The organism is Telluria sp. ZB4P36 (assembly GCF_059685865.1).
Map to the genome: position 1 here is coordinate 111,873 of NZ_JCASIE010000013.1, position 53,303 is coordinate 165,175.

Here is a 53,303-nt window from a genome sequence, read left to right on the forward strand (position 1 = left end):
GCACGTCGGGCGCCAGCGTCAGCTCGGGGTAGCCCTGTCCGCCATCCGGTCGCGGAGCTTCCGTCCGCAACCAGTGGAGAAAGCACAGTGACAGATTGCGCGCGCCCTCGACCACCGCCGATTCTTCCAGCGCTCCGTCGAGCAGGGAGTGAAGCGCGTAGTCGTTCTGCGCCCAGTTCACCAGCGAGACTTCGTCACGCGGGCTGCGCCAGTTGTGGGCGCATATTACGCGCCGGTAGCGCCACCAGTCGAGTTGGGGGCTGGTCTCGGCCGGCGCGAACAGCGGCAGGCGCACCGCTTCGCCGCGCCGGCTGCCCGGCAGGTTTTCGCTGAACAGCGGATAGCCATAATGCGGCAACAAGTAGCGGCGCCAAGCCGAATAGTTGGGCGGCGCCGGACGCGCCGGCCCGGCCTGGCGGCCGCGCCGCAGGGCCATGACCATCGTCACCGGCTGCTGGTCGCCGGGTGCGGCGTGTACAGGCGCATCCGGCTCGCCGAATTCCGCGCGCGCTTCCTTGCCGATGCGGTAGGGCAGGCCGGCCGCGCTCAACAGGGCGCCGGTGTCGCTAGCGTCCAGGAACCATGGCGCGCGCAGCTCGGTCGGCTCGCCGCCGGGACCGGCCAGCAGCACCGCTTCGATACGGCGGCCTGCGCGGCGCACGCCCTGCAGCGAAACGCCACGCAGGATGCGCAGCCGCCCGTCCGCGACCAGCGGCGCCAGCAGATCTTCGAGGCAGGCGGCGGCCACGGCGGGCTCCACGCATAGCCGGCTCACCCATCCGTCGCCCGGGTTGCAGCCTTCGGTCATGACGCTGTTGTCGACGAAGTCCGGATGCTCCAGGTAGTGGCGGCGGATCGCCGCGCGCAGCGCCAGGTAGCCCGCGCTGGCACCGCTGCTTTCGATCAGCTGATGTTCGTCGGGCGGCACGCCCTGGCTGGTCAGCTGGCCGCCGATCCAGTCGAATTCGGCGGCCAGGACCACGCGCCTGCCGGCGCTGGCGGCACGCCAGGCGGCGGCCACGCCGCCCAGGCTGGCGCCGATGACGGCGATCTCGGTCTGAATCACTGGCATGACACGTCTCCCGCAGGCACCAACTCGATGCCGATTTCGAAGGTCCGATCCCAGGGTAGCCAGACCCGGGACACCGCATACCCGAGTCCATGTCCGGCGGCCCAGGCGTTCGCGTGGCTGGTGAAGGTCCGGTCCACCCGTTCGCGCAGCGCTGCGGCGCCAAATGCGCCATCCGGTGCACCCAGGCGCACGGCCTGACGCAGCACCGCCTGGTACAGCAGGTCTTCCAGCAGGCGCAGGCACAGTACCGCACGGTTGGCTGGGGCGGCGTAGTCGGCACGTGCCAGCACGCACTGGGACAGCAGGCTGCCCAGGCTGTTGCTTGCGGTGTTCCAACCCGCATAGGCAGCCAGTTCCCGCAGCGGCACGACCTCGGCCAGCGCGCCGGCCATTGCCGGATCGCCGCCATTGGCATAGGCCAGGTCGGCCAGCGCCACCGGCTTGCCGGCCGCGCGCCAGGCCGCCAACCCGGTCAGCCAGCCCGAGTCCAGCGGCGCCGCCGCCGGCAAGGGTTTCTGCATTGCCCAGTCGCCCTGAGCAGGTCCGGAGGTGTGCAGCGCCAAAATCACGTCGGCTTCCTCGGCGTTGGCGGCGATGCGTCCGCCTACGGCCTCAACCTGGCTCGCTACCGCAGCCATCAGTGGGCGGTCTTCGTACAGGGCGCGCAGTGCCGGCAGGTGCGCCGGATCGCTGCAATGCAGGTGGAAGGAAAGCGGCACTGCGCCCGACAGAGTGGTAACCATGCGTGCGCACAAAGTGTGCATGACTTCGTCCGCGCCCGGATAGATCGCGACCCGGTCGCCCAGGCCCAGTTGCGCGACCCGGCCCTCCAGCCGGCGCCGCTCTGCGATGTTGAGGCCGTATTCCGCCGTGTCGTCCTGGGGCAGCACCAGCCGGTCGATGGTGCCGTCGGCGACCAGGTCCAGCGCCCGATCGAGCAAGGCCGCGTTGCGGGCGCGCGTCGCCAGGTAGTCTTCGCGAATGGCCGCGGGGATCGCATCGGCCGCCGCCCGCGCGGCAGCGGCATCGGCCGGCTCGCCTAGTTCCACGCTGCGGTCGCTCAGGAAGGACCAGCGCCAGATCAGGCTGCCGTATTCGGACCAGTATTCCTTCTCTTCTTCGTTGACGTCGTTGTTCGAGATGCGCATGGTTGCGGCGAAGGCATACACAGGCACACCGGGATGCGCGGCTTTCAGTGACGGCAGCAGGTCGAGGTGGCGCTGCAGCGCGTCCAGGCTGTCCGGGATGAAACGCGAGGGAACGAGGCCTCCGTAGGCCAGCATGTCGAGCGAGAGCACGAAGCCGGCGGCGCCGGGACCCTCTGCCCGCAGCCAGGCTGCCAGGCGGCCGCGGTCCGCCGGCTGGCGCAGATGCCCCAGGTCGGCGAGGTCCGGCATCGCCAGTTCCCAGCCGGCCGTGGCGACCAAGGCTTGCACCTGGGCCCGCACGACGGGGCGGCCATCGACCGGCAGGGCGACGATGCGGCGCGCGCTCATCGCGGCCTCCGGAAGGTGGCGATGGCGTGGGCGGCGATCTCGAATCCTCCCGCGTCCGGCTCGCCGTCGGCGCGCACCCTGCGCCAGCCCGCGAGGCCGCCGGCATGCAGGTTCTCGGCGCAGGGGTTCCAGACGCGCAACTCGTCCTCGTCGGCGATGCGGCGCAGGGCGCTCACCTGCAAGCGGAGGTCGCCGACCTCGAAGGGCGTGCGCCAGTTCACCGTGTGGCCCGGCAGCAGGACGGCCGGCTGACGCAAGCCGCGCGCCAGCATCAAGGGCCCGGCATGATCGCCTTCGTCGATGGCAGCCACGCGGAACTGGGCGAGGTCTGGGCCGAGGCATTGTGCGCCCGGGGCCTCCAGGTCGGGACCAGCGCCGACGCCACGCGTAACCAGGTCGCGCCGCGAGAGCCATCCAACGCTGCGCACCAGGGTCAGTGCCAGGAACCGGCTGCCGTCGAGATCGACCAGCTCGAATTCCTGCAGGCCGCGGTGGGCGACGGCCAGGCCGCCGGCTGCCGCCACGCTCCACGACGGGTTGACGCATACCGGCATTTCGCGACGGGAGGGCGCTTGCGGATAGTCGGCGAGCACCAGCGGCCGATCTTGCCAGTGGAAGCCACCATCGCTCCAGCTGCGCTCAACCAGGTCGTTCAGCCGGAATAGCAGGCGGGTACGCTGGTCGCAAGCGCGATTGTCCCATTCGAGCCGGCAATCGAGGCCTGCCTGGCCTTCCCAAAGGCGCAGGCGGAGCGTTCCGCGGCACACCACCCGCTCGTCCGCGGCGCCGGTCCGTGCGGGGTCGAGCCCGGCGGGCAGCTCCAGTTCCAGTGCAAGGCGCATTTCCTGCACGCCCGCCAGAATGCGCACCCCGTCCAACGTAAAGCGATCGAGCAGGCTGCGCTGCTGCCGCGGAGGTGGCGAGAAGTTGTAGCTGTCACCGGCATCGAGCTCGCTCAGCACCAGCAAAGGATCGCGGATCGTGACGCCTCTCTCCTTGTCGGTCCAGACCAGCGCTCCGTTCTCAAAGTCGATGCGCAGTCCGGAGTTTTCGATGCGCCCGGCGCAGCGCTCCCCTGGCGCGGCTTCGACTGCTCGTTCCGCGGTACACGCGAGCGCCGCCAGACCCGGCAGATCGGCGCGGATCGCAAGCGTATACAGATGGCCTGTCAGCATGTCGGGGAAATCGTCAAGCGGCGAGCGCAGTACCCGATGCGGCGCCGTCTCCAGCAGCACATGTTCGAGGGGCGCGCCGTCCGCGCCGGACAGCGATAGCGCCGGCGCTGCATCGCCTTTCAGGAATACGCTGACTTCATGCCAGCCCGCCAGAGGCTGGGGAAGGGGATTGAACAGTGTGAAGCGAGTGTCGTCTACAAACGGATCGCCATCGGCGGCGGCCAGCGCGCGCATGCCGGCCGCCGCGCAGGCGCGTTCGACCAGCGCCTCGAGGCGCTGCCCGATCTGGGCGTAGCGGGTCAGCATCTCTTCGTGCACGGCGTCGATACTGCAGCCACAGATCGAATCGTGGGCATGCTGTTGCAACAGCAGGCGCCACGTACCGAGCAGGTAGGCCTCCGGGTGCTCACCCGGCAGCGCCAGCTGGGCGTAGAGCGGTTCGACCAGGCCCAGAAGGCGGTCCTCGGCCTCCTGGTTCAGGCGCTTGAGATGGCGTCGGGTTGAAAGCACGTCGGGCAGCACGAAGGCTTGCGCATTCTGGCGCAGTTCGCCGCGGACGGCGCCGCGCCGCCCGGTGCTCGCATTCAAGGCCTTCTCGACGTGGCCCGCCAGCGTGTCCTGCTCCAGATCGTAGCGGTCCTGGGTGGCATTGAACTCGGCGATACGCGCTTGCACCCCTGCGTGCGGCGCCAGGTGGTCGCCGCCTTGAGTCAGCAGCAGATCCGGCGCCAGGCTGCGCTGCGCGATCTGTTCCAGGTAAGCGTCCAGCGCGGCGCGCCAGTCGGGCACATTAAGTGGATGCTGGTAATAGCCTTGGGTTAAAAAGATTCCGCCCACGACGCTCCCGTCCGGAGCGACCCAGTCGAACTCCGCGTGCTGGTGGTCGATGCCGCGCCACAGGACCGCCGTGCCGATGCCGAAGTTGCGCAGTAGCTGGGGCATCTGGGCAATGTGGCCGAAGGTGTCCGGCAGGTAGCCGACCTGCTGACACTTTCCGGCGCGGTTGGCGTCGGCGGTGCCGATCTCGAGGTTGCGCAGCAGCGCTTCGCCGCTGCAAAGTGTCTGGTCGGCCATCACATACCAGGGGCCGAGCACGATCCGGCCGGCTGCGACGAGCTTGTCGACGCGTGCCATCAGCGCCGGCTCGGCATGGGACCGCAGGTCTTCCAGGGCGGCGGTCTGGCCGTCGAACAAGAAGCTGTGCAGGCAGCCCGCCTCGAGCTGTCCGGCGACGCGTTCCATCACCTGCAAGAGCCGCGCAACGAAGCTCTGGTGAGGGAGATACCATTCACGGTCCCAATGGGTCTGGACAACGACCCCGACCGGCCTGCGTTTGTCGATACTGCTCATCCCTTCACGGCTCCTTTCAATGCGCCTTCGATGAAATATTGTTGGGTGAAGCCAAAGAACACCAGAATCGGGAGCACCGAGAACACGGCGCCCGCCGCCACCAGACGCCAATCGAGCGAGAACGTGCTGGACAGACGGTTGACCCCCAGCGGCAGCGTGAACAGCGAAGGCTGGTCGATGATGATCAGCGGCCACAGGAAGTCGCCCCAGACGGCGATGAAGCTGAACACGGCCAGCGTGGCAAGCGAAGGCTTCACCAGCGGCAGCAGCACGTACCACCAGATGCGCGGGCGCGACACTCCTTCCATCAACGCGGACTCCTCGAGCGCGGCCGGAAGGGCAGCGAAGGCCTGACGCATGAAGAAGATGCCGAAGGCGGTGCAGGCATGCGGCAGCACCAGGCCCAGGTAGCTGTTATGCAGGCCGAGTCCGATGGCCAGCTTGTAGACCGGGATCATCAGGAGCTGGAAGGGGATCATCATCGAGCCGAGCAGCACCGCCAGGATCAACCCGCGGCCACGAAAGCGCATGCGCGCCAGCGGATACGCGGCAAGCGAGGAAAACAGCAGGTTACAGCTGACGGCCATCACGGCCACGATGGCGCTGTTCTTCAGGTAGGTCAGGAAAGGCTGGGCTGCAAACACGCGTGCATAGTTGTCCAGCGTGGGCGCCTCGGGAAGCAGGCGCGGCGGATAGGCAAGGATGTTCTCCGCGGCCGGCTTGAGCGAGGTCGAGAGCAGCCACAGGAATGGCCCGACCGTGACGGCGGTGGCCGCCAGCAGACCGGCGTAGCGAAGCAGTACACCGAACAGGCGGCTACGCGAGCCGGAAGAGGTGAGCGTCATGTCAGGTCCGCCTTTCGAGGAGCCGCAGGTTAATCAGGGAGAACACCAGGGTGATCGCGAACAGCGCCACGCCAATCGCGGCCGCGTAGCCCATTTCGAATTCCTCGAATGCCGACTGGTAGAGGTAGAACACCAGGGTCTTGCTGGCGTCGAGCGGCCCGCCCTGGGTCATCACATAGACTTCCTCGAACACCTTCATGGCCGAGATCGACGACATCACGGTCACCACCGCGATGGATGGGCGCAGCAGCGGGATGGTGATATGGAGGGTCTGTTGCCATTTGCTCACGCCCTCGACCTCGGCCACTTCGTACAGGTGACGCGGGATCGACTGCAAGCCGGCCAGGTAGATCACCATGTAATAGCCCATGCCGCTCCAGACCGTGACGGCCATGACGCTGAACAGCGCCGTGCCAGGGTCGGTGAGGAAGGCCACCGGGCTGTCGGTGACACCGGAGGCGATCAGGAAATAGTTCAGGATTCCCTTTTCCTCATACACCCACTTCCACACCAGTCCGCTAATCACGAGTGAGGTAATAGCCGGCAGGTAGAGGGCCGCGCGGAACAGGGTCATGCCCGGCAGCGAGCGATTGACCAGCATGGCAAGGAAGATCGGCAGCGTCACCAGAAGGGGGACCACCACCGCCAGGTAGAGCAGGGTGTGACGAAGGGCCGACCAGAAAAATGGGTCGTGCCACAGGTTGCGGTAGTTCGCCATCCCCACGTAGCGAGGAGTGGTGATCATGTTGAAGTCGGTGAAGCTGAGGAAGATCGCCTGCAGCGCCGGATACAGCACGAACATGCCCAGGATCGCACAGGCCGGCAGCAGGAACAGGTAGGGCAACAGCGGGTGACGAGGGGCGGTCATGCGGATTCCAGACGGTCGAGGATCAGGTGGGCGGCGCCGCGCACTCCGGCGCCGTTGCCGAGCAGGGCGGGAGCGAGCACGGGCGGCACCCGCCGGGCTTGCAGACGCTCGAGCAGGGCGTCCCACCACTGGCTGCGGCTGTCCAGCACCCCACCGCCGAGCAGCACGACGTCGGGATCCAGGCTCCAGTACAAGTTGTGCAGTAGCAGGGCCAGCTGGTCGAGCCAGGTGTCGACGGCCTGGCAAGCGGCGCGCTCGCCGCTTGCGGCCCGCTGCATCACTGCGGCGCCGTCCACGGTTGCCGAGGGGGGATGCGCGGGCGCGGCATGCCGGTAAAAGCGGGCCAGCGCACTTCCGGAAACGAGATCATCCAGTGGCGCAGGGAGGCCGGTGACGGGATCCCATGCCAGCGTGCGGCCGTAGTGGCCGGCCAGGCCATGGCGCCCGCCGAGCGGACGGCCGTCGAGCGCCAGGGCTCCGCCCAGGCCGGTTCCCAAGGCCAGCATGGCGACCAGGCCGCGGTGGACCGCCAGCGCCGGGTCGTGCGCGAGCTCGCCCAGCAAGGCGCAATGTACATCATTGGCGGCGGCCACCGGCAGACCGAAACGCGACCCGAGTTCATGCGCCAGGTCGGTGCCGGCCCAGCCGGGCATGGCGTCGGTGGCGTCGAGCACGCGCGCGCTGGCGCTGTCGATCACGCCGGCCGCCGAAATCCCGATGCCGAGGGGGGCGTAACCGCGCGCACGCGCATCCAGCTCATCGAGGGCGGCAACCATGTTGCGCAGCACCTGGGCGGCGCCACCCGCAGCGCCAGTGGGGCGGCGCGCCTCGGCCAGCAAGCTTCCGTCGAGCCCGACCAGGGCGGCCGCAATCTTGGTGCCGCCGACGTCCAGTGCGTAAACGGCGCCGCTCATGCGCCGCACCCCAGCACGGCTCGCCATTCCGCGTCAACGGTGCGCAGCGCATCCTCGGCGCTGCGCTTGCCCAGCATGACCGACTGCAGGGCGCGCGCATAGCTGACGCGCAGCTTGCTGTACTTGCGCACCGGCGGAACCAGCACGGCGCCGCGCAGGACCTGGCGCACCGACAGGTCGCGCGCCTTTTCCAGCAGCGGATCCCCCAAGGCGCTCGAGAAGAAGGGATCATCGTAGCTGGCCCGCGTCGACGGCAGCACCGGCACGCGGCGTGCCAGCGCGACCTGATTGGCGGCATTGGTCAGGAAGCGTGCGAAGTCGAAGGCGGCGCGCTTTGCCGGCGAGCGCTCCAGCACCGCCACATTCATGGCGGCAATGCTGGGCGGGGCGCCGTCGGCCCCGATCTGCGGCGCCACACCGATGTCGCGGTAGATCCCCGGATTGGTGTTCTTGATGTAGCCGAGAAATTGCATGCCGGTACTGACCATCGCGACTTGGCCCGAAAGGAACATTTCGACCGCCTTCCGGTGGCCTTCGGTCACCACATTCTTCGGGACCAGGCCGTCCTGGTAGAGCATGCGGTAGGTGGCCAGCACGCGCGCGCCGCCTTCATCGATGAAGCCGGCGCTGCAGCCATCGGGACTCAGTAGCCGGTTGCCGTCCGCGACCAGGGCTTCAAGAGGGCTGCTGCCGTCCAGTGCGGGGAAGTAGGCATACTGGCCGGTGGCTTGCTTGATGCGGCGCGCACTAGTCGGCAGGCCGGACAGGCGAATGGGGACGACGGCGCCCGCGCGCGCCAGCAGCGCCCGGTTGTACAGGGTAAGGTTGGTGTTCAGGTACCACGGCAGGGCGAACACCTTGCCGTCCAGGCTATTCGCGCTCCAGGCCGCCGGCAGGTAGGCGGCGATGTCTTCCCGGGTCAGGTAGCGTGCCGGATCGGCCAGGGCGCCGAACTCGGCCAGTTTGGCGGCGAACTGGGGATTCAAATTGACCACGTCGGGTGCGGTGCCGGCGGCCACCGCAGCCAGCGTCTTGCGCTCCATCTCCGCCCAGGGAACGTCGGTCCAGCTTACCTTGACGCCGGGATGGGTGCGTTCGAAGTCCCGGATCACGCGCAGCACGTACTCGTCATGGAAAGGCGATAGCTGCATGGTCCAGAAGCGGACTTGCTGCTGCGCGCCCGCCTGCTGGCAGACCAGCAAGAGCAGGGCGGCGAAAATGCGTCCGAGCATACAGGCAAGACGGGAGGGCATGGCGTATTCCAGGGCTGAGGATGGGTGGATCATATACCAATGGTACGGAAACTAGCGAATATTTTTTCGTTTTTATACCAATTTCACCGGCTAACGGCGTTAAAATTGCAAACTAATTAAAAAATTGGTCTAGTTTTGTTCGAAACCTGATGTTAGAATGAACTGGATGCTGGTGCCGTGCCGGCCTACGATGCGAGGACATTGTGTTGGATAAAGTTGACAAACCGGACCGCGCGCAGAAGCGCGACATGCTCAAGCAGAGCCTGCTCAGCATGATCCAGCAGAACGGGGAGGGTGTACGCCTGCCGTCCGAGCGCGAGTTGAGCGAGCGGCTCGGGGTGGCGCGCGAAACGCTGCGCCGCAGCCTGCGCGAGCTGGAAAAGGAGGGCCTGCTGCAGCGCAAGCAGGGCGCGGGCACCTTCGTGTCCGGCCAGGCTCTGGTCAAGCAATTCCAGCTGATCTCGTTTTCGGAAGACATGCGCGAGCGCGGCCTGACGCCGTCCAGCGAAGTGCTGTCGACCCGGGTCGTACGGGCCGGTGCCAAGCTGGCCCACAAGCTCAGGATGATTCCTGGCGCGAACGCCATTGAACTGCGCCGCCTCCGCTTCGCCAACGACGAGCCGATGGCGCTCGAGACCGTGTGGCTCGTGCAGGAGCAGTTGCCGGGCTTCGATGCCAGCCTGCTTGCAACACATTCCCTGTATGAGCTGATCGAACGCAACTACAAGCTCACGATCAAGTCGGCCACCCAGCAGATCCACGCCACGGTGCTCAGCGAGGACGAGGCCGACCTGCTCGACGTCGCGCCTTTCAGCCCGGCGCTGCTGGTAGAGCGGCAGGTTACCGCCAGCAACGGCCGCATCTTCGAATACGGCAAGAGCCTGTACCGGGCCGACCGCTACCGCTTCGAGGTCGACATGCTGCGCCCGGTGATGCCCGATTCACTGGCTGAGGACGGACAAGCATGACGAGCCACCGTGATCAGGCGCTCGACGCGCGCATGGCCGGGAAGCTGGTGGTGTCCTGCCAGCCGGTGGACGACGGCCCCCTCGACGACCACGACGTGGTCAAGCGCTTCGCCATGGCCGCCGTGCTGGGGGGCGCCGGCGCCGTACGCATCGAGGGTGCGGCCCGTCTGGCGGCAGTGCGTCCGCACGTCGATGTGCCCATCATCGGCATTGTCAAATATGACCTCGAGGATTCGCCGGTGCGCATTACGCCCTTCGTGCACGACGTCGTGGCCCTGATCGCCGCCGGCGCCGACATCGTGGCGGTGGACGCGACCCAGCGGGTGCGTCCGGAACCGCTGGCCGCGTTGCTCGGCGCCATCCGCGCCGGCGGCGCCTGGTCGATGGCCGATTGCTCGTCCGACGAGGATGCCGCGGCCGCCCACTCCCTCGGCTTCGACATCATCGGCACTACGCTGTCCGGCTACACCGGCGGTCCCGTGCCGCAAGAGCCCGACTACGGACTGATCAGCCGCCTGGCCGCGCGCATGCCGCGTGTGATGGCGGAAGGCCGGATCCATACGCCGCGTCACGTCGAGCAAGCGCGCCGCTGCGGCGCCTGGGCTGTCACGGTCGGCACCGCGATCACGCGCACCGAGCTGATCACGCAGTGGTTTGCGCAGGCGATGGCGGGCGAGATCAGGCCGGCCGCGTCATAGAAACGCAGCAGGCCGCCCTGTGGGCGGCCGTGGGCCTACAGGGCCCGACTCACCTGCTCCATGCTCGGCAAGGCGGCAAACGCCCCGTAGGACATGCAGGCCAGGGACCCGCAGCGCGCGGCAAAGCCGACCTGTACGGCCAGCCAGTCCGGATTCGCCGCCAGGGCCGCCACCCCCGCCGGCTCCAGGTCCTGGCTGCACATCCGGTAAAGCAGCCCTGCCACGAAGGCGTCGCCGGCGGCGGTGCTATCGACCACCTCGCAAGGCGGAACCGGATGCAGGCATGCGGCACCTTGTCGGGTGAGGGTGCGCACCGGCGCGCCGCCGTCGGTAATCACGATCAGTTCCGCGCGCCCTTCGAAGCAATGGCGCGCAAGTCCGCCGCGAGCGTCCAGCCACGCCCATTCATCGGCACTGAACTTCAGCAGGTGCGCCTCCTGCAGCAACGGCCAGAGCACAGTGCGCGCGTCCTCGCCGGTCGGCCACAGGCCCGGGCGCCAGTTGACGTCGAGGCTGACCAGGCAGCCATGCGCATGAGCCAGCGCCAGCGCACGCAGGGTGGCGCCGCGCGCCGGCTCGTGGGTCAGGCTGTTGGAGCACCAGTGGAAGCAGGGCGCGCCTCGAAAGGCCGCCGGATCGACCAGGTCGGCATTCATCAGGAGGTCGGCCGCCGGCGGGCGATAGAAGCTGAAGGCGCGGTCGCGCCGCGCATCCAGCGAGACCACCGCGAGTGCGGTCGGGGCGGCGGCGGTGCGCCGCAGCCATGCCTCACCGACGCCGTAGTGGCGCAGTTCCGCTGCCAGGAAATCGCCGAAGCCGTCCCTTCCCAGCATGCCCATCAACGCGGCCGTGCCGCCCAGGCGGGCGAATCCGACCGCGACGTTCGCGGGGGCGCCGCCCGCATGGCGATGGAAGAGTCCCGGCTGCTCCGGGTCCTGAAGCAGGTCGATCAAGGCTTCACCGAAAGCAAGCAGCGGCTTCATGCGCCTGCTCGCTGGCGTCGCAGGCTGTCGATCACCTCGAAGCATGCGCCCATTGTGTGGTAGTCGGTCTTGCCGGCCGGGCTTTTTTCCTTGCTGTAGGGGCGATTCTGCGCGTCGAGGATGCGGTACCACGCACCGTGGCGGTGGTCGACCAGGTGCGCCCAGCTGTACTCCCACAGGCGCCGGTACCAGTCCAGATAGCCGGTATCTGCCGTGCGCTCGTGCAGCAGCGCAGCCGCCGCCAGGCTCTCGGCCTGGACCCAGAAGTACTTGTCGCTGTCGCACACGGCCATGTGGGGATCGACACCATAGACCAGGCCGCCGTTGACCGGGTCCCAGGCGGCTGCCACGGCGCGCTCGAACAGCGTGCGTGCGCGCCGCACCAGCGCCCGATCCGGACGCAGGTGGTCGATGATGAGCAGCAGCTTGGCCCACTCGGCCTGGTGTCCGGGCTGGAAGCCCCAGGGGCGGAAAAGGTGCTTGGGGTTGTCGCGGTTGTAGTTCCAGTCGATGCGCCAGCGCGCATCGTAGTGCTCCCAGATCAGGCCGCCCGCCTCTTCGGCCAGGCGGCCGGTGACGCTGTCGGCGATGCGTTCGGCACGCATCAGGAAGCTGGTCTCGCCGGTGGCCTCATAAGCGCAAAGCAGGGCTTCGCAGCCGTGCATGTTCGCGTTCTGGCCACGGTAGGGAGAAAGAACACTGAAATCCGCGTTGTATTCGTCCACCAGCAAACCCTGTTCCTCGTCCCAGAAGCGCGCACGGAGCAGGGCGTCGGCCCGTTCCAGTCCGGCGGCGGCTCCGGCGACGCCGCTCTTGAGCGCCTCTGCGTAGGCCAGCAGCACAAAGCACAAGCCGTAAGCGTGGTTGGTGGCGTCTTCCACCTGGTTGCCGCGCAGGGTCCAGGCATAGCCTCCGGTGGCAGGCTGGTAATGGCGTTGCTCCAGGTAATCCATTCCGTGGCGCGCCAGCGCAAGATAGTCGGATCGTCCGAAGTAGCGCGCGGCCTTGGCGTAGTTGATCACGAAGCGGGTACTGCTCACCAGGTGACGGTGTTCGCGCTCGTACACCGTGCCGTCGTCGAGAAAATAGTGGAAGAAGCCCCCGTCGGGATCGACGCAGCGGCCGTCGTAGAAGGCCATCGTGTCGCGGATGTGCTGCTCGAGGAAGGGAATCGAATGGAAGTTTTGGGATTGGGGCATGCTGATGTCAAGAAAATGGTGGGCGGCCAAAAAACTTTCTGTACCTTTGATTCTTGGAACTGATCCAATGGTACTATTGTCAATCCAAATAGGTCTAGTTTTATCGAAAGGAATTTTATGTCCGTATTCAAGGCGGTGGCCGGCGGCTTCGTTATCACCGTTTCCCTGGCGTTGCTCACGGGTAGTTCGTACGCGGCAGAGACCGAGGTGCGCGGCACGTGGTTGACCACGACTGCCAACAGCGCCCTGCGCACGCCCGAAGACAGCGCCGCGAGCATGCGTCGCCTGCGCGAGATCGGCCTGAATACGGTCTACGTGGAAAGCTGGAAAAACGGCTACACCCAGTTCCCCTCGACGGTGCTGGAACGTACCATCGGTGTGCGCCAGCGTCCGCCGTCAATGCCCCAGGATCCGAGCGACAGCGAGGTCCAGCGCACGGCGCCGGCACGCGATTTGGTGCAGGAAACGCTGATCGAGGCCCACCGCAACGGACTGGTCTACATTTCCTGGTTTGAATACGGGTTCATGGCCGCCTACAAGGACACCATGAACGACCTGAGGCGCCAGAAACCTGAATGGCTCAGTCGTGACCTCAAGGGTGGTGAAGTGGCGCCGAACGGTTTCGTCTGGCTTAATCCCCTTCATCCGGAGGCGCGCCGTTTCCTGCTCGACCTGGTGCTGGAAGCCGTCGACCGCTATGACCTTGACGGCGTGCAACTCGACGACCGCATCGTCTGGCCTTACGTCACCATGGGCTACGACGACTATACCCGGCAGGTCTATGCGGCCGAACATGGCGGGCGCCAGCCGCCCGAGGACCACAAGGATCCGGAATGGATGCGCTGGCGCGCCGCGAAAATCGACGAGTTCGCCAAGCAGTTCGTGAGCGAAGTGCGGGCACGCCGCCCAGGACTGGTGATTTCGCTTAGCCCCGGCATTCATCCTTGGGCCTGGGATAATTATCTGCTCGACTGGTCGCGCTGGAGCGGCTGGAACGCAGCGACGAAACCGGCAGCGATTTCTCCAGACGCGCCGCGCTGGGACGAATTCATCCCACAGGCCTACCGCATGAGCTATGCCGCCTTCGAGACCACCTGGCTCGACCAGGTGGCGGTGGTTCGCAGCTCGGGCGGCAACCGCCAGCGCGATCTGCTGGCCGGAATCCGCATCGTCGGCGACGGACCCGATTCCGACTGGGATCAGCTGCGCCGCTCGATCGAGCTTGCGCGCAAGCAGGGGAATGGCGGCCATGTGCTGTGGTTCAGCCGCGGCGTGCTCGATCTGTTTCCAAATGAGTTGAGCGCCTTCTACAAGTCCAGCGGCACGGCGCGTTCGCCCCATTTCCCGGCAGGCTGGCGCCGTCCATCGCTGCCCCTGCGCCGCAGCGGCGCTGTACGGGCCGGCAAGCAATCCTGGGCCATTCCGGCGCTACCTGCCGGTCGTTACCGCGCCATCGGACACGACGGAGCGACCTGGCATTACCTGGATGCGCTGACGCCGCGCACCACATCCCTGCGCCTGGACACGCGCTTCCGGCAGGTGGAAGTGCTCGTAGACCGCCGGCAAGACATGATGCAAGTGCAGCGCCCGCCAAGATAATACCAATGTGGTCTAGATTGTGTTTGACCTTTTAGACCATTTGGCGTATTTTTGAGCTTGGTGCATAACAATAATTTATTGGAGATACAGAATGATTGTGAAGAAAACCCCGATCGCGGCGGCCGTGTCGATGGCAATGCTGGCGCCGCTGGTGGTGCAGGCGCAGCCGGCCCAGGCGGGCGCCAAAGCGCCGGCGATGAATCCACAAGCCCTGCAGACGGTCGAAGTAACGGGTATTCGTGCATCATTGGCGAAATCGATCAGCGTGAAGAAGAACGCCGATACCAACATCGAGGTGCTGACAGCCGAAGATATCGGCAAGATGCCCGACAAGAACATCGCCGATTCGCTGGCGCGCCTGTCCGGCGTGAACATCACCTACAACTCGGCGCTCGCCTTCGACGAGGCGGAACGCATTGCGATCCGCGGCACGCCTCCTTTCCTCAACCTGACCACGCTTAACGGGCACTCGCTGAGTTCAGGCGACTGGTACATCGGCGACCAGAACACCAATACACGTGGCATCAGCTTCGGCATGCTGCCTTCACAGCTGATCGGCCAGGCAATCGTCTACAAGAACGGCCGCGCCGACATCGTCGAGGGCGGAATTGCCGGCAGTGTCGACATCCTGACCCGCCGTCCCCTCGACCAGCGCAAGCGCCTGGTGGGCGAAGTGTCGGCCGGGGTGGTGCATTCGACCCTCGCCAGCAAGACCGATCCCCAGTTGAGCGGTTTGCTCAACTGGAAGAACGAGGCCGGCACCCTTGGCCTGCTGCTGCAGGGCTTCAATGAGGAGCGTCACCTGCGCCGTGACGGGCAGGAGAATTTCAGCCAGGGCCTGTACCTGAACACCCAGGCGGCGGCCGATCCGGCGCGCGGCGGCGACGCCGCCCTCAAAGGCAAACGTCTGCCGGGCCAGCTGAACTCGGCCTTCTTCGAAGGTGTGCGCGAACGCAAAGGCGGCTATGTCGGGCTCCAGTACAAGCCGAACCGCGACCTGGATATCAACCTGAACGTGTTCCGTTCGTCGCTGTCCGCCAACAACTACAACACCTCCGCCTTTGCCGAGCCGGCTACCGTCATCAATAACGGCGGCCTGATCAAGGATTACACGATCGTGGGGGACGTCATCACCCGCGCCACCATCACGCCGAATCCGACCCGGCGCGACGGTCCGACCCTGCAGTTCGCGCACCAGGCGCGCACGGGGGCGGAATCGACTGCGAATTACCAGGACATCGACGTGAAGTGGCGCCTCACCCCGGCGTTGACCGTCAGCGGCAAGGCCGGCTCGACCAAAGGTACGGGCGAGACTGCAGGCCAGCCGGGCGCGCTGTATGAGATTTTCGACCGCGGCATCAGCTACAACTTCAACGACAAGGGCCGCAAGCCGGCAGACTGGTCCATCACCGGCACCGACCTGGCCGACATGCGCAACTACCGCCTTCTGCCGAATGTGGGCGGAGCGATCTACACTCTGGACAAGGAAGATTATGCCCATCTTGACGGGGCGCTGCGGCTCGAAGCAGGGCCTCTGACGATGCTGAAATTCGGCGCGCGCGCCAGCTCGCACCTGAATGACAAGGTCACCATCAACGGCCAGTACAACAAGCCCGGCGTCGGGGCAGGCGGCTCTTCGCAGGCCAACATGGACGCCAACTACCCGTATTCGAGCTGGGCGCTTCCGACCCTGAGCTTCCCATCCGACTACGCAAGCGAGTTGAGCGGAAACTTCCCCCGCAAGCTGCCGCGCTACGAAGTGCAGACGCTGATCGACTGGGGTAACGCCAACATCAACTACGATCCGGTGCTCAACAAGAACTGGGGCGCGAGCGCCACGGTCAAGGAAAACAACCGCGCGGCCTACCTGATGGGCGAGTTCACGGCCGACAAATTGAGCGGCAACGTCGGCCTGCGCTGGGTGCAGACCCGTGTGGTCTCGGATTTCTACCGGGCACTGAACAACAATGCGCTGGCCTGCCCGGCGCGCTCCACCGCTTGCACGCCGGGTACCGGCAGCCTGGTGAGCCAGGGCGCGATCACCTCGTCGCGCCTCACCGGTTACCTGCCGGCGTCGGTCGAGAGCACATACAACAACCTGCTGCCTAGCCTGAGCCTGCGCTACGAACTCGAGCGGGGCATGATCGCCCGCCTGTCGGCCTCGCGCACCCTGGGGCGCCCGAACTTCAGCCAGCTGGCCGGTTCGCTTACCGGGGTCAACGACACCACCCTGACCGCATCGGCCGGCAATCCCTACCTGAAGCCGATCACGGCCAACAACGTCGATGCATCGCTCGGCTGGTACCATGCGCCACGCGCCTATGTGGCGGCCAGCGTCTTCGGCCAGCGCATCCACGACTACGTCAAGCCTGGCACCTCGATCCAGAGCCTGTTCAACATCACCAAGTTCGGCGCCACCGGCGATGCGGCCAGCTCGTATTCGGACTACACGGTGTCTTCGTCGAAGGGCAAGAAGGCCAAGCTGCACGGCATCGAGCTGTCGGCTGAGCAGCCGATCGGCAGCGGCTTCGGCCTTCTGGGCAACGTGACCTACGTCGACAGCAAGGATGAGGACGGCATTCCGCTGGTCTACACGTCGAAGATCACGTACAACCTGCGCGCCTTCTACGAAGACCAGAAGACCAGCGCCAGCCTGGCCTGGAACTACCGCACCAAGTACGCGATCGGCTTCTCGGGCAACGGTGTCGACGCCGTCAATCCGACCACCCTGGTACGCACCGGCGCCAACTACGCGGCCGCGCAGGGCACGCTGTCGGCCTCGGTCAGCTACAAACTCGGCGAGTCGCTGACCCTGACCCTCGACGCCAACAATCTGCTGGATCCGGTACGGCGCTACTACGCCATCACGGAGGAAATGCCGCTCGGCTTCTACGCCAACGGCCGCCAGTTCTACCTGACGCTGAAGGCGCGGTTCTGAGCTGCGCCGGCGCCGCCTTGCAGCAGCGGCGCCAGCGCCAGGCCCAGCGTGGCGGCGTAGGCAGCGGCGCCATCCACGCTCAAGTGGATGCCATCCACCATCATGGCGGCGCTGCTCAGCGCCTCGCCGTCCAGCACGTGCAGCAGAAGGTCGCCGTCGCGCCTGCGGGCCTCCACGAGGCGGCGCTGGCCCGCACGCAGTTCGGCCAAAGGGTAGGGAGCGCGTGCCCGGGCCGGGTCGGCAGTGGTCGCAAGCGGCGTGATCGCGACGATCCGGGCTTGCGGCTGGCGCGCGCGCAAGCCGTCCAACAACGTGGCGTAGGCGGCCAGGCTGGCCTCCAGGGGTGCATCCGACCAGTACCAGTCGTTGAATCCGTACGCCAGCGTGAGCAGGTCGGTCCGGCGTCCAGCGAGCGTGGCCGCGAGGGCCGGGCCGGTGCGGGCGCCCGACACCCCGAGGTTCACCAGCTGCCAGCCGAACCGGCGGGCCAACAGGAAGGGGTAGCTCAGGTGACTGGCCGACTGCTGGCCGAGGCCGTTGGTGATCGAATCGCCCATCGCCACGTAGACCGGACGCTGGTCGGGCGCCGGCGCCAGCAAGCGATAGCCCGGGGCCAGGGCAAGCCGCACCAGGTCGACCGCCTCGTAGCTGGGCAGGGCGACCAGGTAGTCGTGCGCGCCCGGGGCAGGAGCGGCGGTGCGCCAGGCCATGCGCTCGGCCACCTCGAGCAGGTCGCCGTCGCAGAACACGGCGAAGCCCTGGCGCAAACCCATGCGGGCACCGCGTGCGTCAGCTGCGAACCCGAACTCCAGCCAGGGACTGGCTGTACGCAGCCGCAGGCAGGCGCCGGCCTGGGTGCGTGCATACGGGAGCGAGGCTGCCGAGATGCCGGAGCGCGGGTCGCGCAGCAGGTCGTCGCGGTGGCGTGCAAAGCGGATGCGTGCGGCCCCGCGCTGTGAGAACCAGGCGCCGTCGATGGCCAGCGCGGGATCGCGCAGGTCGATCGCATCGGTGGCGGCGGCACGCGCGGGAGATGCGATAAACGGCAACAGGGCAACCGCGCCGAGGGCGCGCAGTTTCAGCCTCGCTGGTGCAGCGGGAAAGCAGTTCATGCAACATTCTAAGCTTGGAAGGGCGGCGTCATGGAGGAAATTCGGCAGGCCGGCGCTCGTGTCGCGGCCCTCGACCTGCTTCGGGGGCTGGCGGTTGGCGCCATGCTGTTCTCGGGCCAGCTGCCGCGCGCGGTGCTGCCGGGATGGATGTATCATGCCCAGAATCCGCCGCCGTACCATGTGTTCACGCCTGCGCTGGCGGGGCTGACCTGGGTCGACCTGGTATTTCCACTGTTCCTGTTCGCACTCGGGGTGGCGATTCCGCTCGCCATGGAACCGAAGCTGGCGGCCGGGCAGGGCATGACGGCCGCCGCCGTCGGTGTGCTGCGTCGGGCGGCGCTTCTGGCGCTGTTTGCGATCTCGGCGCGCCACTTCGCTCCGCACGTCGCAGATCTGGGGGCGCCCTGGCTCGACGCCACATATGCGCTGGCCGGCCTCGCCGCCATGTTCGCGGTCCTGGCGCCTTGTCCGGCCGGCTGGGGCCCCGGCCGCCGGCGCCTGCTTCGCGCGGCCGGGTGGTGCGCGGCATGCGCGCTGCTGTTCCTGTTTCGCGACGCCCAGGGCGCCCCCTTCTCGCCGGCCCGCAGCGATATCATCCTGCTCGTCATGGCGAACGTGTCGCTGAGCGCAGGCCTGCTCTACCTCTGCACGAGGTCCCGGCCATTCCTGCGGCTGGTCCTGCTGGTTCTGCTGCTGGCGCTCCGGCTGGGCAAGGACGGGCCGGGCTGGGCGCAGTGGCTCTGGGAGGCGTCGCCCGTTCCCTGGCTGGCGCCGATCGCGTTCCAGCAATACCTGTTCGTGGTGGTCCCGGGCATGTTCGCCGGCGAGTGGCTGGCTCGCCGGACCGGAACTGCGACACCTTTCCCCGAGACGAATACCGCACGCCGCGGCACGGCGCTGTGCTGCCTCGGGCTGGTGGCGGTCTGCACAGCCGGCCTGTACGCGCGGGCACAGCTTGGTCAGGCGGCATTGGCGCTGCTGGCTCTGGCGGGCGCCGGTGCGTGGTTCGCGCGGCACTTGCCGCCACCGCAGCAACGCTTGTTTGCACTAGGGCTCGGCCTGATGCTGCTCGGCCTGGCCTTCGATCCGTTCGAAGGCGGCACCCAGAAGGGCGTCGCTACCTTCAGCTATTACCTGGTCGGTGCCGCCGCCGGCAGCCTGTCCCTGCTGCTCCTGCTGCTGGTCGGTCCGCGCCGCGGCATCGGCGCTTCCCTGTGCAGCGCCGCCGGGCAAAATGCGCTGTTCGCCTATGTCGGCCTGCATCTGCTGGTGACGCCCTTGCTGACCCTGTCCGGACTGGCGCCACTGTTGCAGGTGCAGGGCGCAGTGGGGGGGTGCGTGCGCGCATCGATGCTGACCCTGCTGGTATGCGGCCTGTCGGGACTGGCGCTGCGCAGTCGCCTGCAATTTCGCGTTTAAGGAGAAATACATGCGTATAAGGGGATGGATCTGCGGCCTGGCGATGCTGCCGCTCGCCTGGCCGGCATGCGCCGGCGGCGATTTTGCCGGTCTCGCCGCGCAGGCATACGATGTGCGGGCCGGCGTGGTCTATGCCGTGGCCTCGGGCCAGGAATTGAAACTCGACATATACCAGCCGCGCCGCGCGCGCGGACGGGCCCCGGTAGTGATCTACCTGCATGGCGGTGGCTGGGTTGCGGGCGGGCGCCAGGCATCGTCGCTCCTCGTACTGCCTTTTCTGGCGCAGGGATGGGCGGTGGTGAACGCCGATTACCGCCTGGCGGGGGTCGCGCCGGCGCCGGCGGCCGCCGAGGATGCGCGCTGCGTGCTGCATTGGGTGCACCGGATGGCCGACCAGTATGGCTTCGACCGCGAGGCCATCGTGTTTGCCGGGGACTCCGCCGGTGGACACCTTGCCCTGCTCGCTGCATTGTTGCCGCAGGGGTCAGCCTTCGAGCGCGCCTGTCCGGCGCCGGACGAGATGCGCTGGAACGGCCGGCCACGGCCTGCGCCGCGCGTGGCGGCGGTGGTGAACTGGTTTGGTGTGACCGATGTGGCAGCGCTGCTTGACGGCGCGGAACAGCGCAATTTTGCGCTCGAATGGTTCGGCAGCGTGCCCGAACGTCAGCGCCTTGCCGCCCAATTGTCGCCGCTGGCCTGGGTGCGTGCCGGCGTGCCGCCGGTGATTACCATTCACGGCGCCGAGGATCCGGTGGTGCCCTTGCGCCATGCCACCGATCTGCATGCTGCGCTGGATCGCGCGCGCGTCCCGAACAAGCTCGTCGTCGTGGATGGAGGACGACACGGCGACTTCACCGGGGAACAAACCTTGGGTGCGCAATCGGCCGTCGTGAATTTTCTGGCGGAGCAGGGCATCACAGGCCGCCCGATCAATGCCAGCCCATGAGGGTAGGCGGTACCAGGAGCAATAGCGCAAGCACCAGGTACATCAGCTGGAGCGGCACCATCCACTTCGCCCACACGATCCAGGGAATGCGTGCAAGCGTGAGCACGCCGACCGTGACGCTGGAGGTCGGGATCATTGGCGTGGACAGCTCGCCGAGCTGGAAGGCGAGAATCGCGGTCTGGCGGCTGACGCCGACCAGGTCCGCCAGCGGCGCCATGATGGGCATGGTCAGCGCCGCCTGGCCGCTGCCGGAATGGATGAAGAAGTTGATGACCGACTGGATCACGAACATTTTCTGCGCCGCGAAGGCGGCGTGCTCGGACTGCACCAGCGGCGTGAGCGCGTGCAGCATGGTATCGATGATCTGTCCGTCGCGCGCGATGATGACGGTGGCGCGCGCGATGGCGATCACCAGCGCGGTCGAGACCATGTCGCGCGCGCCCTGGACGAAGCTTGCGACCAACTCGTCGGCCGAGAGCCGTCCGGCGGCGGCGGCCAGGATCGCCATCGCGAAGAACAGCGCGGCGATCTCGTCGATGTACCAGCCGTAGCCGACCACGCCGACCACCATCGCGCCCAGGGTGAGCGCGAACAGCCCGAGGATCGCGCCATGGCGGCGCGTGAAATGCGGGGCGTCGGCCTCGGTCACGCGCTCGGCACGCTTGAGCTGGTCGAGCTGATAGGTCGGGCTCAGCGTCGGATGGCGCTTGACGCGCGCCGCATACCACATCAGGAAGGCCACGGTGACGGCGGTGCAGGCGAACCACACCACCAGGCGGTAGCCGACGCCCGAAAATACCGGCACCCCGGCGATGCCCTGCGCGATGCCGACGTTGAAGGGGTTCAGGAAGGCGGCCGCGAAGCCGACCTGCGAACCGACGAAGGGAATCGAGACCCCCACGACCGAGTCGTAGCCGAGCGCCAGCGCCAGCGGAATGAAGATGAGCACGAAGGGAATCGCTTCCTCGCTCATGCCGAAGGTGGCGCCGCCTACCGAGAACAGGGTGACGAGCAGGGGGATCATGGCGGCGCGTACGAAGCGCGAGTGGGCATGGGCACGCGCGATCGCCAGGATCAGGCTGTCGATGGCCTCGGTCTTTTGCAGCACCGCGAAAGCGCCGCCTACGATCAGCACGAAGCCGATGATCTGGGCTGCCTCGACGAAGCCGCGGATCGGCGACTTGAGCAGGGCCGGCAGCCCCTGCGGCGCGCTCTGGACGTAATGGAAGGAGGCAGGATCGACCAGGGTCTTGCCGTCGACCAGATGGGTAGCGTATCTGCCGCCAGGGATGAACCAGGTCGCCAGCGCGATCAGCGCCAGGATCGCGAACAGCAGCACGAAGGTGTTGGGTAGTCTGAAATTCTTCATCATTGGCTCAGGAGTTCACCGGTCCGGAAGGCGGCGGCGCCGGCGATTTTACAGACGTGCATGCCGCGCAGGAGATGGCGGTGCGCTGTCGAGGCGAACACGAGCCCGGCGTTGACGGCGCGTAAGGTACTGGTCTTGCCGCTGACCGGGTTGACGATGTCGGCCACCGGGTCGCCGGCCTCCACCCGGCTGCCCAGCTGGCAGTGGAACACCAGCACCCCCGAATGCGGCGCATGCAAGGTCTCCACCCCTTCCAGCGGCGTGGGCACGCACTGCGGAGGCAGCCGGGGCTCCTTCGGGATGTCCAGCACCTCCTCGTGCGCGAGGAACTGCAGGATCGCATGCGCGTCGGCGTCGGCCAGCGCGTAGCTGACGTCCATTTCACCGCGCAGCTCGATGGTGGCGGCGGCGCAGGCCGCCGGCAGCGGAAAGTCGTCACCGAAATGCGCTGCCAGTTCCCACCATAGGCGGCTGCAGGCTTCGTCGAAGGGATGCCCGCCCGATTCGCGCGCCGTGAGCAGGGCACGCGCGCCCAGCAGTGCCGCCAGCGGCAGCATGCGTCCCGCCAGCGGCGTGCCCGTGTACATGTGCATGACCGCTTCGTTGTCGCAGTGCAGGTCGAGCACGATGTCGGCATCGACGGCAAGCGTGAGCAGCACCTTCTTGAGTTCCTCTGTCGCGGTGCGCGGCGCCAATCCGGCCAGCGCCTGCCGCGCATGGGCGCGCACCAGCGCCACGTTCGCGGCCGGATCGGCGCCTAGCCGGCCTTCCAGCGACAGCTTGAGCGCTTCGGCCAGGTGTTCGAAGGCGCGGTTGAAGTTGGCACCGCTGCCCAGGTCGAAGCGCCCGAAGGGGGTGCCCTGGATCGCCTGCGCCAGCCCGATCGGATTGGCGACCGGCACCAGCACGACCTCGCCGCGAATGCGCTCCTCACGCTCCAGGCGTTCGAGCTCGCGCCGCAGCGACTGCGCGACCAGCATCGCCGGCACCTCGTCGGCATGCAGCGACGCCTGGACGTACACCTTCGTGCCGCTTCCCGCTGTGCCGAAGTGCAGCGACTGCAGCTGGTAGGCGGCCGGACAGTCCTCTCCGGCGAGAGGGTGGATGTGTGTATGCATGTGTCGCGTTCTCCAATGTTTGATTTTTTACACACCCTACATCAATGAAAGAAAATTTTCAAAATATTGTTGAGTTTATTTCTTGATGTGATTACAGTTGAGAAAAATTACTGATTTTGCATGTCGACGTAGAATGTAAATTTGTTTACATTCCGCGAAGGCTGATACCCATGAATCCACACGACAACGCCGCCGTGAAGCACAGCGCATCGCCCGATATCGGTTTCGCCGAGTCGGCGCTGGGCCAGCGCCTGCTGCGGGTACTGGCGGACGGTTCGGCCTCGAATCGCACGATCGCGGACTACCTGCTGCGTAACCAGATGCGCGCAACGGCGCTGGGCATCGAGGAACTGGCCGAGGCTTGCGAGGTCTCGACCGCGACCATCAGCCGCTTCGCGCGCGATCTCGGCTTCAGGAACTATGCGGCCATGCGCGGCGCCGTGGCCGAAACCATGCAGGCGGTCCTGCAGCCGGTCGACAAGCTGCGCAACAACATCGGGCGCCGAGCGCGCAGCGCTTCGCCCGCGGTCGAAAGCCTGAACTATGCCGAAGCCGCCGTCGCCGCCAGCCGTCAATCGCTCGACGGCGGCGAGCTGGCCAGGGTGGTCGCCGGGCTGACTTCGGCGCGCACCGTCTACGTGCTCGGTTTCGGCCTGTCCTCGCACCTGGCCGGCATCCTGGCGATGCACCTGCAGCCTTTCTGCCCGCATGTGGTGGAGGTGGCCGGCAGCGGCGGCACCGAGGTCGCCGCGGGCCACCTGGCCAACATCACCGGCAAGGACGTGCTGGTGGTGATCTCGCTGCCGCGCTATGCGCTCGACGTGGTGCGCCTGGCGCAGTTCGCGCGCGACCGCGGCGCGACGGTGGTCGCGGTTACCGATTCCCCGGCGTCGCCGCTCGCGGGGCTGGGGCAGTACGTCCTCTACGCGCACAGCACCCATCCGGTGCTGCCCAGCAGTTCGAGCGCCGCGCTGGCGGTGATCGAAGCGCTGGCGGTGGCCCTGATGGTGTCCAACAAATCCAATGTGGCCAAGGCGGCACGCCTGACCGAGGCCATCTCGGCCTACCTGTACGGAGCGGATCCGGTTTCCAGCAGCAGTACCAGCAAGCGCCGGCAAAAATCGAAGTTAACATAAAGGGAGCACACGCATGAATGAGCAAGCAAGCAGGTTGCCGAAGCCGAAGGCGATGGCGCTGGCGGTGATCGCCGCACTGAACATGATGCCGCACCAGGCCATGGCCCAGGCGGACCAGACCCAGCAGAAGATCCAGCGGGTCGAGATCACGGGATCCTCGATCAAGCGCATCGACAACGAGACCGCGCTGCCGGTACAGCTCATCAAGCGTGAAGACATCGAAAAGAGCGGCGTTACCACGGCCGCCGAACTGCTGCGCAACATCAGCGCCAACACGGCGCCCCTGTCCGACGGCGCCAGCATCACCGACGGCACCTCGGGCCAGCGCGGCTTCAACGGGGCCAACCTGCGCGGCATCGGCGTGTCCTCCACCCTGGTCCTGCTCAACGGGCGCCGGCTGGCCAACTTCGCCTCGCCCGGCGACAACGCGGGCGTCGACCTGAACAACATTCCGGCGGGCGCAATCCAGCGCGTCGAAGTGCTCAAGGACGGCGCCTCCGCCATCTACGGCACCGATGCGATCGGCGGCGTGATCAACTTCATCACCCGGAAGGACTACACCGGCGTCGATCTGAGCGCCTCGGCCGCGGGAACCCAGGAAGGCGGTGCCGGGAAGAAGACCGCCAGCATCGGCGGCGGCATCGGCGACCTGGAGCGCGACCGCTTCAACGTGTTCGGTGTGCTGGATGCCCAGAAGCTCGGCGCGCTGCGCTCGAGCCAGCGCGACTTCATCGCCGAGCGCCCGCTGGCCGGCACGCTGCCGGCCCTCATGTCGAGCAACACCTATCCGGCCAACATCGACATCTCGAGCGCGCAGCGCGCGGCCCTGATCCGCGCCGGGGTGCTGGCGGCGGGCAGCACCGCGAACCGGGTCAACCCGAGTGCGCCCGGCTGCAATCCGCCCGCCAGCGTGTATGCCCCGCGCGGCCCCGGCGGCGCGCTCGGCTGCAGTTATGACTACATGCAGGACACCGAGATCTATCCTGAGTCGCGCAAGATCGGCTTCGTCGGCCGCGCCACCTTCCAGGTCGCAGATGATCACCAGCTGTTCGCCGAGCTGGTACAGTCCGAAGCAAAGTCCGACTACGTGCTGTCGCCGAACCCGATCCGGATCCGCAACCTGCCGGTCGCGGTGCTGCCGGAGCGCTATCGCGCGGCCCTGACTGGTTCGGGCCTGCCGTCCACCGTCGGCGGAATCCGCTACCGGATGACCGAGGCCGGCAACCGCACCAATGAAGTGACCAGCAGCGCGCAGCGCATCGTGCTGGGCGCGACCGGCATCGCCGCCGGCTGGGACTACGACGCCGGCCTGGCGCGCGCCGAGAACCGCGCAGTCGACAAGTACGTCGACGGCTACGTCCTGTTCGACAAGTTCGACGCCGCGGTGCGCGCCGGCACCGTCAATCCCTTCGGACCTTCCTCGCAGGCCGGACGCGACCTGATCGACAGCATCCGGGTCAACGACGAAGCGCGCAAGTCGAAGGGCGTGTCCACCTCGCTCGACGCCAAGGCCTCGCGCGCCTTGATGCCGCTGGGCGGCGGCGACCTGGCGGTGGCGGTCGGCGGCGAGATTCGCCGCGAGACGCAGCAGTTCCGTCCGTCCGCGCTGCTCCTGTCGAACAACATCGCCGGCGACCGCGACAGCGGGCTGGCGGCGGGTTCGACCACCGACCTGAAGGCGACCGACGACAGCCGCAAGGTGCGTTCCGTATTCGCCGAGCTGAACGCGCCCTTCACGAAGGAACTGGAAATGCAGTTCGCGCTGCGCCACGACCGCTACAGCGAAGTCGGGTCAACTACCAATCCCAAGCTCGGCCTGCGCTGGCAACCGCTCAAGCCGCTGATGGTGCGCGCGTCGGCGGGCACCGGTTTCCGCGCTCCCTCGCTGTCGGACCTGAAGCGCCCGACCACCTACGGCACCGCCTCGAGCTTCCTGACCGACCCGCAGTGCGTGCAGCAGGAGGGCAGCATCGACCTGTGCACCGACCAGTGGCCCGTCGAGCGCCGCTCGAATCCCAACCTGAAGCCCGAGAAATCGCGCCAGCTGTCCTTCGGCGCTGTGCTGGAAGTCGGTCGCGGCGGCAGTCTCGCCCTCGACTACTGGAATATCAGCAAGAAGGACGTCATCAGCACCCTGGGCGAGCAGATCATCGTCGACAACCCGGCAGCCTACAACGGCAAGTACATCCAGCGCGACAGCGATGGCTTCATCAGTAACATCCTGCTGCAGAAGGAAAACCAGGGCCGCCTGAAGACTTCCGGCATCGACCTGTCCGGCGAATGGCGCAGCGCCAGCGGTCCGTTCGGCCGCCTCGTAGCCAATGTGAGCGGCACCTACATCCTGAAGTACGACCGCCAGTTCGGTCCGCAGGAAGGCTATCGCAGTAACCTGGGCGTGTTCCTGAACGACCAGGTGATCCAGCGCTGGCGCCACCGTATGAGCCTCGACTGGAGCAAGGGCGACCTTGGGCTGACGCTTGCGAACCAGTTCTCGTCTGGCTATACCGACCAGAACACCACCTACGATCCGGTCAGCGATGCGTTGCTGCCGTCGCGCAAAGTGTCCTCGTATTCGCTGTGGGACCTGACCGGAAGCTGGAACATTTCCGCGCAGCTCAAGTTGCGCGCCGGGGTGTTGAACGTCTTCGACAAGGCCCCGCCGTTCTCGAACCAGGCGTACTACTTCCTGGCGGGCTATGACCCGACCTATACCGATCCACGCGGGCGCAACGGCTTCGTCAGCGTGAACTACTCTTTCAAGTAGTCTTTTTATGCGGCTGCGCCGGAATCTCGGGGGCGGCCGCATTTTTTTTCAAATGGAGCAAGGCATGTGGCAACGCCTGTGCGCGACGGCGCTACTACTGGCTGCGGTTTGCGGCGAAACGGCGGCGGCGACGCCCGCACACGAAGTGCGCGGCGCTCTCGTTATCATCGGCGGTGCCCTGCGCGGGGACAACGCCGAAGTGTGGGAGCGTATCGTGCAGCTTGCAGGCGGACAGGGCGCAGAGATTGCCGTTTTCCCGACAGCCGCAGGTGATCCTGGACGTTCTGGCCAGACTGCGTCGGCGCATTTGAAACGCTACGGAGCCCGGCCCTTTGTGGTCCCGATCGGTGCCGGCATGGGGGCGATGCCGGTCCAGGCGGCAGACGATTTCGTGCTCGCAGCGCGTGTACGCAAGGCCGGGGGCGCATTTTTCACGGGCGGTGACCAGGGACGCATCACGGCTTCCCTGCTACGGCCGGACGGCAGCCGTTCCAGGGTGCTGGAGGCATTGTGGTCGATGTATCGCGATGGAGGCGTCATCGCCGGAACCAGCGCCGGCGCCGCCATGATGAGCACGACAATGTTCTACGATGCGCAGCCCGTGCTGCAGACGCTGAAAGACGGCATCGTCAACGGCAAGGATATTGCGCCCGGCCTCGGGTTTGTGGGCACGGATATCTTCATTGATCAGCACCTTCTGGTCCGCGGACGCTTCGCGCGCATGCTGCCGGCGATGCTGGCAAAGGGCTACCGCCTGGGTCTTGGGGTTGATGAGAACAGTGCAGTCGTGCTGGTTCAGTCGCGAGAGGCACAGGTCATTGGCTACAAGGGAGCGCTGCTGCTTGACCTGGCGGCTGCTACGGTCGACAGGACGCAGCCGGGATTCAATATTGGCAATGCCCGTATCAGCTATCTCGATAGCGGCGACCGCGTCGATCTCCGCAACAACCGGATAGCGCCAGGCAAGGACAAGGAAAAGCTGGATCCAACGCGTCCATATTATCGGGGGCCGCTGTTCTATACCGACATCCTGGCGAACACCATGGTAGTCGATCTGCTCGAAAAGCTGGCGGACAGTGACCAGTCCCGAGCCATCGGACTGGCCTTTGGCGGGCCGGACGGCATTGAACCCGAGCGCGGCTTCGAATTCGTGTTCCAGCGCGTTCCGGAATCCGAAACGTACGCATCCAACCGCTCGTCAGCCTATTCCGTCTACCGGGTACGCCTGGATGTGCGTCCGATTCGGGTGCGTCAGCCGTTCTACCAGCACACGGTGCCGTAAGTCGCGCGGTGCCGTCAACGAACAGGGAGCTTTCCTTGTGCTGCTGGACTGCGTCTTGCCATCTACCCGGAAAGATCCTGTGGCGTTGTTTGTGCGATGCCGGTGCGTTAACGATCATCCGTCTTGAATGTGCGCTGCAAAATAATCGATCAGCATGCGCACGGCTGGCAGCAGACCCCGCCTGGAAGGAAAAACGGCGTGTACCACGCCGCCATTCGGTGCCCAGCCCGGAATAATGTCGACCAGGTCGCCTTTCCGCAAGTCGTCCTCGACTACCATGCAGGGCAACTGAACGATGCCTATACCCTTGAGCGCAGCCTGCCGCAGCGCGTTCATATCGTCCGTGATGAACCTGGGCTGGTGACGGACTTGGGCAGTTGCTCCATCGGGTCCCTCCAGCTGCCATACGTGGTCCCGTGCGGGACCCCAGTCGAGGCTGGGGATGCTACTCAGGTCGGCTGGGTGGGAAAAGGGGGCTCTGGTCCTCAAGAAGTCCCGGCTTGCAACCAGCCGTTGCGGACTCTCGGACAACACGCGCATGACCAGGCCACTGTCTTCCAAAGGCGGGAAACGCACCCGGAGGGCAAGGTCGAGTCTTTCGCCAAGGACATCGACCCTGCGATTGGTGGCTTCGAGATGGATTCTGACTTTCGGATACTCGGCCATGAACTGGCTTACAAGCTCGCTGATACGAAATGCCAGCAAGGCCGTCGGGCAACTCATGCGTACGATACCTTGCGGTTCGGCGCCTCTGCGCTCCACGACCTCCGTGGCCGCCTGTGCTTCAACCAGCATTGCCACGCATTGGGTGTAGAACTCTCGGCCTGTATCGGTAACGGAAAAATGTCGGGTGGAGCGCTGCAGCAAGCGGACTCCGTATTCTTCTTCCAAGCTTGCAATACGACGGCTGAGCTTGGACTTAGGTATGTTCAAGGCGCGTCCCGCTGCCGTGAAGCCACCATGGTCGACCACCTTAACAAAGTAATAAAAATCGTTCAAATCACGCATCATTGTTCCTTAAGTAGAACACTGATGCCAGCTTACGCTATCTACCGATTGGCCGTTAAGAAATATATGATGGTTTCAGTTAAGGAGACATGCATGAAAACGATCATGGGAATCTTCAGCGGAATGCGTCCGCATTGGGTTGGAGACGGATTTCCAGTGCGTACCCTGTTTTCGTATCGAGAGATGGCACGCCATATCAGTCCTTTCCTGATGCTCGACCATGCGGGACCGGCAGAGTTCACCCCCTCGCAACGCGCTCGTGGAGTCGGACAGCATCCCCATCGCGGCTTCGAGACTGTAACGATCGTCTATCAAGGGGAATTGGAACACCGCGATTCCACCGGCAGCGGTGGACTGATAGGTCCTGGGGACGTGCAGTGGATGACAGCGGGTTCCGGGATCCTGCACGAAGAATTCCATTCCGAAGCATTTACACGCTCCGGCGGCACGCTTGAGATGGTGCAGCTCTGGGTAAATTTGCCCGCGAGCCAAAAGATGACGGCACCAGCGTACCAGACTATCCTTGATGCGGATATTCCACGCATTGCCTTGCCTGGAGATGCGGGGGAGGTGCGCCTTATCGCCGGCAGCTTCGCCCAGCGCAAGGGACCTGCGCGCACCTTTACCGAGATCGATGTCTGGGACGTCCGTTTATTTGCCGGAAAAAGCACGACGCTGCCACTAAACCTTGACAGAAGTTCGGCCCTCGTCATGCTCCGCGGTACGGCCTTACTTGCCGAAGCTGACATCGTCCGCGAAGGTCAGTGGGCGCTTGTCGGCACTAGCGGAACGGCTCTGACAATTGAAGCTAATCAGGATTGCGTCATCTTGATCCTGAGCGGAGAACCAATTGATGAACCTATCATAGGCCATGGCCCTTTCGTCATGAATACCGAAGAAGAGATCCGCCAAGCATGGAAAGACCTGCAAGACGGTTTGTTTGGCAGGCTCGTTCCAGCGGAAGATTAAAGACAGGACTGCAACGCCAAGGATCTGGGCCTTTCCAGTCGTGCCGCCTCGGCGGCATGGCATCCACTCACCGCAAGGAGAATTACAATGACTACCCCGTATAAACGTCTCAACAAGGACCAGGCCGCCGTGTTGCTGGTTGACCACCAGGCCGGGCTGCTTTCGCTGGTGCGTGACATCGATCCTGACAAGTTCAAGAACAATGTGCTCGCATTGGCTGACATGGCAAAATATTTCAACCTGCCTACGATCCTGACCACCAGTTTTGAAACCGGGCCGAACGGCCCGCTGGTGCCGGAACTGAAAGCGCAGTTCCCCAACGCTCCCTATATCGCCCGCCCTGGCCAGATCAATGCCTGGGACAACGAGGAATTCGTCCAAGCGGTGAAGGCTACCGGGAAGAAGCAACTCATCATCGCCGGTGTCGTGACCGAAGTCTGCGTGGCATTTCCGGCGCTGTCCGCGCTCGAGGAGGGCTACGAGGTGTTCATCATCACCGACGCTTCGGGTACGTTCAACGAAATGACCCGCAACGCAGCGTGGGAGCGCATGACGTCTGCCGGCGCTCAGCTGATGACCTGGTTCGGCGCTGCATGCGAGCTGCACCGTGATTGGCGTAACGACATCGAGGGCCTGGGAGCACTGTTCTCGAACCATATCCCGGATTACCGTAATCTCATCACCAGCTACACCACGCTCACGTCGGCCAAGTAACCCCAACGTGGTACCCCAAGGGCCGGTAATCGACGGCCCTTCATATTTTCAACGGGTTCAGCCTGGGCGAGGGCGTAGCCTCAAGGTATCGACCGACGGAGACCAACAGGGCGCTTTGCGCTCCGTCGCTGTTGGTTGGCGATTACCTTTCTGGCCAGATGAATATGATCGGCGCCGAAACTTTTGCAAAAGCCGGCGAGAATCTCCCGTATGAGGTCTTTATTGTGGCATTTGGACTGTCCTTGGAAGCCGTACAGCAGGAGTTGCGCTAAGGGGTTCAATCTACAATCCGGCCAAGCCGCACGGCTTGCGCTTTTCTCTACGCGCTTGCGCATTCGTGCTCCAGGGATAGTTACGGAGCGCCGAGTGACCAGCGACTCTGCGTCAAATCAGGCAGTAAATCGCTGATGACGGGTTGCATAAGCTTCGCCGTGCGGTTTATGGTCAACGATTTCAGCATGCCACGCTACCCAATCCCGCCTTGTGGATCAGGCATTCCGCCATCCCAAGTCGATTCGCTCACGCGGCAATTACCGCGCCACTTGGAGTAGTGGCGAGCACACAAGAACGGGCAATCATAGCTGCGCGCTCATACGGTTTTCACTAATTTCCTCTAAACCATGTGGATGCACCTGAACGATACCGCACCCAAGTCTCGCCCTTGTTGACACGCCGGAGACGCGAAAGTAACAAGGTCCGCTTAAGGTCGGGTGCGGTCCCCCGTGACAGCCTGCGATTTTTCGGCCGTGGCGAACTACTATGCTGGGCTCAGGACAGGCTCGACCAGGAGCGGTCCCTCGAGAGGCTCCTCGAGCGAACCGAGGACGGGGTAAGTCGCCGAGGCCTTATCGCACTAATCCGATGTTTCCGCCCCAATCGTCATGAATGGCGTGTCCTCACCTTGTCCCGCACGGGGTGCGCCGGTCGGCCCGTCCCTCAGGCTGCTAATGCGCAGAACGTAGAAGGCTGTCTTGGGGTGACAGCGGATGATTATTGTTCCATGTGCGCCAAGTGGAGGATAACAAACTCTGCGCCTTGTACCACAGGTACCCATCGCGCAAACAGGCAGGAATGTAGCTGGCTTTTCTACCGATCGCCGGCATCTGCCCAAGGTATGATTCGTTTAATTATTATTTCCTAGAAGTATGTTTTCAAGACTCGACCCAAGTATCAAGCTGTTCGGCGTTCTGCTCATCGTCATCCTGGCCTGCTTGGCCACACTGCCGATCCTCAGCAGCTATCAAGCCAACACCACCTTTGACGCCCTGAAGGAAGCGGCGAGCAAGGAGCGCGCCTATACCCTCGTGCTGAGCTTGCTGAAGGATGCCGAAACCGGCCAGCGCGGTTACCTGATCGGCAGCGACGACAGCTTCCTCGACCCTTACAATGCCGGCGTTGCCGGTATCCCCGCTGCGCTCGAAGACTTGCAGCGCCATGCAGCCTCGGAGCAGGAACGTGCCTTGGTGGCACGCATCGCAGGGCGGATACAGGCCAAGGTGCGCGAGTTGGACCAAGCTATCCGTGTCAAGAAGGCGGGTGATTCCCAGGCTGCCCTGGACATGGTGGCCAGTCAGCGTGGCAAGGTCCTCATGGACGAGCTGCGCACCCTGCTGGGCCAGCAGTTGCGCGTGTTGGCGGAGCACCGCAACCAGTTGCGTGAAGAGATCACCGCTACCCTACGCTACAACTCAGCGCTGGGCATTGGCGCCAGCCTGGCCAGCCTGGTCATGATTGTCGTCGTGGTCTACATTGTGACCAGGAGCATGAATGAGCGCGCGGAGTCGGCGCGCCAATCGCACTCCCTGGCCGAGAGCAATGCGCTGCTAGCTCGTCAGTCGACGGTACGGGCAGAGCGCCTGGCGCTCACGGCCAAGATGCTGCAAGCACTGGACAGCGTAAAGACGCCGGCCGAGCTGGCATGCGTGCTGCCCGTTTTCCTGCGCAAGCTGTTGCCGGACACCTCGGGCGCGGTTTATCTTTATCGCAATTCACGTGATGTGCTGGAACTCAAAGCGTTCTGGGGCCTGGCGGCCGGCGCCCCGCCGACCGTGGCGCCGGATGACTGCTGGGGCCTGCGGCTCGGCAAAGTACATGTCGCCACGCCCGAGCGCGAGCTTTGCTGCGATCACGGCGGGATCTGGCTGGACAAGCACGCCTCCCAGACCTGCGTGCCCATGATTTCCCAGGGCGACGTGATCGGCGTACTGGTCATTGCCGGGGACCGGTGCGAAGACAGCGCGATAGATGGCGGGCATATCACCACCTTGGCCGAACAGCTCAGCCTGGCCGTCAGCAACGTGTCGCTGCGTGAAACGCTGCGCCACCAGTCGACCGTCGACCCGCTTACCGGCTTGTATAATCGCCGCTTCTTCGACGAGTCGCTCAAGCGCGAAATGGCGCGTGCCCAGCGCAGCCAAAGTGCCTGCTCGATAGTGATGGTCGACCTCGATCACTTCAAGCGTGTCAACGATACCTATGGCCACGATGGCGGCGACCTGGTGCTGCAGGCTGCCAGCTACGCCATACTTCAGCGGGTGCGCGCTAGCGACGTTGTGTGCCGCTACGGCGGCGAGGAGCTGGTGCTGATGCTGCCGGATTGCGGTGCGGATGAGGCTGCCAAGTGCGCCGAGGCGATCCGCGTCTCCCTGATGGGTATTGTCATCCAGCATGCAGGACAGACCATCACCGGCATCTCGGCCTCTTTCGGCGTGGCCCAGTGGCCGGGCCATGGCCACGGCGAGCACGACCTGGTGCAGGCGGCTGATCGCGCGTTGTACGCAGCAAAGAAGAGTGGGCGTAACAAGGTATTGATCGCTGAAGCAGTATCAATTCCGGTAAGCCAGAGCGCTTGAGGATAGATTCCTCCGAAACACGGCCGGGACCATCGGCGTACAGCCGCGCAATGCGACGCAGTGCCTCCTCGGCCATCGGACTGCCGCTGGCTGCGTGCAGGTCGACGAACTTGCGCCGTATGTGGGCCAGGCGAGCCAACTCGACCAGGTAGTCACTGCCGAACGAGATGCCCGGGCCGACCCGCACCGGGCGCGCTCCCAGGTCCTGGTGCGGCAGCGGATCGCGCGCGGGCGTCGATCGGCCGGCCGCCGCATCCCACACCAGCAGGCGCTGATCCGGAAACGCGTTGCCCGGAAGGTCGGAGCCGAGTCCACGGCCCGACATGTTGGACTGGCCGACCAGCAGCGCCAGCTCATGCACGGTGGCCTGAGGCGCCGGTCCGCCGGCGCGGCACCCCGGCAGGGCGGCGAGCATGATGCCGGGTGCGTCTGAAGCACGCAATGCTGTTTTTCTCGCGCACGCGGCGGCACGCATCTGCAAGTTCATAACGGTTCCGGGAATTTCATCATTGCGCAAGGCTTCGCGAATCAGCACCATACACGTGCGGCGGCCATGGCTTGGGACGCCATGCCTGCTGCGCGCAGCCGCCACAGGTCCGGGATGGTGCGCCGCACTCTTCGTCCACACACCCAGAACGCTGATGAGGAAAATAATGAAACGTAAAAACGTGCTCCTTGCGACGCCCGTGCTGTGCATCCTGCTCGGGGCGGCGGCACCGGCCCTGGGCCAGCTCAACGGCTCGACCACGTCCGCCGCCGGCGAGCCGCACAACGTCGTGGCGCGCTCGTATCCGTCGGCCACCCAGGCCGTGGTCACGTGGTCGAGCACCTCTCCGGCCGCCACCGGCTTCCGGGTCGAACGGCGCATCGTGGGCAGCCGCGCCTGGATGCAGCAGGCACTGGTGGGCGCGGACAGCCGCAGCCACGTCGACAGCAATCTCCTGCCGGGCACCGCCTACGAATACCGGGTCAGCGCCGTGCGCGCAGACGGCAGCGTGCTGTCCTCGACCGGCCAGGTGATCCTGACCACGCCCACGTCCGGCAACCCGGCCGACAATACGGCCGCCGCGGCACCGCGCCGCCTGAGCACGCAGCCGATGAACAGCAGCGAGATCACGCTGGAATGGCAGGACGCCTCGCCCGACGAAACCGCGTTCAGGATCGAGCGAAAGGACCCCGGACAGGACTGGCGCGCAGTCGCCAGCGTCGCCGCCAACGCCACCCTGTACCGCGACCGCAACCTGCAGCCCGGCACCAGCTACCAGTACCGCGTCGGCGCGGTACGTCCCAGCGGCGTCGACGCGACCAGCCAGGAAGCGCCAGGCGTCACGCCGGCGGCCGGTGTGAACGCCATCTTCTATGTCGACCCGGTGGCGGGCAGCGACGGCAACCCGGGCACGGAAGCGCGGCCGTTCAAGACCTTGCAGAAGGCACACGACGTGATGCTGCCCGGCCAGACGGTCATGGCGCGCAAGGGAACGCACACGCTGACCTGGAACTATACCGTGCTGATGATCCGGAACTCGGGCGCCGAAGGCGCGCCAATCACTTACCGCAATTACCCGGGCGAGCGGCCCGTGATCAAGACCACCAAGGGCAAGAACCACCACGGCATCGAGGTGCGCGACGCGTCCTGGATCGTGATCGACGGCTTCGAGGTGGAAGGTCACGTCAACCAGGTGACCTACGATGAAGCCAAGTACGAGAACGACCTGTCGAAGACGTACTGGCAGATGAGCCCGCGCAAGTACATCGGCGCCATCGTCGACTCGAACGGCATCAGCCTGGCCGGCAAGACGCTCGGCAAGACCCACCACATCGCCGTTCGCAACAACATCGTGCACGACACACCGGGCGGCGGCATCGCCGCGGGCCTGGTCGACTACGTCACGATTGAAAACAACCGCGTCTACAATACCAGCGCCTATTCGCCCTACGGGACCTCGGGCATCAGCTACCTGGTTCCCTACAACCACGACACCAATACCCAGAGCTACAAGCTGGTGGTCATGAACAACGTCGTTTCCAACGCCTCCAACCTGTTCCCCTGTGAGTGCTACCAGTACCGCCAGCAAACCGACGGCAACGGCATCATTCTCGATTCCTTCAACAGCCGCAGCTACACCGGCCGCACGCTGGTGGCCAACAACATCGTGTACGACAACGGCGGTCGCGGCATCCACTCGTTCAACAGCAGGTATCTGGACGTGTTCAACAACACCGCCCATGGCAACGGCAAGATCAAGATCACCGGGGAGGGCGAGATCTCGGTCCAGGGAAGCAGGTTTGTCCGTGTATGGAACAACATCTTCGTCGCTTACGCGGATCGTCCGGTCAGCAATTACGTCAACTCGAGCGACACCGACATCAGTCACAACATGGTGTACGGCGGTAATCGCTGGCATTCGACGGCCGGTACCGACAACCGGGTCGGCATCGATCCGCGCTTCGTTGCCCTGAGCGGTCCATATGCTTTCCAGCTGGCGGCCAACAGCCCTGCGGTCAACACGGCGTACAACGCCGGCGTCCCGTCGCACGATGTCTACAGCGCACCGCGACCGCGCGGCGGGGCGGCCGACGTGGGAGCCGTCGAGAGCTTCTGATCGCGCGCCTGCAGCCCCGTCCGCGCAGGATATCCGCCGCCCCGCCGTGGCGCTCTCCTTTTTGGAGTCGATGTTTTCTGGAGGATCGAATGAAGAAGATCGCTGGCCTTCTGTTGTCCGCAAGCCTGGCGTTCGCGCCCGGGCTGAGCCCGGCCCGGGCCGCCCCGGCCACTGCCGAACGCATCGTCCTGCCGGTGCAGCAGGCAAGCGATGCCATGCTGCGCGTCAAGCCCGACCGCGCCGACTGGTTGTATGCGCTCGGCGAGGCGGCAGAACTGCGCATCGAGGGGCCTATCGGCGCCAAGGTGCGCTACCGGCTCGGCCCCGAGCAGCTCGAGGGCGCAGCGGTCGAAGTGGTGTTGCCGCCAGGCGGCCTGCGCCTGAAGGTGACTTCGCCGGAGGCGCCCGGCTTCGTGCGCTGCAGCGTCGCACTGGCGGACAGGCCGGAGGTCGCCGCGGTGGCGACCATCGGCTTCTCGCCCGAACGGATCGCGCCGACACAGGTCGAGCCGGCCGATTTCGACGACTTCTGGCGCAGCCAGAAAGCCCGGCTGGACGCGATCCCTCCCGAGTACCGCCTCACCCCCGCGCCCCAGTTGTCCAGCGACGCGGTCGAGGTCTATTACCTGCGCTACCGCATGTTCTCCAACTGGGCCGGGCCGAGCTACTTCCATGGCGTGCTGTCGGTGCCGCGCGGCGCCGGACCGTATCCGGCGGTGCTGTACGTGCCGGGGGCCGGCGTGCGCCCCTACTTCGGTCAGGCTGGCATGGCAAGACAGGGCGTGATCACCCTCGAACTAGGCGTGCACGGCATCCCTCTCGACCTGCCGCGCGAGCTGTACACGGACCTGGACCGGGGCGTGCTCAACGAGTACAACCGCTTCAACCTGGACGACCGTGAATCCTACTATTACCGGCGCGTCTACCTCGGGGTGCAGCGCGGCGCCGATTTCCTGGCCGCGCATCCGAAGTGGAACGGCAAGCACTTCATCGTCACCGGCGGCAGCCAGGGCGGCCAGCTGTCGTTGATGCTGGCTGGCCTGGACAAGCGCGTGAGCGGCGTGGCCGCGGCTTATCCGGCCTTCGCCGACGTCACCGGCTACCTGCACGGGCGTGCCGGCGGCTGGCCGGGGCTGTTCAGGCAGCGGGCCGACGGCGGCCGGCACGACGAGCCGGTCGAACCCAAGCGCATTACGACCGGCTATTACGACAGTGTGAACTTCGCCCGGCGCATCCGCGTGCCCGGCCATTATTTCGCCGGGTTCAACGATACCATTACACCGCCCACCTCGGTTTTCGCGGCCTTCAATGCGATATCGGCGCCGCGCCGCATCGTGCTGGCGCCGGACCAGGCCCACAAGACGTCGCGCGAGCAGCAGGCGCTGATCGACGCCTGGATCCTCGGGCAGTTCAGCGTCGCGCGTTGATGGCCGCACGGCCGCCGCTCAGTGGCTGTCAGGGGCGTGCGGCATGGGAGAAAGGTGCGATGATCGCGCCGGTCTCCTCGCAGTTCGCCTTATGCCGTCGGTGGGGTGTGGTGCGTCGTCCTGGAGCGCGTGCAAACTCGTAAAGCGCGTGGCAGCTTTCGCAATTGCGCCGCTTATTGAAATGGCAGCATCATTAGCGGCATCCTGTTGCCGCTTGCGGTGCGGCTGCCCTTGCTCTGTGTTCAACCTGCCCGATTCCCTTCGGCGCTCACAACGGAAAACATCATGCGTATCGCATCAGGTCTCACCCAGCTTGCGTCCGTCCTGGCCATCACCATGGGCTGCATGGCGGGGCATGCAGGCGCAGCCGTGACGGTTTATACCGACCGTGCGAGCTATGAAGCCGGTCTGGTCCTCACCGGCTACGACGGCTTTGCCGATCTCACGCCCGGCGACGCATTCGCCGGCCCGCTCACGCGTAGCGCCGAAGGCCTCGGCTACCAGATCGGCGTGATCGACCCGCTCGGCCTGGATCCGTCCCAGGGCGCACAGCATTTCTTCGTCCTGGGCGATGGCGCCGACGGCGCGGCTGTGAGCAGCAACTTCGACACCTCGTATTTCAGCGTGTCGGGCTTCAGCGTACCGGTCAGCGCCATCGGCGGCAGCTTCTTCGCGACCGATTTCGCCGGCGCCGGCGTCGCATCGAGCCTGGTCTTCAAGTTGGTCGACGCCGGCGGCAGTTTCGAGTACGCGCCGCACGACTCCGCGCCGGGCGGCTTCCTGGCCTTCGTCAGCGACAGCCCGATCCAGTCGCTGAGCATCGGCGTCGGCGGCGAGGCGGGCGGGCGTTTCATCACAATCGGCGCGCTGAGCATTGGCACGGTGCCGGAACCGGGCAGCGTACTGCTGGTCGGCATGGGCGTGCTGGCGCTGATTGGCTCCCGCCGCAGCCTTCGTCCAGTGACGCGCATGCGGTATATCGCAGCTTCGCCCGCAAGCACGAGCTTGTGATTTCCTGCTAATGCCAGCTCTTGAGTCGATGGCTGATTTCCCATTCCTGCAACGCGCCCGAGGGCATCGGTTTGCCGATCAGGTAGCCTTGCGCGATATCGCATCCGAGTTCGCCCAGGCGCAGCAGGACCGCTTCGTTCTCAACGCCTTCGGCGACCACCTTCATGCTCAAGTTGTGCCCAAGGTCAATGGTGGACGAGACGATGACGCCTGAATCTTTGTTGTTCAGCATCGGCATCACAAATGACTGGTCGATCTTGATCCCGTCTACCGGCAGGCGCTGCAGGTAACTCAGGCCCGAATATCCGGTGCCGAAATCATCGACGTACAGCTGCACCCCGGTATCTTTCAGGCGGCGCAGCGTCTCCAGGGCGATGGCCGGCTCCGCCATCAGTGCGCTCTCGGTCAACTCGAACTGGATCAAGTCTGGCGGCAGGCCCCAGGTGGAAAACAGGCCGGCGACGCGGTCGAGCAGCTGCGGGTTGTAGAGGTCGTGGGCGGACAGGTTGACCGACACCGGCAACTCGAGTCCAGCCCGGTGCCATAAATAGCTTTGTTGAAAGGCCTTATCCATGATCCATTGCGTTACCGGCGTGATCGTGCCCGCCTGTTCGGCTACCGGGATGAATTCGGTGGGCTGGATCATGCCGTGCTGGGGGTGCTGCCAGCGCACCAGCGCTTCGACGCCGCACAGCGCGCCGGAGGCGATGTCCACCTTGGGCTGGCAGTAGAGCCGCAGCTCGTGCTGGCGCACCGCGCGGTGCAGGTCGCCGATCAGATGCAGGCGCCGCTGGCTGTCGCGTTCGAGCCCGCCGGCATGCATGGCGTAGCCGCCGTAGGCATGGCCGGATTGCTGCAAGGCCCCGGCGGCACGCCGTACCAGGGTGGCGGCATCGGTGCCGTGACCGGGATAGATTGCGATACCGACCCCGATGCGGGCATCGATCATGCCGTCCGCGATTGGGAACGGTTCTTCCATCAGGGAGTTCAGCTTGCGGGCGACGGTGATCGCGTCCGAGGCGCAGCCAGGAGCGACCACACTGAACTCCGCCTCGCCGACCCGCGCGAAAACGGCGTCCGGGGGGAGGACGGCGCCGACCCTGCGCACCAGCTCGAGCAGGAGCTGGTCGCCACAAGCATAGCCGAGCACACGGTTGATCTCGCCGAAGCGCCCCAGCTCGAGATGCAGCACCTGGGCCGGCGTGTTGTCCGCTCGGGCAGTCTCGAGCACCCGTTCGCACTCCTGCATCAGCAGCGTACGGTTCGGCAGGCCGGTCAGACTGTCGTAAAAGGCCAGGCGTTTGATCGTCGCTTCCGCTTCCCGGTGACGCACGCGGGTGCGCAAGCTGGCGATCCCGTAGCTGAGGTCCGATCCGAGCTCGCTGAGCAGCTCCACTTCGGCCGGGCCGAAGGCTTCGGGTTCGGCAGCCAGCACGATCATCCCGCCGATGATCTTGCCTTCGACCTCGAGCGGCAACGCGGTGACTGCCGCCAGCCCCTTGGCGCGCACCTGATCGCGCAGCCCTGGCAGGGGCGCAAAGGCAGATTCGGTCAGAATATTTCGCGCCACGCTGGGCTTGCCGGTGCGGATCGCTGTCGCGATCGCCGTCTGGCCGAATTCGTTGTCGGCCCAGGTCTTGGGCACAACTTCGAGGAAGGCTTCATCGGCGCCGACCGCGGCAACATGGACCACGCTCTTTTCGGGATCGTCCATTGCATAAGCGACCAAAGCAATGCGGTAGCCGCCGGTCTCCACCGCCACCTGGCACATGGCCTGCAGGAGTTCCATTTCGTCGGTAGCACGCAGCAGGGTGCGGTTAGCCGCACTCACGGTGCGCAAGGTGCGGTTGACGCGCGCCAGTTCTTTAGAGACAGCACTATTGTCCATCGCGAACTCCGGAAGAGTTGGAAGCATCTGCCCTTCGATTCAAGACCTGCTCAAGCCACTGGAGCATTGCCTGAGTCGGCAGCTGGCGCCGCGGTGGGCCGATGATCGCCAAGAGCGGATCCTGATTGAAAATATACGCTTTTCCAGGTTAGCGAAGTTGCACAATGATCGCACGACATCTATTTTAAGAATAGCTACCTTGCAGGAAACCGGAAACGTCGGGTGGTGTTGCGCGCAGCCGTCTCATTGGATTCTCGCCCCCTCGGGCCGTCGTCCGGCAAGTAGAACGCCTACCGCAGGTGAATCTGCGCGCCTTCGTCCCCATTGCTTTCCATGAGACCCTCGCCGCCGATCCAATCGGCAAGCAGTGCAGCGCACGCGGCCGCCTGTTCCATCGGCGCCAGATGTCCGGCGTCTTCAATTCCTTCCAGGCGCGCGTGCCGCAGCAGCGCCGCCATGTCCTCCTGCAGTGGCCCCGGACACACGCGGTCGGCTTCGCCGTAAGCAACCAGGGCCGGTATGCGCAGCTCCGGCAGCAAGGACCAACTATCGGAACGGCCCGCCAAGGCTTCGAACTGTGCCTCCAGGATGGGGATTCCGAGCCGCTCCGCCATTGCCACTGCAGCGCCTTCGAGTTCCGGATAGTGTGCACAATCGCTGGTAAACCAAAACGGCGCCAGCAGGTCGCGGACGAGCGCGCCGATACCCTGCTGGCGCGCATAACGCAGCTGGGCGTCGCGGCTCGCCGCCCGCTCAGCTGTATCGGGGCCGGGGTTGACGCCGAAAAGGGCGATACCGCTGAGCCGTTCCGGGGCCTGGCGCGCCATCTCCAGGGCCACGATTCCCCCCATCGAGGATCCGATCGGCAACAACGGGCCGGGAAACGCACGCAGCACATCCGCAGCCATCGCGGCGATGCTGTCCGCCGCGCCGTAGTCGACGTGCTGGCAGGCGCCGTAGCACGACAGCAGCTGCGCGGATTCCTCCCAGACGCGTTCGTCGCACAGGGTCCCAGGCAAAAATACCAGGGATGGCCTCATCGCGGCGTGTCCGCAAGGAGCTCGACGTGGTCCGGACCGCCGATCACGACGAACAGCTCGCAAGCCTGGAGGGCTTCGAGTACGCGCGCCATGCCGGCCGGGACGGTAAACGTGTCGCCCGCCGCAAGCTCGACTTCGTCTCCCTGTGTATTTCGCCAGCGTACTTTCCCGGACTGAATCAGCAGCACTTCCGGGCCATTGCGGACATAGGCCGGTGTACGCTGTCCGACGTCCAGCGCGAGAAGGCGTACGCTGAAGTCGTGCGGTGCGGCGATGGCGGCAGGGGCGTAATCATTCTGTGCGATGATCGCATACTCGCGCGCGCCGTGCGCAGACATGGCGCCGCCTTCGAGCGGGCGCAGATCGCTTTTTGCGGCGACGTTGCGCCGCATCTCCGCATAGCTCGGCACACGGATATATGCAATTTCTTCGCGTGAGGATGGGCTGACTACCTTAGCGCCGGCCGGCACGCTCTCGCCCAGCGTGGTGTCGACCAGGCGTCCATCCTCAAGCAGCACCAGGCCATAAGCCTGCGCCTTTTCGATGACGTGCGGAGCCCAGTGTACGCGCCCCGGATCGTCACCGCCCAGGACCGCGAACATGAAGCCGGGCCCGACGCCGACGTTTTCGAAGCCGCGAAACACGCCGGTCGGGATGGAGATCGTGTCGCCCGGGGTAAGCAGCACGCTGCCGTCCTCCCCGTGCTCGCCCCAGAAGAAACGCCAGGTGCCGCTGTGAATCATGAAGACTTCTGCCGTCTCGTGGCTGTGCAGCGAATTGGTGCAGCGGGGCGGCTGGCGCGCCGCGCCGATGTTGAAGCCATGGGCGGTACGGATGTGGACGTGCTGCTGGGGGTTTTCCGCCACCCCGGGGCCGATGATGGTGAAATTTTCCTTTTGGTCGCTGCCGGGACTGCGGGCGTCGATGAAGGCGTTGGTACAGGGCCGCAGCTCGTCATAGCGGACGAGGCGGGCACGCAGGGGGGGGGGGAGGGCCAAGATAGTTCCTTTCAACTTAGCAAGCAAGAGGGCGTCCACCATCGACCGCGATCACGGTACCGGTGGAGAAAGTAAGGTGGGCGCTGGCGGCCACTACCGCACGTGCGACTTCGGCAGGGCAGGCCAGGCGTGCAAGCGGTGTGCGCGCGGCCTGCGCGTCGCGCCAGGCGGCGTCCATCCCGCGCACGAAGTCGGTGTCGACCAGGCCTGGCGCGACCGACAATACGCGGATCTCGGGAGCCAGTGCCCGCGCGAGAGACTTGGTCATGTTGTCGACAGCGGCCTTCGAGGCGCAATAGATGATATTGCTGCCGACGGCGGTCTGGGCCGCGATTGACGAGATGTTGACGATGACCCCGCCGCCGTCGCCTTCGAGAAGAGCGCGCAGGGCGCGTGCCATGGCGAAGGGCCCGCGCACATTCGTGGCGAGAATGTCGTCGATGAGCGCGTCGTCAAGGGCGTCGAGGTCGCCATGCTCGACGAAGCGGGTAGTGCCGGCGCAGTTGACGAGAACGTCCAGGCGGCCGAAACGGGCGCTCACGGTGTCGGCCAGCGTGCGCAGCGCATTGCTGTCGGTGACCGGCGCATGCACCGCCGCGTGGCCGCCTTCGACCGCCGGCAGCGTCGCTGCCAGCTCACCCGCGGCCGAGGCGGAGCGGTGGTAGCCTACCGCCACGCGCGCCCCTTCCGCCGCCAGTTCGGCGCAGATTGCCGCCCCGAGTCCTCCCGCGCCCCCGGTCACCAGCGCGACTTTGCCTTTGAGCGCGTTCATTTTTTCAGGCGCCGTACACGGATGTCGGCCTGTTCCTTGTGACCGGCGAAGTGTTCCAGCGCACATAAGCGCGAGCAGTATTCGCCGATCAGTACGGAGGCCTCGTCCGTCAGAATGCGCTGGTAAGTGTGGGTCTTGATAAATTTCCCCACCCACAAGCCGCCTGTGTAGCGTCCGGCGCGGTTGGTCGGCAGCGTGTGATTGGTGCCGATGACCTTATCGCCGTAGGAAACGTTGGTGCGGTGGCCCAGGAAGGCTGCTCCATAGTTGCTCATGCGCTGCAGGAACCAGTCCGGGTCGCGTGTCATGACCTGCACGTGTTCCGAGCAGATGCGTTCGGACTCGGCCAACATTTCTTCGTCGCTGTCGCACAAGATGATCTGGCCGTATTCGCGCCAGGCGACACTCGCCACATCGCGCGTCGACAAGCGCTCCAGCACCTTTTCGATCTGGCCAGGCAGCTCCTCCGCGATGCGCCTGCTGGTGGTGACGCACACCGCCGGCGAGTTCGGTCCATGTTCGGCCTGGCCCAGCAGGTCGACGGCGACCAGCTCGGCGTCGACCGAATCGTCGCAGATCACCATCGTTTCGGTAGGACCGGCGAACAGGTCGATACCTACCCGGCCGTACAGTTGGCGCTTCGCTTCGGCGACATAGGCATTGCCTGGCCCGACGATCATGTCTACCGGCTGTACGCTGTCAGTGCCGAGCGCCATCATGGCTACCGCCTGAACGCCGCCGACGACATAGATTTCATCAGCGCCTGCCATGGCCATCGCGGCCACGATGGCCGGTGCCGGTTTGCCCTCGTAGGGCGGGGCACAGGCGATAACGCGCTTGACGCCAGCCACTTTAGCGGTGAGAACGCCCATGTGAGCGGATGCCAGCAGTGGATATTTTCCGCCCGGTACGTAGCAGCCGACCGAATTCATCGGAATGTTCCGGTGACCCAGCACCACGCCGGGCAGGGTCTCCACCTCGACGTCGCGCATCGACATGAGCTGGATCTGCGCGAAGCGTTTGATTTGCGCTTGGGCGAAACGGATATCTTCGATGGCCTGGGCTGGCAAGGAGGCGATGCAGGCGTCGATTTCTTCTTGCGACAGACGCAGCGACGCTGGTGCCCATTTGTCGAATTTTTGCGAGTACTCGCGCACGGCGGCGTCGCCGCGTTGTTCGATGTCTTGCAGAATGGCTTCGACAGTACCGCGTACCTGGTTGTCGATCTGTTCCTTCTGGTCCGCGGTCTTACCCTCTTTGAGATAACTGATCATGATGCTGGCTCCGTGATGGTTGAGGTCTGAGATGGGTCGTGCAATAGCCGCATTATTCACCTGTTTGACTTCGAATGCAATCGGTCTTCGAAGATTTTTAGCAGGTGTGTCACTATCTTCTCGGGAAAGCGATCGATTTTTCGAGGCTTCGTGTGCATTCGAAGTCTTCGCTCTCTCGATTGATGTGTAGTAAGCCGACAGCATGGCGCCGGACGACAAGGCCGGATTTGGCGACCGCGACTTGTGTATCTGCATCGGCATCGACCGATCTGAAGGCGGGAGGGCGACATGCGCCGCTATGATTCCGATTCCTCCACTGGCGAGCAGCCTGAGTCCGTGCCGACCGCATTGTTCGACGTCGCCGCCGCCGCCGCGTCACGCTTGCGGAAGTTCCTGATCGGCAACTGCTGGCCGGTGAATTCATCGCTTTGGGCGATGCGCGGGGAGTTTCCTCGGCTCGCGCCGGTTCAGCAACATGTATGTGGTGGTTGTCGAGCGCCTTGCGTTTGGCAGCGGAGGCGGGCGCGCCGGCAGGGCGGCGCTGCGCTAGCGCGAAGAGGCTGCGCCGCGGGAGCGGCGCGATGCGGCGATAGGCTGCAAGCCGGTCGCGACTCTCGCCATGGACATGGCGAACTTTTAACGGCCAGGTCCAGGATAACTAGGTTTATCGACAAGGCCGCGTTGTGGATGCAGGCGCAGGCCTCTTCAAGCCACCTGGGCGGGGGTGAGTTTTCCGGCGAGGGCGCGAGCCCCGTCGAGCAGGAACTGCTGGTCGGACGCAAGCATGAACAGGGTCGCGCCATGCTGCCGCCACAGCGCGCAGTCTTCACCTGCCGGCACGAACATGCCCACGGTCTTGCCATGGCGCCGGCCGGCGGCGCAGATCTGCTCGACCGCGTCGACCACAACCGGATCCAGCGGACTTTCTGCGCCCAGAGACAAAGTCAGATCCATGCGCCCGACGAACAGGCAGTCGATTCCTTCGACAGCGGCGATGGCATCGAGATGGGGCAGGGCTTCCGCGTCCTCGATTTGGGCCACGACCGTGACGCTTGCGGCGCTGTCGCGCAAGTGTTGACTCATCGGCTTGGTGGTGTAGCCGGCCGCGCGGCTCGAGCCCGCGTAGCCGCGCCCTCCCTGCCTGTAGTGCGCCATCCGTACAATATCGGCTGCCTGCACGCCGTCGATGACGTGGGGGAGCACCACGCCTGTGGCGCCGGAGTCGAGCGCGCCCAGGATTTCCCCGGGGTCGCTGGTTCGCACCCGCACCAGCGACGGCATGTCGGCTGCACGGAATGCGGCGATGCAGCTGTCGAGCTCGAGTCTGCCGAAAGGGGCATGCTCGGCGTCGATGCAGACACATGCCAGCTGCGTGAGGCCCAGGACCTCGCATACGATGGGGGATGGGGTTTTCAGGAAGGTGCCCATCATGGCGTCGCCCTGGCGCAAACGAGCGCGGAAACTGCTGATCCTCATGCTTTCGCTCCTATGATGGCGGATTCGTCCGCCGGTCCGAGGCGGCAGGTGCCGCCCTCGATAAACTGTGCGCCGAACACCCGTTTTTCAGGCGACCAGTCGTGGTTGCCGATCAGCGAATGGAGCATCTCGACGGTGGCCTGTGCCATCTTCTGTACCGGCTGGCGCAGCGTCGTTATATTGTGGCTGAGCCAGGTGGACGGTTCGACCCCGTCGAAGCCGGCCACCGATAGGGCCCCGGGAACGTCGATGCCGAATTCATGGCGCGCCGCATCGACGCAGCCGATCGCCATGATGTCGTTGCCACAAATAATGGCCTCCGGAGCCTTGCCGCGCAGCCCGAGGAAGTGGCGCAAGCCGCGCACTCCGCTCTGGTAGTCATAGTCGCCAACATATACGGGAGGATCACGGAGGCCGAGCTCGAGGATCCGTTCGCGCGCCCCCCGGGTACGTTCCTGGCCGACCACCGAGTCCTTTGGCCCGCCGATAATGGCAAATCGCTTGAGGCCGGCTGCCGCCAGCCTGTTGACCAACAGGCGCGCGCCCTCGATCTGGTCGCACACGATGGCATTGACGGGCCGCTCCGCGAGCGTCCGATTGAACAGGACGAACGGGATGCCCCGCTGTTCGAACTCCAGCACATGGGCGGAAGACAGCCGGGTTGCGGCAATGACGCCGTCGACCGGATACTCCCAGACCTTTGAAATGGTCTTGTCGATGTCCGCTTCGTGCGGCACGGTAAACAGCAGTACGCGAATGCCGAGGCGGGCGAACTGCAGGCTCAGTTCGGAAAGCACTTCGGGATAGTACAGGTTGGTCAGGTTCGAAATAAGGACCGCTACCAGCTGCGAACGGCGCGTTATCAAGCCGCGTGCAAGCGCATTCGGTATGTAATTGAGTTCTTTGGCCGCCTTCGCGATGCGCGCGCGCGTTTCTGGGGAAACACTGGCGCCTTCCTTGAAGTGGCGCGAAACGGCCGATTGCGACACGCCCGCGCGCAAAGCGACATCGTAGGATGTGGCCCGCTTGCGCTTTTGCGCAGGCGCAGGTGCAAGAGCGTCGGCCCCGTTGTTTTTTTTGGTTGCCATCTGTGCGTGGTTGGCAGTTGCGATGTGTGAACTATACACGAATACGAACATGGAGCGCACCGTCTGTGCATCCGACTGCATCACAATCTATCCACAATGACGTCGCTTTCTCGCAGAGCGGCAGGCGCGATAGTGATGCGAATGGAGACGACTCAGCTGCGTTTACTGCACTTCGAATGCAAGAAACCTGGCTGAGTGCGGGCTCGTCGTGCTTCCTGACAATTCTGAGCGCGCATGGCATGTCGCCCAGGCCGCATCGGCGCTCACCTGCAATCGCAAGGGCTACTACGGCGCCGGGCGACTGGCGGCGTAACGCAGAACATGCTGGCGAAATAATTGACTTCGCATGCAAAGAGCGTCTATGATCGTGCAACCAGGTGGCGAAAAAGCCGGGAGCTCGCCCTGCTCGTGTGGTCGGCTCCGGCCAGTGCCGTGCAGCGGTGCCTGGTTCGTTTGCTTAAGCTAAAACATGCAGCACCGGCGGAACGCGGATCATCTTTTGGATTTCGTCAATTAGCTTGTGCCGGTGATCGACGAGAGCTGGAAGAAGCCGAGGGTTGGATGAATCTACGATATCCAGGATCCGCTAAAGGAAACGAATCGATCGGAGTTCATGCTAATGAATGATCATTGTCCTACCAAGGCAACACTGATGGCATTGTATGTCACTACCGCAATAATTTCGCTAAGAGTAGCATTCCTCTGACCCAGGAAGCGGACATTGAACCTGGGATGGCCTTACTTTTATTAAGATGATCTGGTAAGCGCCGCCATACGGTGCGCCTGACGCGGCTTAAATCTGGACTCCAACGGTTTCAGCACCTTGGAAAGCATGATCATGTCGGCTGATCTTGCCCTTCCGGATGTCGAACGACAACATGAGACTCGTCAGGAAACGCGCTGTCGGGGCATTCATCTATCCTACGTAACCACTAATAAAAATGAACGTTTCCAATCTGAAAATAAGAACGCGCCTGGCGATCGGTTTTGGCATGATGAATTTCCTAATGTTCATTTGCATCTTTATCGGGATCGTTATGCTCGGCAAGGTGCACGAGGGCACTGTCGGCATTGTGAAGAACAATGCACCGAAAATCACCCATGCCAACTCCGCTATCGATCAGACTAATGCGATCGCGATAGCACTGAGAACAATGACGATCAACAACGATAGCGAAGCCGACCGCAAAAGGCAGCTTGGCCACATCAGCGAAGCGCGCAAGATACTGCAGGAAAACCTCGCTTATTTGCGGCGGACGATACAGACGCCAAAGGGTAAAGAAGTCATGCAAAAAGTGCTGGATGCCGATGCAAGATTTGGTGTAAGTTCGGACCATCTGATCAGGTTGGTTGCGTCTGGTGCGGTGGAAGAAGCAAAGGCCTACCTTAATGCGGAATCACGCCCGCATTTACGGGCCTATAAGACAGTGCTGGATGAAATGATCGGGTTACAGATGGGACGTGTTCACCAGGCGAGCGCTGAAGTCACGGAAACCTACGAAACCAGCCGTCTCCTGTTACTCGCCGTGGGCGCAGGCGGCATGCTGTTCGCCGCTTTTACGGCCTACTGGATAACGCGTTCGATCACGCGGCCCTTGAACAAGGCGCTGGATCTGGCCAATACAGTTGCTTCAGGCGACTTGACCAGCCGCATTGACATCACGACTGGCGATGAAGCCGGTCAACTGCTGCAAGCCCTGAAGAACATGAACGAAAGCCTGGCGAGCATCGTGGTCGACGTGCGCAGCGGTACGGACGCCATCGCTACTGCGTCGCATGAGATCGCATCCGGCAACCTCGACTTGTCCTCGCGCACCGAGCAGCAGGCCGGCTCACTGGAAGAAACCGCATCGTCCATGGAGGAACTGACGTCGACGGTCAAGCAAAACGCGGACAATGCAAGGCAGGCAAACCAACTTGCATCGTCCACATTGGACGCAGCCGTCAGAGGCGGCATGGTGGTGGCGGAAGTGGTCGAAACAATGGGGGCGATAAATGACTCGTCGAACAAGATAGTCGACATCATCAGCGTGATCGACGCGATCGCATTCCAGACGAACATTCTCGCGTTAAACGCGGCGGTGGAAGCCGCACGCGCTGGCGAGCAAGGCCGTGGCTTTGCGGTCGTAGCTTCCGAGGTCCGCGTCCTGGCCCAGCGTAGCGCTACTGCAGCCAAGGAAATCAAATTGCTGATCGCGGATTCCGTGAGCAAGGTCGATATTGGAACCAAGCTGGTCGATCGTGCCGGTGCGTCGATGGACGAGATCGTGGAAAGCGTCAAGCGGGTCGCCGACATCATGAGTCAGATCGCAACTGCCAGCGCAGAGCAGACTGATGGTATCGAACAGGTGAACCAGGCCATCGGCCAGATGGATGAAGTCACGCAGCGCAATGCTGCACTGGTTGAGGAAGCGGCCGCCGCTGCAGAATCGCTGCAGGAGCAAGCCGCCAAGCTCGCGCAGGCAGTCAGTATTTTCAAGTTGGAGCGTATGGGCATGGCGGGATCGCCCGCGCCGAAAAGCATCAAGGTCCGCTCGCCATCGGTGCTTCCTTCAGCCGGAGACGCGGCACTTGGGCGCGTCACCGTCGGCATTGCAACACATGCTCGGAAAGTCCCGGTCTGCGCCAGTGACGCTTGATAGTAGTAACATGAGTCCGGTGCCCCCGCAATAAGTGCTAATGGTAAAATTCAAAATTACGGGAATAAAATAAAGAGCTCGTATTTGAAGCCACAATGTCAAGTCGATAGCATTCCTGTCGATGAATCAGATACGCTGTCAGCATCCTTTTTATCTGCCGTGAGAAGTAATTCTTGTATTCGTGATGCCAGCTCTTCGACGGTGAAGGGCTTAAGCAGTATATGAATATTGTGATCATTCATTCGATCGGTTAATGCAATGTTGCCGACATGGCCTGTAGTAAATAATATTTTCAAGTTCGGGTGTCGCTTCAATGCCTCGTCAACAAGTTCTCGTCCGTTCATGTCCGGCATTAGAACATCAGTGAGGAGAAGCTTAATTTCAGGATGGCGTGCAAGCGTTTGCAAGGCTGATGCGCCGCCTTCAGCAGAGAAGACGCGGTAGCCTAGACAAACCAGCATCTCTCCCAGAAGCAGCCGTACGCTGGCCTCGTCATCGGTGATAAGGACCGCCTCTGCGTTTCCGGTGACGAGTCCCGTCGGCTTATCATTTTCAACCAGTGGGATGAGTTTGCCGGTGTAGCGAGGCAAATACACTTCGACTGTAGTTCCTTGGACAACCAGGGAGTCGATTCTGACATGGCCCCCAGATTGGCGCGCGAACCCATATACCTGGCTTAATCCAAGTCCGGTACCGCGTCCTGCTTCTTTAGTCGTGAAGAAAGGATCAAATGCCTTTGAAATGACCTCGGGAGGCATTCCAGCACCGGAATCACGGATCGCAATCAGAATATAGTCACCTGGAGGGAGGTTTGCGGCGGTTGTGTCCCTGTCCGTAACTTCACAGTTGCGCGTCTCGATTGTCAGTTTCCCGCCCTGTTCCATTGCGTCACGCGCGTTGACCACAAGGTTCAAGATGGCATTTTCCAGCTGGCTTGAATCCACATAGGTCAGCCAGGAATCAGCGATTAGCACGGCATCATAAACAATAGCGCCGCCCAGCGAGTGTTTCAGTAGTGGCGACAAGCCTTCCACCAGTTGATTCACCAGGACAGGCCCCGGACACATCGGTTGTTGGCGTGAGAAAGCGAGAAGGCGCTTTGTCAGCTGCGACGCCCGAGTGGCGCCACCCTTGGCCAACTCTACATACTTTAAAATTGCCTGATCTTCGGAATTAAGACGACGGCGAATGAGTTCTAAAGCATTAGAGATGACGGAGAGCATGTTGTTAAAATCGTGCGCGATGCCTCCAGTTAGTTGTCCAACAGCCTCCATCTTTTGGGCTTGCCGTAACGCATTCTCAGTATTCAAACGTTGCTGCAGCTCATCTTCAACCCGGCGTTCAAGGGTCTCGTTCAAGTCGCGTAAAGCAATTTCTGCATGATAGCGATTGGTCACATCCTTGAATAACACAGCAACCTGCTTGCGCTCGGCAGGTTCGATTCGTAAGGCCGCCAATTCCAGGTAGCGCCCAGTCTGCTCGAGGTAGCGTTCGAATCGAATCGGTTTGCCGTTAAGCAGCACTTGCAAGTAAATTCCGATCCATGCTTCCGCTTCCAGCGGTGCCACCTCACGCATGCGCTTGCCAACGACATTGTCGATGCCCGCATTCGATGCGTAAGCGGGATTCGCCATGATATGCACAAAATCGCTCAGGCAGCCATGTGGTCCGTCAATGAATTCAATGACGCAGAACCCTTCGTCGATAGAGTTGAAAAGGGTGCGAAACAATCGTTCGCTCTCGCGCAGCGCTTCCTCCGCAGCCTTGCGCTCACTGATGTCACTTGCCGCCCCAATCCACTCCTTGATCTGCCCATGTTCATCCAGCATTGGAACGGCACGCGACAATGTCCACCCGATGCTCCCGTTCACACGCCAAACCCGATGTTCGAGCTGGAATATTCCCTTGCTTCGGATGGCAAGATTGATCGCCGTGCACACGCGTTCCTGCTCGTCCAGCGGAATATATTCATCGATCCACGTTCGGAAGGGCGATGCCGTATCTCTTATAAACCCGCGGCCGTCGAGCTCCCACATTTCGCTCCAGTCGGGGCTCATACGGTATACGATATCCGACGTCGCAATCGTTAATCCTCGATATCTGGCTAATACCTCAGTCAGCTCTTTTTGCTGCATCAGGCGGTGTTGGTCGGCCAAGATTTTTTCGGTTGTTTCGATCACGGTTGCCTTTACGCCCATGATCCTGCCTTCGTGATCGACGACCGGGCAATAATACAGGTCAAACCAACAATCCCGGATAACGCCGCCACGCATGAGCTTGAAACAGACGTCGCGGTAAACCTGGCCTTCCCCCCCAAGAACGGTTTTCAGCATCTTGCTATTGAAATCTGCGGCTTCTGGCCATGCATCAAGAAGGGGCATTCCCAGAACGCGGGGGTGCCGCTGGTCGCAGATCTCCGCATAGCCGGAATTATAGATAAGTATCGCTTTTTCACCGTAGGCTAGAGCACGGGGTGTTGGGTCCAGGAGGATTGAGTCGACCGAGCTGCGCAAAGCTTCTGGCCACTCAGAAATCGGCCCGAGTTCCGTCGAGCTCCAATCGTGCATACGAATCAGGTGTGCCATATCGCTGTCGCGAGCCGGCCAATTCTTGTTTTGCATTTTTCCGCTGACCTTATCTGGTCATCTCCGTAAAAGTGTCGGATTCAAAGCTGCTCGACTGTTACATCTTCGCACACATTATGCGTAACAATCCAGTGTCATCGAATCGTGTTCAATGGACGACAGCAGGTTTCTTGTTGTTTTATGCATTGAGCGTAGAAGCGCTCGCGATTCCTTTCGGTATTCGTCCGCCTATCAGCCGAGGACCGGCATTCCTTCCCGCCATAACGGTCATATTCGACAGGGTTGAAGTTCCTGTTGAAGTTTATGCTTGGCGCATGGAGGGCTTGTTCTCGGAAGAATGAGGTACTCTGATTTTTTCGGACACTCTTGTTTGGTAAAGTTCACCAACAGGAGCTTTTATGATGACATTGAAGAAGACGTACACCCCGGAACTCAAGGAAGAAGCCGTGAAGCTG

General features: G+C 64.0%; 37 protein-coding genes and 1 pseudogene (1 of these 38 only partly in view). 16 read left to right on the top strand and 22 right to left on the bottom strand.

Going from position 1 to position 53,303, the window contains the following annotated elements; translation table 11 throughout:
* The 7 genes in view from AC56LK_RS17205 to AC56LK_RS17235 are tightly spaced (at most 1 nt apart) and all read right to left on the bottom strand, a layout consistent with a single transcriptional unit that may run on beyond the window.
* On the bottom strand, positions 1–1,072 hold the 5' portion of the coding sequence (locus AC56LK_RS17205; protein WP_497185699.1) for an FAD-dependent oxidoreductase. It extends 512 nt beyond the left edge of the window; 1,072 of the gene's 1,584 nt are visible here — the first part of the coding sequence; its start codon is at positions 1,070–1,072; its stop codon lies off the left edge, out of view.
* Entirely contained in the window at positions 1,063–2,568 is a 1,506-nt protein-coding gene (locus AC56LK_RS17210; RefSeq protein WP_497185700.1) for a DUF4127 family protein, read from the bottom strand. Before AC56LK_RS17210 ends, AC56LK_RS17205 begins: the two co-directional genes overlap by 10 nt.
* On the bottom strand, positions 2,565–5,093 hold the full coding sequence (locus AC56LK_RS17215) for a glycoside hydrolase family 38 N-terminal domain-containing protein (protein WP_497185701.1): 2,529 nt from the start codon (positions 5,091–5,093) through the stop codon (positions 2,565–2,567). The genes AC56LK_RS17210 and AC56LK_RS17215 overlap by 4 nt, the downstream gene beginning before the upstream one ends.
* The gene (locus tag AC56LK_RS17220; RefSeq protein ID WP_497185702.1) at positions 5,090–5,938 is read right to left on the bottom strand and encodes a carbohydrate ABC transporter permease; all 849 of its coding nucleotides are present in this window, start codon (positions 5,936–5,938) and stop codon (positions 5,090–5,092) included. The genes AC56LK_RS17215 and AC56LK_RS17220 overlap by 4 nt, the downstream gene beginning before the upstream one ends.
* Before the next feature lies 1 nt (position 5,939).
* Positions 5,940–6,806 (bottom strand): carbohydrate ABC transporter permease, encoded by an 867-nt coding sequence (locus tag AC56LK_RS17225; RefSeq protein ID WP_497185703.1) that lies wholly within the window; start codon positions 6,804–6,806, stop codon positions 5,940–5,942.
* On the bottom strand, positions 6,803–7,720 hold the full coding sequence (locus AC56LK_RS17230; RefSeq protein WP_497185704.1) for an ROK family protein: 918 nt from the start codon (positions 7,718–7,720) through the stop codon (positions 6,803–6,805). Before AC56LK_RS17230 ends, AC56LK_RS17225 begins: the two co-directional genes overlap by 4 nt.
* Positions 7,717–8,973 carry an ABC transporter substrate-binding protein gene (locus tag AC56LK_RS17235; protein WP_497185705.1) on the bottom strand — a complete coding sequence of 419 codons (1,257 nt, stop codon included), beginning with the start codon at positions 8,971–8,973 and terminating at the stop codon, positions 7,717–7,719. The genes AC56LK_RS17230 and AC56LK_RS17235 overlap by 4 nt, the downstream gene beginning before the upstream one ends.
* Before the next feature lie 206 nt (positions 8,974–9,179).
* On the opposite strand from AC56LK_RS17235, the gene AC56LK_RS17240 reads away from it, so the two are divergent.
* Both AC56LK_RS17240 and AC56LK_RS17245 read left to right on the top strand, forming a co-directional pair.
* Positions 9,180–9,941: a GntR family transcriptional regulator gene (locus tag AC56LK_RS17240; protein WP_497185706.1), complete on the top strand. Its 762-nt coding sequence runs from the start codon at positions 9,180–9,182 to the stop codon at positions 9,939–9,941.
* Positions 9,938–10,639, top strand: coding sequence for an N-acetylmannosamine-6-phosphate 2-epimerase (locus tag AC56LK_RS17245; protein ID WP_497185707.1), 702 nt, complete (start codon positions 9,938–9,940; stop codon positions 10,637–10,639). The genes AC56LK_RS17240 and AC56LK_RS17245 overlap by 4 nt, the downstream gene beginning before the upstream one ends.
* Positions 10,640–10,674: 35 nt before the next feature.
* Here the strand turns inward: AC56LK_RS17245 and AC56LK_RS17250 are convergent, their stop codons facing one another.
* Complete coding sequence (locus tag AC56LK_RS17250) at positions 10,675–11,622, bottom strand: carbohydrate kinase family protein (protein WP_497185708.1); 948 nt, start codon at positions 11,620–11,622, stop codon at positions 10,675–10,677.
* Complete coding sequence (locus AC56LK_RS17255; protein WP_497185709.1) at positions 11,619–12,821, bottom strand: AGE family epimerase/isomerase; 1,203 nt, start codon at positions 12,819–12,821, stop codon at positions 11,619–11,621. The genes AC56LK_RS17250 and AC56LK_RS17255 overlap by 4 nt, the downstream gene beginning before the upstream one ends.
* A 117-nt stretch (positions 12,822–12,938) precedes the next feature.
* Between AC56LK_RS17255 and AC56LK_RS17260 the strand changes: the two genes are divergently transcribed.
* Together AC56LK_RS17260 and AC56LK_RS17265 are read left to right on the top strand one after the other, a co-directional pair.
* Entirely contained in the window at positions 12,939–14,420 is a 1,482-nt protein-coding gene (locus tag AC56LK_RS17260) for a glycoside hydrolase family 10-like protein (RefSeq protein WP_497185710.1), read from the top strand.
* A gap of 91 nt (positions 14,421–14,511) precedes the next feature.
* Entirely contained in the window at positions 14,512–17,358 is a 2,847-nt protein-coding gene (locus tag AC56LK_RS17265) for a TonB-dependent receptor (RefSeq protein ID WP_497185711.1), read from the top strand.
* Here AC56LK_RS17265 and AC56LK_RS17270 read toward each other — a convergent pair.
* Positions 17,331–18,470: an SGNH/GDSL hydrolase family protein gene (locus tag AC56LK_RS17270; protein ID WP_497185712.1), complete on the bottom strand. Its 1,140-nt coding sequence runs from the start codon at positions 18,468–18,470 to the stop codon at positions 17,331–17,333. The two genes, AC56LK_RS17265 and AC56LK_RS17270, sit on opposite strands and share 28 nt — an antisense overlap.
* A gap of 30 nt (positions 18,471–18,500) precedes the next feature.
* Between AC56LK_RS17270 and AC56LK_RS17275 the strand changes: the two genes are divergently transcribed.
* Positions 18,501–19,889, top strand: coding sequence for a DUF5009 domain-containing protein (locus tag AC56LK_RS17275; RefSeq protein ID WP_497185713.1), 1,389 nt, complete (start codon positions 18,501–18,503; stop codon positions 19,887–19,889).
* A gap of 10 nt (positions 19,890–19,899) precedes the next feature.
* Complete coding sequence (locus AC56LK_RS17280) at positions 19,900–20,835, top strand: alpha/beta hydrolase fold domain-containing protein (protein ID WP_497185714.1); 936 nt, start codon at positions 19,900–19,902, stop codon at positions 20,833–20,835.
* Here the strand turns inward: AC56LK_RS17280 and AC56LK_RS17285 are convergent.
* Both AC56LK_RS17285 and AC56LK_RS17290 read right to left on the bottom strand, forming a co-directional pair.
* Complete coding sequence (locus AC56LK_RS17285) at positions 20,819–22,204, bottom strand: YfcC family protein (protein WP_497185715.1); 1,386 nt, start codon at positions 22,202–22,204, stop codon at positions 20,819–20,821. The two genes, AC56LK_RS17280 and AC56LK_RS17285, sit on opposite strands and share 17 nt — an antisense overlap.
* Entirely contained in the window at positions 22,204–23,322 is a 1,119-nt protein-coding gene (locus AC56LK_RS17290) for a succinylglutamate desuccinylase/aspartoacylase family protein (protein WP_497185716.1), read from the bottom strand. The genes AC56LK_RS17285 and AC56LK_RS17290 overlap by 1 nt, the downstream gene beginning before the upstream one ends.
* Before the next feature lie 170 nt (positions 23,323–23,492).
* On the opposite strand from AC56LK_RS17290, the gene AC56LK_RS17295 reads away from it, so the two are divergent.
* The 3 genes from AC56LK_RS17295 to AC56LK_RS17305 all read left to right on the top strand — a co-directional run bounded on the left by AC56LK_RS17295 (position 23,493) and on the right by AC56LK_RS17305 (position 28,504).
* The gene (locus AC56LK_RS17295; protein WP_497185717.1) at positions 23,493–24,458 is read left to right on the top strand and encodes a MurR/RpiR family transcriptional regulator; all 966 of its coding nucleotides are present in this window, start codon (positions 23,493–23,495) and stop codon (positions 24,456–24,458) included.
* A gap of 13 nt (positions 24,459–24,471) precedes the next feature.
* On the top strand, positions 24,472–27,222 hold the full coding sequence (locus tag AC56LK_RS17300; protein WP_497185718.1) for a TonB-dependent receptor: 2,751 nt from the start codon (positions 24,472–24,474) through the stop codon (positions 27,220–27,222).
* Positions 27,223–27,286: 64 nt separating this feature from the next.
* Entirely contained in the window at positions 27,287–28,504 is a 1,218-nt protein-coding gene (locus AC56LK_RS17305) for a cyanophycinase (protein WP_497185719.1), read from the top strand.
* Between the two features lie 114 nt (positions 28,505–28,618).
* Here the strand turns inward: AC56LK_RS17305 and AC56LK_RS17310 are convergent, their stop codons facing one another.
* A complete protein-coding gene (locus AC56LK_RS17310; protein WP_497185720.1) occupies positions 28,619–29,512 on the bottom strand; it encodes a LysR substrate-binding domain-containing protein in 894 nt (297 codons plus the stop codon).
* A 93-nt stretch (positions 29,513–29,605) separates the two neighbouring features.
* Here AC56LK_RS17310 and AC56LK_RS17315 point away from each other — a divergent pair, with 93 nt between their 5' ends.
* From AC56LK_RS17315 to AC56LK_RS17325, 3 genes are all read left to right on the top strand, one after another.
* Positions 29,606–30,481, top strand: a complete 876-nt coding sequence (locus tag AC56LK_RS17315) for a pirin family protein (protein ID WP_497185721.1) — start codon at positions 29,606–29,608, stop codon at positions 30,479–30,481.
* An 87-nt stretch (positions 30,482–30,568) separates the two neighbouring features.
* Positions 30,569–31,195, top strand: a complete 627-nt coding sequence (ycaC, locus tag AC56LK_RS17320) for an isochorismate family cysteine hydrolase YcaC (protein WP_497185722.1) — start codon at positions 30,569–30,571, stop codon at positions 31,193–31,195.
* A gap of 1,145 nt (positions 31,196–32,340) precedes the next feature.
* Positions 32,341–34,047 (top strand): diguanylate cyclase, encoded by a 1,707-nt coding sequence (locus AC56LK_RS17325; RefSeq protein WP_497185723.1) that lies wholly within the window; start codon positions 32,341–32,343, stop codon positions 34,045–34,047.
* A 154-nt stretch (positions 34,048–34,201) separates the two neighbouring features.
* Here AC56LK_RS17325 and AC56LK_RS17330 read toward each other — a convergent pair.
* Positions 34,202–34,744 (bottom strand): annotated as a pseudogene (locus tag AC56LK_RS17330) (sialate O-acetylesterase); the annotation flags it as partial.
* Between AC56LK_RS17330 and AC56LK_RS17335 the strand changes: the two are divergent.
* The 3 genes from AC56LK_RS17335 (at position 34,701) to AC56LK_RS17345 (ending at position 39,088) form a co-directional block, all read left to right on the top strand.
* A complete protein-coding gene (locus AC56LK_RS17335) occupies positions 34,701–36,650 on the top strand; it encodes a right-handed parallel beta-helix repeat-containing protein (protein WP_497185724.1) in 1,950 nt (649 codons plus the stop codon). The pseudogene AC56LK_RS17330 and the gene AC56LK_RS17335 overlap by 44 nt on opposite strands.
* Positions 36,651–36,739: 89 nt before the next feature.
* Positions 36,740–38,077 carry an acetylxylan esterase gene (locus AC56LK_RS17340; protein ID WP_497185725.1) on the top strand — a complete coding sequence of 446 codons (1,338 nt, stop codon included), beginning with the start codon at positions 36,740–36,742 and terminating at the stop codon, positions 38,075–38,077.
* Between the two features lie 285 nt (positions 38,078–38,362).
* The gene (locus AC56LK_RS17345; protein ID WP_497185726.1) at positions 38,363–39,088 is read left to right on the top strand and encodes a PEP-CTERM sorting domain-containing protein; all 726 of its coding nucleotides are present in this window, start codon (positions 38,363–38,365) and stop codon (positions 39,086–39,088) included.
* Positions 39,089–39,095: 7 nt separating this feature from the next.
* Here the strand turns inward: AC56LK_RS17345 and AC56LK_RS17350 are convergent, their stop codons facing one another.
* From AC56LK_RS17350 to AC56LK_RS17380, 7 genes are all read right to left on the bottom strand, one after another.
* Positions 39,096–40,976 carry a putative bifunctional diguanylate cyclase/phosphodiesterase gene (locus AC56LK_RS17350; protein ID WP_497185727.1) on the bottom strand — a complete coding sequence of 627 codons (1,881 nt, stop codon included), beginning with the start codon at positions 40,974–40,976 and terminating at the stop codon, positions 39,096–39,098.
* Positions 40,977–41,266: 290 nt separating this feature from the next.
* Positions 41,267–42,016 carry an alpha/beta fold hydrolase gene (locus tag AC56LK_RS17355; protein ID WP_497185728.1) on the bottom strand — a complete coding sequence of 250 codons (750 nt, stop codon included), beginning with the start codon at positions 42,014–42,016 and terminating at the stop codon, positions 41,267–41,269.
* The gene (locus AC56LK_RS17360) at positions 42,013–43,014 is read right to left on the bottom strand and encodes a cupin domain-containing protein (protein ID WP_497185729.1); all 1,002 of its coding nucleotides are present in this window, start codon (positions 43,012–43,014) and stop codon (positions 42,013–42,015) included. The genes AC56LK_RS17355 and AC56LK_RS17360 overlap by 4 nt, the downstream gene beginning before the upstream one ends.
* 16 nt (positions 43,015–43,030) lie before the next feature.
* Positions 43,031–43,786, bottom strand: coding sequence for an SDR family NAD(P)-dependent oxidoreductase (locus AC56LK_RS17365; protein ID WP_497185730.1), 756 nt, complete (start codon positions 43,784–43,786; stop codon positions 43,031–43,033).
* Positions 43,783–45,060 carry a histidinol dehydrogenase gene (gene hisD / locus AC56LK_RS17370; protein WP_497185731.1) on the bottom strand — a complete coding sequence of 426 codons (1,278 nt, stop codon included), beginning with the start codon at positions 45,058–45,060 and terminating at the stop codon, positions 43,783–43,785. The genes AC56LK_RS17365 and hisD overlap by 4 nt, the downstream gene beginning before the upstream one ends.
* 705 nt (positions 45,061–45,765) lie before the next feature.
* Complete coding sequence (locus AC56LK_RS17375; RefSeq protein ID WP_497185732.1) at positions 45,766–46,536, bottom strand: HpcH/HpaI aldolase family protein; 771 nt, start codon at positions 46,534–46,536, stop codon at positions 45,766–45,768.
* The gene (locus AC56LK_RS17380) at positions 46,533–47,675 is read right to left on the bottom strand and encodes a LacI family DNA-binding transcriptional regulator (RefSeq protein ID WP_497185733.1); all 1,143 of its coding nucleotides are present in this window, start codon (positions 47,673–47,675) and stop codon (positions 46,533–46,535) included. Before AC56LK_RS17380 ends, AC56LK_RS17375 begins: the two co-directional genes overlap by 4 nt.
* 890 nt (positions 47,676–48,565) lie before the next feature.
* Here AC56LK_RS17380 and AC56LK_RS17385 point away from each other — a divergent pair.
* Positions 48,566–50,263: a methyl-accepting chemotaxis protein gene (locus tag AC56LK_RS17385; protein ID WP_497185734.1), complete on the top strand. Its 1,698-nt coding sequence runs from the start codon at positions 48,566–48,568 to the stop codon at positions 50,261–50,263.
* A 98-nt stretch (positions 50,264–50,361) separates the two neighbouring features.
* On the opposite strand, the gene AC56LK_RS17390 is transcribed toward AC56LK_RS17385, so the two are convergent.
* Positions 50,362–52,884 carry a hybrid sensor histidine kinase/response regulator gene (locus AC56LK_RS17390; protein ID WP_497185735.1) on the bottom strand — a complete coding sequence of 841 codons (2,523 nt, stop codon included), beginning with the start codon at positions 52,882–52,884 and terminating at the stop codon, positions 50,362–50,364.
* Positions 52,885–53,303: the final 419 nt, after the last annotated feature.

What these genes read in the sequence shown, in the direction of transcription:
- AC56LK_RS17315 (WP_497185721.1), top strand. Translation starts at nt 29,606, where the DNA reads ATGAAAACGATCATGGGAATCTTCAGCGGAATGCGTCCGCATTGGGTT.
- AC56LK_RS17375 (WP_497185732.1), bottom strand. Translation starts at nt 46,536, where the DNA reads ATGAGGATCAGCAGTTTCCGCGCTCGTTTGCGCCAGGGCGACGCCATG.
- AC56LK_RS17220 (WP_497185702.1), bottom strand. Translation starts at nt 5,938, where the DNA reads ATGACGCTCACCTCTTCCGGCTCGCGTAGCCGCCTGTTCGGTGTACTG.
- AC56LK_RS17210 (WP_497185700.1), bottom strand. Translation starts at nt 2,568, where the DNA reads ATGAGCGCGCGCCGCATCGTCGCCCTGCCGGTCGATGGCCGCCCCGTC.
- AC56LK_RS17230 (WP_497185704.1), bottom strand. Translation starts at nt 7,720, where the DNA reads ATGAGCGGCGCCGTTTACGCACTGGACGTCGGCGGCACCAAGATTGCG.
- AC56LK_RS17385 (WP_497185734.1), top strand. Translation starts at nt 48,566, where the DNA reads ATGAACGTTTCCAATCTGAAAATAAGAACGCGCCTGGCGATCGGTTTT.
- AC56LK_RS17325 (WP_497185723.1), top strand. Translation starts at nt 32,341, where the DNA reads ATGTTTTCAAGACTCGACCCAAGTATCAAGCTGTTCGGCGTTCTGCTC.
- AC56LK_RS17295 (WP_497185717.1), top strand. Translation starts at nt 23,493, where the DNA reads ATGAATCCACACGACAACGCCGCCGTGAAGCACAGCGCATCGCCCGAT.
- AC56LK_RS17280 (WP_497185714.1), top strand. Translation starts at nt 19,900, where the DNA reads ATGCGTATAAGGGGATGGATCTGCGGCCTGGCGATGCTGCCGCTCGCC.
- AC56LK_RS17265 (WP_497185711.1), top strand. Translation starts at nt 14,512, where the DNA reads ATGATTGTGAAGAAAACCCCGATCGCGGCGGCCGTGTCGATGGCAATG.
- AC56LK_RS17365 (WP_497185730.1), bottom strand. Translation starts at nt 43,786, where the DNA reads ATGAACGCGCTCAAAGGCAAAGTCGCGCTGGTGACCGGGGGCGCGGGA.
- AC56LK_RS17310 (WP_497185720.1), bottom strand. Translation starts at nt 29,512, where the DNA reads ATGCGTGATTTGAACGATTTTTATTACTTTGTTAAGGTGGTCGACCAT.
- AC56LK_RS17275 (WP_497185713.1), top strand. Translation starts at nt 18,501, where the DNA reads ATGGAGGAAATTCGGCAGGCCGGCGCTCGTGTCGCGGCCCTCGACCTG.
- AC56LK_RS17215 (WP_497185701.1), bottom strand. Translation starts at nt 5,093, where the DNA reads ATGAGCAGTATCGACAAACGCAGGCCGGTCGGGGTCGTTGTCCAGACC.
- AC56LK_RS17300 (WP_497185718.1), top strand. Translation starts at nt 24,472, where the DNA reads ATGAATGAGCAAGCAAGCAGGTTGCCGAAGCCGAAGGCGATGGCGCTG.
- AC56LK_RS17225 (WP_497185703.1), bottom strand. Translation starts at nt 6,806, where the DNA reads ATGACCGCCCCTCGTCACCCGCTGTTGCCCTACCTGTTCCTGCTGCCG.
- AC56LK_RS17380 (WP_497185733.1), bottom strand. Translation starts at nt 47,675, where the DNA reads ATGTTCGTATTCGTGTATAGTTCACACATCGCAACTGCCAACCACGCA.
- AC56LK_RS17355 (WP_497185728.1), bottom strand. Translation starts at nt 42,016, where the DNA reads ATGAGGCCATCCCTGGTATTTTTGCCTGGGACCCTGTGCGACGAACGC.
- AC56LK_RS17285 (WP_497185715.1), bottom strand. Translation starts at nt 22,204, where the DNA reads ATGAAGAATTTCAGACTACCCAACACCTTCGTGCTGCTGTTCGCGATC.
- AC56LK_RS17245 (WP_497185707.1), top strand. Translation starts at nt 9,938, where the DNA reads ATGACGAGCCACCGTGATCAGGCGCTCGACGCGCGCATGGCCGGGAAG.
- AC56LK_RS17250 (WP_497185708.1), bottom strand. Translation starts at nt 11,622, where the DNA reads ATGAAGCCGCTGCTTGCTTTCGGTGAAGCCTTGATCGACCTGCTTCAG.
- AC56LK_RS17260 (WP_497185710.1), top strand. Translation starts at nt 12,939, where the DNA reads ATGTCCGTATTCAAGGCGGTGGCCGGCGGCTTCGTTATCACCGTTTCC.
- AC56LK_RS17340 (WP_497185725.1), top strand. Translation starts at nt 36,740, where the DNA reads ATGAAGAAGATCGCTGGCCTTCTGTTGTCCGCAAGCCTGGCGTTCGCG.
- ycaC (WP_497185722.1), top strand. Translation starts at nt 30,569, where the DNA reads ATGACTACCCCGTATAAACGTCTCAACAAGGACCAGGCCGCCGTGTTG.
- hisD (WP_497185731.1), bottom strand. Translation starts at nt 45,060, where the DNA reads ATGATCAGTTATCTCAAAGAGGGTAAGACCGCGGACCAGAAGGAACAG.
- AC56LK_RS17350 (WP_497185727.1), bottom strand. Translation starts at nt 40,976, where the DNA reads ATGGACAATAGTGCTGTCTCTAAAGAACTGGCGCGCGTCAACCGCACC.
- AC56LK_RS17235 (WP_497185705.1), bottom strand. Translation starts at nt 8,973, where the DNA reads ATGCCCTCCCGTCTTGCCTGTATGCTCGGACGCATTTTCGCCGCCCTG.
- AC56LK_RS17270 (WP_497185712.1), bottom strand. Translation starts at nt 18,470, where the DNA reads ATGAACTGCTTTCCCGCTGCACCAGCGAGGCTGAAACTGCGCGCCCTC.
- AC56LK_RS17255 (WP_497185709.1), bottom strand. Translation starts at nt 12,821, where the DNA reads ATGCCCCAATCCCAAAACTTCCATTCGATTCCCTTCCTCGAGCAGCAC.
- AC56LK_RS17290 (WP_497185716.1), bottom strand. Translation starts at nt 23,322, where the DNA reads ATGCATACACACATCCACCCTCTCGCCGGAGAGGACTGTCCGGCCGCC.
- AC56LK_RS17305 (WP_497185719.1), top strand. Translation starts at nt 27,287, where the DNA reads ATGTGGCAACGCCTGTGCGCGACGGCGCTACTACTGGCTGCGGTTTGC.
- AC56LK_RS17390 (WP_497185735.1), bottom strand. Translation starts at nt 52,884, where the DNA reads ATGCAAAACAAGAATTGGCCGGCTCGCGACAGCGATATGGCACACCTG.
- AC56LK_RS17335 (WP_497185724.1), top strand. Translation starts at nt 34,701, where the DNA reads ATGAAACGTAAAAACGTGCTCCTTGCGACGCCCGTGCTGTGCATCCTG.
- AC56LK_RS17345 (WP_497185726.1), top strand. Translation starts at nt 38,363, where the DNA reads ATGCGTATCGCATCAGGTCTCACCCAGCTTGCGTCCGTCCTGGCCATC.